This is a genomic window from Baaleninema simplex PCC 7105, assembly GCF_000332355.1.
GTDB lineage: Bacteria > Cyanobacteriota > Cyanobacteriia > Cyanobacteriales > Geitlerinemataceae > Baaleninema > Baaleninema simplex.
Genome location: NZ_KB235958.1, coordinates 3,582,156 through 3,625,460 on the forward strand (window position 1 = coordinate 3,582,156; position 43,305 = coordinate 3,625,460).

The 43,305-nt window shown below is 52.2% G+C and carries 38 protein-coding genes and 2 pseudogenes; 20 read left to right on the top strand and 20 right to left on the bottom strand.

The features are described from left to right. Positions 1–95: 95 nt before the first annotated feature. Both GEI7105_RS35170 and GEI7105_RS0118290 read right to left on the bottom strand, forming a co-directional pair. Positions 96–683 (bottom strand): annotated as a pseudogene (locus GEI7105_RS35170) (IS701 family transposase); the annotation flags it as partial. Between the two features lie 192 nt (positions 684–875). Next, positions 876–1,565 (bottom strand): hypothetical protein, encoded by a 690-nt coding sequence (locus tag GEI7105_RS0118290; RefSeq protein WP_017661880.1) that lies wholly within the window; start codon positions 1,563–1,565, stop codon positions 876–878. Between the two features lie 135 nt (positions 1,566–1,700). Here GEI7105_RS0118290 and GEI7105_RS0118295 point away from each other — a divergent pair, with 135 nt between their 5' ends. Next, positions 1,701–2,312: a Uma2 family endonuclease gene (locus GEI7105_RS0118295; protein WP_017661881.1), complete on the top strand. Its 612-nt coding sequence runs from the start codon at positions 1,701–1,703 to the stop codon at positions 2,310–2,312. Position 2,313: 1 nt separating this feature from the next. Here the strand turns inward: GEI7105_RS0118295 and GEI7105_RS0118300 are convergent, their stop codons facing one another. After that, positions 2,314–2,940: a hypothetical protein gene (locus GEI7105_RS0118300; RefSeq protein ID WP_017661882.1), complete on the bottom strand. Its 627-nt coding sequence runs from the start codon at positions 2,938–2,940 to the stop codon at positions 2,314–2,316. 120 nt (positions 2,941–3,060) lie between these two features. On the opposite strand from GEI7105_RS0118300, the gene GEI7105_RS0118305 reads away from it, so the two are divergent. Both GEI7105_RS0118305 and GEI7105_RS0118310 read left to right on the top strand, forming a co-directional pair. After that, positions 3,061–3,477: an element excision factor XisH family protein gene (locus tag GEI7105_RS0118305; RefSeq protein ID WP_017661883.1), complete on the top strand. Its 417-nt coding sequence runs from the start codon at positions 3,061–3,063 to the stop codon at positions 3,475–3,477. Then, on the top strand, positions 3,465–3,797 hold the full coding sequence (locus GEI7105_RS0118310) for a XisI protein (RefSeq protein WP_017661884.1): 333 nt from the start codon (positions 3,465–3,467) through the stop codon (positions 3,795–3,797). Before GEI7105_RS0118305 ends, GEI7105_RS0118310 begins: the two co-directional genes overlap by 13 nt. A gap of 249 nt (positions 3,798–4,046) precedes the next feature. On the opposite strand, the gene GEI7105_RS0118315 is transcribed toward GEI7105_RS0118310, so the two are convergent. Continuing rightward, on the bottom strand, positions 4,047–5,684 hold the full coding sequence (locus GEI7105_RS0118315) for an acetolactate synthase large subunit (protein WP_017661885.1): 1,638 nt from the start codon (positions 5,682–5,684) through the stop codon (positions 4,047–4,049). An 81-nt stretch (positions 5,685–5,765) separates the two neighbouring features. On the opposite strand from GEI7105_RS0118315, the gene GEI7105_RS37555 reads away from it, so the two are divergent. Next, positions 5,766–6,011, top strand: a complete 246-nt coding sequence (locus GEI7105_RS37555) for a hypothetical protein (protein ID WP_144053862.1) — start codon at positions 5,766–5,768, stop codon at positions 6,009–6,011. 72 nt (positions 6,012–6,083) lie between these two features. On the opposite strand, the gene GEI7105_RS0118325 is transcribed toward GEI7105_RS37555, so the two are convergent. Next, on the bottom strand, positions 6,084–7,451 hold the full coding sequence (locus tag GEI7105_RS0118325; protein WP_017661887.1) for an NAD-dependent succinate-semialdehyde dehydrogenase: 1,368 nt from the start codon (positions 7,449–7,451) through the stop codon (positions 6,084–6,086). Between the two features lie 336 nt (positions 7,452–7,787). On the opposite strand from GEI7105_RS0118325, the gene GEI7105_RS0118330 reads away from it, so the two are divergent. Next, positions 7,788–8,162 (top strand): DUF4342 domain-containing protein, encoded by a 375-nt coding sequence (locus tag GEI7105_RS0118330; protein ID WP_035493343.1) that lies wholly within the window; start codon positions 7,788–7,790, stop codon positions 8,160–8,162. 93 nt (positions 8,163–8,255) lie between these two features. Here GEI7105_RS0118330 and obgE read toward each other — a convergent pair whose 3' ends face one another. The 4 genes and pseudogenes from obgE to GEI7105_RS0118350 form a co-directional block, all read right to left on the bottom strand. Further along, positions 8,256–9,269 (bottom strand): GTPase ObgE, encoded by a 1,014-nt coding sequence (gene obgE / locus GEI7105_RS0118335; RefSeq protein WP_017661889.1) that lies wholly within the window; start codon positions 9,267–9,269, stop codon positions 8,256–8,258. A gap of 83 nt (positions 9,270–9,352) precedes the next feature. Next, positions 9,353–10,075: a Mo-dependent nitrogenase C-terminal domain-containing protein gene (locus tag GEI7105_RS0118340; RefSeq protein ID WP_017661890.1), complete on the bottom strand. Its 723-nt coding sequence runs from the start codon at positions 10,073–10,075 to the stop codon at positions 9,353–9,355. Positions 10,076–10,232: 157 nt separating this feature from the next. After that, positions 10,233–11,477, bottom strand: a pseudogene (locus tag GEI7105_RS40000) (RNA-guided endonuclease InsQ/TnpB family protein). Then, positions 11,464–12,066 (bottom strand): IS607 family transposase, encoded by a 603-nt coding sequence (locus GEI7105_RS0118350; protein WP_017661891.1) that lies wholly within the window; start codon positions 12,064–12,066, stop codon positions 11,464–11,466. The pseudogene GEI7105_RS40000 and the gene GEI7105_RS0118350 overlap by 14 nt, the downstream one beginning before the upstream one ends. Before the next feature lie 135 nt (positions 12,067–12,201). Between GEI7105_RS0118350 and GEI7105_RS31200 the strand changes: the two genes are divergently transcribed. Further along, positions 12,202–12,459, top strand: coding sequence for an EamA family transporter (locus tag GEI7105_RS31200; protein ID WP_017661892.1), 258 nt, complete (start codon positions 12,202–12,204; stop codon positions 12,457–12,459). A gap of 71 nt (positions 12,460–12,530) precedes the next feature. Here GEI7105_RS31200 and GEI7105_RS0118360 read toward each other — a convergent pair whose 3' ends face one another. Next, positions 12,531–12,779 (bottom strand): hypothetical protein, encoded by a 249-nt coding sequence (locus GEI7105_RS0118360; protein ID WP_017661893.1) that lies wholly within the window; start codon positions 12,777–12,779, stop codon positions 12,531–12,533. A 166-nt stretch (positions 12,780–12,945) separates the two neighbouring features. Here GEI7105_RS0118360 and GEI7105_RS0118365 point away from each other — a divergent pair, with 166 nt between their 5' ends. Both GEI7105_RS0118365 and GEI7105_RS31205 read left to right on the top strand, forming a co-directional pair. Next, complete coding sequence (locus tag GEI7105_RS0118365; protein ID WP_017661894.1) at positions 12,946–14,958, top strand: NAD(P)/FAD-dependent oxidoreductase; 2,013 nt, start codon at positions 12,946–12,948, stop codon at positions 14,956–14,958. Between the two features lie 179 nt (positions 14,959–15,137). Beyond that, positions 15,138–17,105, top strand: coding sequence for a GAF domain-containing sensor histidine kinase (locus GEI7105_RS31205; RefSeq protein WP_017661895.1), 1,968 nt, complete (start codon positions 15,138–15,140; stop codon positions 17,103–17,105). 74 nt (positions 17,106–17,179) lie between these two features. Here GEI7105_RS31205 and GEI7105_RS31210 read toward each other — a convergent pair whose 3' ends face one another. From GEI7105_RS31210 to aroA, 3 genes are all read right to left on the bottom strand, one after another. Further along, positions 17,180–17,743 carry a (2Fe-2S) ferredoxin domain-containing protein gene (locus tag GEI7105_RS31210; RefSeq protein ID WP_017661896.1) on the bottom strand — a complete coding sequence of 188 codons (564 nt, stop codon included), beginning with the start codon at positions 17,741–17,743 and terminating at the stop codon, positions 17,180–17,182. A gap of 40 nt (positions 17,744–17,783) precedes the next feature. Next, positions 17,784–17,912, bottom strand: coding sequence for a hypothetical protein (locus GEI7105_RS40540; protein ID WP_017661897.1), 129 nt, complete (start codon positions 17,910–17,912; stop codon positions 17,784–17,786). 144 nt (positions 17,913–18,056) lie between these two features. Further along, entirely contained in the window at positions 18,057–19,409 is a 1,353-nt protein-coding gene (gene aroA / locus GEI7105_RS0118385; RefSeq protein ID WP_017661898.1) for a 3-phosphoshikimate 1-carboxyvinyltransferase, read from the bottom strand. A gap of 124 nt (positions 19,410–19,533) precedes the next feature. Here aroA and GEI7105_RS0118390 point away from each other — a divergent pair, with 124 nt between their 5' ends. Further along, the gene (locus GEI7105_RS0118390) at positions 19,534–20,013 is read left to right on the top strand and encodes a hypothetical protein (protein WP_017661899.1); all 480 of its coding nucleotides are present in this window, start codon (positions 19,534–19,536) and stop codon (positions 20,011–20,013) included. Positions 20,014–20,202: 189 nt separating this feature from the next. Here GEI7105_RS0118390 and GEI7105_RS0118395 read toward each other — a convergent pair whose 3' ends face one another. Then, positions 20,203–20,916 carry a DUF928 domain-containing protein gene (locus GEI7105_RS0118395; protein WP_017661900.1) on the bottom strand — a complete coding sequence of 238 codons (714 nt, stop codon included), beginning with the start codon at positions 20,914–20,916 and terminating at the stop codon, positions 20,203–20,205. A gap of 187 nt (positions 20,917–21,103) precedes the next feature. Further along, positions 21,104–23,287 (bottom strand): CHASE2 domain-containing protein, encoded by a 2,184-nt coding sequence (locus tag GEI7105_RS0118400; protein WP_017661901.1) that lies wholly within the window; start codon positions 23,285–23,287, stop codon positions 21,104–21,106. Between the two features lie 5 nt (positions 23,288–23,292). On the opposite strand from GEI7105_RS0118400, the gene GEI7105_RS0118405 reads away from it, so the two are divergent. The 4 genes from GEI7105_RS0118405 (at position 23,293) to GEI7105_RS0118420 (ending at position 26,730) form a co-directional block, all read left to right on the top strand. After that, complete coding sequence (locus GEI7105_RS0118405) at positions 23,293–24,021, top strand: MotA/TolQ/ExbB proton channel family protein (protein WP_017661902.1); 729 nt, start codon at positions 23,293–23,295, stop codon at positions 24,019–24,021. Positions 24,022–24,069: 48 nt separating this feature from the next. Beyond that, entirely contained in the window at positions 24,070–24,681 is a 612-nt protein-coding gene (locus GEI7105_RS31215; protein ID WP_017661903.1) for an ExbD/TolR family protein, read from the top strand. A 130-nt stretch (positions 24,682–24,811) separates the two neighbouring features. Beyond that, positions 24,812–25,033 carry a DUF4327 family protein gene (locus tag GEI7105_RS0118415; protein WP_017661904.1) on the top strand — a complete coding sequence of 74 codons (222 nt, stop codon included), beginning with the start codon at positions 24,812–24,814 and terminating at the stop codon, positions 25,031–25,033. Positions 25,034–25,245: 212 nt separating this feature from the next. Next, positions 25,246–26,730, top strand: coding sequence for an IS5 family transposase (locus GEI7105_RS0118420; protein ID WP_017661905.1), 1,485 nt, complete (start codon positions 25,246–25,248; stop codon positions 26,728–26,730). A gap of 182 nt (positions 26,731–26,912) precedes the next feature. On the opposite strand, the gene GEI7105_RS0118425 is transcribed toward GEI7105_RS0118420, so the two are convergent. After that, positions 26,913–27,614: a phosphoribosyltransferase gene (locus tag GEI7105_RS0118425; protein ID WP_017661906.1), complete on the bottom strand. Its 702-nt coding sequence runs from the start codon at positions 27,612–27,614 to the stop codon at positions 26,913–26,915. A gap of 295 nt (positions 27,615–27,909) precedes the next feature. On the opposite strand from GEI7105_RS0118425, the gene GEI7105_RS0118435 reads away from it, so the two are divergent. Next, the gene (locus tag GEI7105_RS0118435) at positions 27,910–29,295 is read left to right on the top strand and encodes an ankyrin repeat domain-containing protein (RefSeq protein WP_026097768.1); all 1,386 of its coding nucleotides are present in this window, start codon (positions 27,910–27,912) and stop codon (positions 29,293–29,295) included. A gap of 105 nt (positions 29,296–29,400) precedes the next feature. Here the strand turns inward: GEI7105_RS0118435 and GEI7105_RS31220 are convergent, their stop codons facing one another. The 3 genes from GEI7105_RS31220 to GEI7105_RS0118450 all read right to left on the bottom strand — a co-directional run bounded on the left by GEI7105_RS31220 (position 29,401) and on the right by GEI7105_RS0118450 (position 33,841). Next, a complete protein-coding gene (locus GEI7105_RS31220) occupies positions 29,401–30,966 on the bottom strand; it encodes a glycoside hydrolase family 10-like protein (protein ID WP_017661909.1) in 1,566 nt (521 codons plus the stop codon). Positions 30,967–31,161: 195 nt separating this feature from the next. After that, positions 31,162–32,223 (bottom strand): RNA-guided endonuclease InsQ/TnpB family protein, encoded by a 1,062-nt coding sequence (locus GEI7105_RS0118445; RefSeq protein WP_245555431.1) that lies wholly within the window; start codon positions 32,221–32,223, stop codon positions 31,162–31,164. Between the two features lie 262 nt (positions 32,224–32,485). Then, positions 32,486–33,841 carry a DNA phosphorothioation system restriction enzyme gene (locus GEI7105_RS0118450; RefSeq protein WP_017661911.1) on the bottom strand — a complete coding sequence of 452 codons (1,356 nt, stop codon included), beginning with the start codon at positions 33,839–33,841 and terminating at the stop codon, positions 32,486–32,488. A 77-nt stretch (positions 33,842–33,918) separates the two neighbouring features. Between GEI7105_RS0118450 and GEI7105_RS31225 the strand changes: the two genes are divergently transcribed. After that, entirely contained in the window at positions 33,919–35,865 is a 1,947-nt protein-coding gene (locus GEI7105_RS31225; protein WP_017661912.1) for an alpha/beta hydrolase, read from the top strand. Between the two features lie 260 nt (positions 35,866–36,125). Then, positions 36,126–37,328 carry an RNA-guided endonuclease InsQ/TnpB family protein gene (locus GEI7105_RS0118460; protein ID WP_017661913.1) on the top strand — a complete coding sequence of 401 codons (1,203 nt, stop codon included), beginning with the start codon at positions 36,126–36,128 and terminating at the stop codon, positions 37,326–37,328. A gap of 102 nt (positions 37,329–37,430) precedes the next feature. Here the strand turns inward: GEI7105_RS0118460 and GEI7105_RS0118465 are convergent, their stop codons facing one another. Beyond that, a complete protein-coding gene (locus GEI7105_RS0118465) occupies positions 37,431–38,111 on the bottom strand; it encodes a Uma2 family endonuclease (protein WP_017661914.1) in 681 nt (226 codons plus the stop codon). A 214-nt stretch (positions 38,112–38,325) separates the two neighbouring features. Here GEI7105_RS0118465 and GEI7105_RS0118470 point away from each other — a divergent pair, with 214 nt between their 5' ends. From GEI7105_RS0118470 to GEI7105_RS0118490, 4 genes are all read left to right on the top strand, one after another. Next, complete coding sequence (locus GEI7105_RS0118470; protein WP_017661915.1) at positions 38,326–39,399, top strand: glucose-1-phosphate thymidylyltransferase; 1,074 nt, start codon at positions 38,326–38,328, stop codon at positions 39,397–39,399. A 30-nt stretch (positions 39,400–39,429) separates the two neighbouring features. Beyond that, positions 39,430–39,924: a hypothetical protein gene (locus GEI7105_RS0118475; protein WP_017661916.1), complete on the top strand. Its 495-nt coding sequence runs from the start codon at positions 39,430–39,432 to the stop codon at positions 39,922–39,924. Next, on the top strand, positions 39,921–42,056 hold the full coding sequence (locus GEI7105_RS0118480) for a glycosyltransferase (protein WP_017661917.1): 2,136 nt from the start codon (positions 39,921–39,923) through the stop codon (positions 42,054–42,056). The genes GEI7105_RS0118475 and GEI7105_RS0118480 overlap by 4 nt, the downstream gene beginning before the upstream one ends. A 121-nt stretch (positions 42,057–42,177) precedes the next feature. Beyond that, positions 42,178–43,234, top strand: a protein-coding gene (locus GEI7105_RS0118490) for an ISKra4 family transposase (protein ID WP_445958273.1) whose coding sequence is annotated in 2 segments (ribosomal slippage) — positions 42,178–42,335 and positions 42,334–43,234 — 1,059 coding nt in all. Because the reading frame shifts where the segments join, the coding sequence is not laid out codon by codon here. Positions 43,235–43,305: the final 71 nt, after the last annotated feature.

Here is a 43,305-nt window from a genome sequence, read left to right on the forward strand (position 1 = left end):
AGCTTATGGCTTTATAAATTTTGAAAATATGCGAATGCGCTTTCTGTCTTGCTTTACTTAATAAGTTTTTCTTATCACCTTGTTTTGCGAAGACCCTCCATGAGGACGATTCCCGGTCGATACCCTCTCTTTAAACTCCGGTCAATTAATTCTAAGGCGATTTCGGGTTTCTTTTTGAAAGAGGGATCTTTCTTGCCTGAGGGTAAGGAACTGGCTGGCTGATAGATTTCTACATCCAGAGGCAAATTTTTTTTGCCATCATAGAGATGGGGTCGTTACCGCCACGATTCCGTTGTCGAGCTTGCCGATTTCTCCGATGTACTGTCTTCCCACACCTGCGGTGAAGTTGCCGCTTTTTCGATGTCCTGTATCATCGAGCAGCAAGGCAAATCCCCGACCCACTCGGGTTTGATGGCAGGAGTCCACCACCTTTAAACGACGTTCGTTAATACGCTTCTCCTCCCAAGGGGATTCCGTTATAAAATGATGTAAGCGGTTGTAAACCACTCCCACCGAGTCGTTTGCCATCTGAGTTTATGTTTTTTCGCTGGCTTTCCCCGAGTAATCCTCCCAAATAGTGTTCTAAACCCCTTTTTTTGTGCTTGGGTTTTGAAGTCGGGGTCGAAACGCTTGCACCACTTCTCAAAGCAGGGTGGCATAGCGGCTGGGGTGGTCTCTCTCATGGGGACACTCTCCACCTTAAATCCTTGTCAGTCAAGGGTTTTGCTTTTATTTTACCTTTTTTACCGTTTAAGTCCCGTTAGCTTCACTCGCTTCGTCCATCCCCAAGACTCTGCCAGCGATCTCGACGATCTGGTAAGCTGTTCGGAAATCTAATGAGTTTTATGACTCGACTTCAAAGCCAAATCTAGACATTAACCGTAGCCATAACCGGCTTGAAGACAAGCCTCGCCCGTCTCTACATTGTAGAGCAAGAAAAGACTTTCAAAGCGAGAACCACCGCTTAGATTCAATTCTCGGATCGAAGCATCCTGTCCGTAAGAGCCATAGGCTTCAACCGAAGTTCTCTCTTCAAAAGGCTCTAGAGTCATACATCCCATCTCTAACTCGGAAATTTCTCCTCGTAAACCTGTAATCTTCAGAACGACACTCCTCGGTATAGGTTCTGAGCGTTCGGAGCGCTCGGGAAAAGAAACTGGATTATAGACATCTTCAGGTTCGAGAGCGAGTTCTCTCACTAACCGATCGACTTCTTCGGAAGACGGTGTAAAAGAGCAAAATCCCATTCGATGCCCTGAAACGGGACGACAACTAATATCGTCTGAGTTGACCTCAAAGCGTTCAAAAATCTCATAAACATCTCCGGTCAGTGCGATTTGCCCCGTATAATCGAAAATTTGAACGCAGCCAGTTGTTAAAACAGGAACGAGTCCAAACATTATTTGAGTGATTCGAGCAGTTATTTGATTCATTATTTTTAGATTTGAAAAGCCATCTAGATAAGATACCGTATCTGGGTGCATCTCAGTTTTGCAAAAACATGAGAATTGGAGGCTGAAATCCTTATTCTCTCGTATAGATTTACATTTTTGAGATGCACCCATACGAAGACCGCGATCGCAGCGAGATTTTACCGAATTTGGATTTATAGTTAATTGAGGAGTGCGTTCGAGTTCGATCGCTCACCCAGGCGATTAAGAGATTTCGCCAAGGATTAACGACAAACCCCAATTAAAACGATGTTCGTTCAAACCAAACCGATGAGTTTTGACGAATTCGTGGCGTGGTATCCCGACGACGGGAAGCGTTACGAACTCATTGAAGGAGAAGTCGTTGAGGTGTTACCAACGGGAACTCACGAAGATATTGCGGGGTTTTTAGTGGCGGAGTTCAATTTCGAGATTCGGCGACAACGGCTTCCCTACTCGATTCCGCGAACTTGCGTGTTGAAACCCAACGCACCGCGATCGGGATATCAGCCAGATGTCATCGTACTCGATCGCTCGCAAATTCCCCAGGAATCTCTTTGGAAAACCACTTCAGTCATTCAAAACGGCGCAACGGTTCCGCTGGTGGTGGAAGTCGTCAGTACCAACTGGCGAGACGATTACGGACACAAATTTGTTGAATACGAGGCGATGGGGATTGCAGAGTACTGGATCGTAGACTATCGCGCCTTGGGTGCGGTGCGCTATCTCGGAACTCCCAAGCAACCGACAATCACGATTTGTCAGCTTGTGGAAGGAGAGTATCAACTCCAGCGGTTTACGGGGGGTCAGCCTTTGGTGTCGTCGGTGTTTCCCGAGTTGGCGTTGACAACGAAAGATGTGTTAAATGTCGCGATCGCGTAATCTACTCCGCCACCAGTAAAGTCGCCAAATACTTGAGGATTTGTAGCGTCGTTTCCAATCCCGCATCTTGTCCGAGAAGAAACGTATTCGATCGCCCGTAGCGGGGAGTCTCTCCCATCGATAACTTGAGAAATTGGAAACTTTCGCCGTTGGTCACCATTCCGTATCGCACGGGTTGAGGCTTTTCTGCTGATAGCATATATCCTAACACTTGGGGAATTCCCACTTTTAAGGAAAACTCCCCCCGTTTGGATTCAATAACTAAAATCCACAGGCGATCGCACACCACGAGAACGTCTAAGCGTCCGCTAATCATCATGCTTCCGTCGGTGGCTTTCACGCGAACGGGTTTTTCGGTTTCGATGTAAAACGGTGGGAGAAAAAATCCAGCTAAGTCTAAAAGCGGCGCTAACACCAGCAGTTCGACGGTTTTCTCTAACAGTCCACGTCGTTCTAAGTTGGCATATCCGGCGCAAATTCTCGCCAAACGTTCTCGTTCGGAATCTGACAACTGGAGTTGCATTCCATGCCATTCTGAAAAAAACGCCAGATCGCATTCTTCTTGCAAACCAAAGCGTTCTTCTAAGTCGTACAGCGTCAGCCGTTCGATCGCTAAAGTCGAGGTCACAACGTTAGTCCTCAAGTTGAGGATATTACGAGAGTTAACAATGTTGCTCGATTTCTTCTATTGTAGTATAAAATAAATCTAATAAAATAGACAAGCAATCGTTTGAGTGTCGGTGGAGCTATGTCAGCGCGAGATGCGTTTCATCAAGTTGTCAAAACGGCACTGATTAAAGAAGACTGGAACATTACGCACGATCCCTATCCACTCCAAGCGGGGACGTTCGATCTAGCGATCGATCTCGGTGCAGAAAAGACGATCGCTGCCGAACGAAACGGTCGAAAAATTGCGGTTGAAATTAAAAGCTTTTTAGGGTCTTCTCAAATTACGGAGTTTTATAGTGCGCTCGGTCAATTTTTAGTGTATCGATCGGCATTGACCATCCAAGAAAAAGAACGACAATTATATCTTGCCGTTCCTCGAATAACCTACGAAAAATTTTTTCGACTTTCTTTTATCGAGAATTCACAAAAAGAACATCATATCAACCTCATTGTTTACGATATCGATCGAGAGGAAATTGTAAAATGGATACCTTAGCGCAATATCGGCAGTTTATTACCCAACTGTTGAGCGATCGCGCGGCAAATATTTGGGACAAACGGGTTGACGCCAAACTCGTTTTCGACCGAGAGCGCGATCGATATCTTTTAATTTACGTGGGTTGGTTCGATTCCACACCGCTTTACGGCATCGTTTTACACGCGGAAATTATCGACAGTAAAATCTGGATTTACCAAGATGGAACCGAGCAGGGTCTTGCGAATCAGTTAGTGGAGTTAGGGGTTCCGAAAGAGAAAATTGTCTTGGCATTTCATCCGCCTTCACTGCGTAAATATACGGAATTTGCAGTTCAGTAAGAATGAAACAAAGACTTTAAGTTCATCGATCTGAAACAAGTCTCGAGTTGTCGGCCATAATGGGGCTAAAATTCGAGAGAAAATCGCGAGCCACTCGCATTCCTCCACCTCCGATTCACAGCTCCGCTGTTCCCTTCCCTAACTTTAACGTTAATACTTTTTCAGCAAGTTTCAGCAAGCCCTACAGATCTGTTGACTTCCCCGTTCCCAAACATAAGCCTGGGAACGAGGAGAGAACGAGAGAACCCCCTACATCGGGCAACTTAAACCGCCAGATTTCGCGGAAAAGCGAGCGTTTTCACGATAGTCAACCGGACAGTCAATGACCACAGGAACCTCTTGTTCTAAGGCTTCGCGCAAAATGGGAACGAAGGATTCGGTCGATTCGACGCGATAGCCCTTCAAACCCATGCTTTCAGCAAATTTCACGAAGTCGGGATTGCCGAATTCAATAAAGGACGATCGCCCGTAATGGGCTTCTTGTTTCCACTCGATCAAACCATAACCGCCGTCGTTAAAAATAATCGTCACGAACGGCGTTCCCACACGCAACGCGGTTTCGAGTTCCTGGCAGTTCATCATAAATCCGCCGTCTCCCGTCACTGCCACGACGTTTCGATCGGGATGTACCAGTTTGGCAGCGATCGCACCGGGAATGGCAATCCCCATCGCCGCGAAGCCGTTGGAAATCAAGCAAGTGTTGGGGCGATCGCAATGGTAGTGACGCGCCATCCACATTTTATGCGCTCCCACATCGGAAATGACGATATCGTCCGGCCCCATCACTTGCCGCACATCGTAAATGAGTTTCTGAGGCTTGACGGGAAACTCGAGATCGTTGGCGTACTGTTCGTAATCAGCCCGGATGTCGTCTCGCAAGGATACAGCGTGGGGTTCGGGTTTGCTGGAGCGATCGGAACGACGCAGAATTTCGTTCAGGGAGTCGGAAATATGCCCCACCACTTCCACCAAGGGAATGTAGCTACTGTCAATTTCCGCCGAGGTGGTACTGATGTGAACGATGGGAATCTTCCCGTCGGGATTCCACTTCTTGGGCGAGTACTCGACTAAATCGTATCCCACCGCAATGACTAAATCGGTGTTGTCGAAACCACAACTAATGTAGTCCCGCTGCTGTAACCCCACCGTCCACAATGCCAGAGGATGGGTGTAGGCCATAACGCCTTTCCCCATAAACGTATTCGCCACGGGGACGTTCAACCGAGTGGCGAATTCCGTGAGGGCGTCGCTGGCGTTGTCCCGAATCGCGCCGTTCCCCACCAAAATTAACGGATTGTTCGCCCGAGAAATAGCGGTAGCGGCGTTGTTGAGACTCTTGTACGACGCATACATTTTTTCCTTTTTGTCGCACTTTAACGGCGCACCTTCGACGGGCATAGCAGCGATATTTTCGGGTAAGTCGATGTGAACCGCTCCCGGTTTTTCCCGTTGCGCCCGTTTAAAGGCTTTCCGAACGATTTCCGGGGTGTTGCTGGGGCGGACGATTTGGGAGTTCCATTTAGTGACGGGGGCGAACATCGCCACCAAGTCGAGATATTGATGGGATTCAATGTGCATTCGATCGGTTCCCACTTGCCCCGTAATCGCCACGAGAGGCGCACCGTCGAGGTTGGCGTCAGCAACTCCGGTCATGAGATTCGTTGCGCCCGGTCCCAGGGTAGACAGACAAACCCCTGCTTTTCCCGTCAGACGTCCGTAAACGTCTGCCATGAACGCCGCACCTTGTTCGTGACGGGTGGTGATGAATTGGATTGAAGATTCTCGCAGGGCTTCGAGAACCTGCATATTTTCTTCACCGGGCAAACCGAAGACATACTTCACGCCTTCGTTTTCGAGGCACTTGACCAGTAGTTCGGCCGTGTTCATGAGACCCCCTTATCTGAGTTTGGGTATGAGATTGGATGTGAAATGGGATAGGGAATACGAACGTTTGGACGGTTCGGGGTTGTGAAAGAACTCCGTTCCGCTTCCGCGATCGCGCGGTGGGTGCGTCGCACTTTCGCCGACGCGATCGAACCTCAAACGGGTTCCCACCGCCCTCTAAAATTCGGTTTAGATAAATTGCCTTCAATGGATGCGATCGAGCGAGTTCGGCATTCGGTTCGACAACAGTGTTTCGCCCTCGCTGCGTTTTCACGACAACACTTCCACCCCCGGTTTCTTTCCCGAACATCCCTGACATTTCACCCTTAACCGAGGTGAGGGAGGACGGCAACAGAGGGTTGGAAGCGAGGGCGAACCCGTTGGTTATCGAACTCACGTGCGTTAATGCCCGATCCAAATTGTTTTTATGTTGACAAATTCTTGGATACCTTGAACACCCAATTCGCGCCCATATCCAGATTTCTTGATACCGCCGAAGGGTAACCGGGGATCGGATTTAACCAGACCGTTGATAAATACCGCCCCGGCTTCGAGTTCGTTAATAAACTGTTGTTGTTCGGCGGCTACAGCCGTCCACGCACTCGCTCCCAAGCCGTAGGGGACGCTGTTGGCCAGCGCGATCGCATCGTCGATCGACTCCACCCGAAACAGTAACGCCACTGGACCGAAAAACTCTTGGTCGTAAGCTGGGGTTCCCGGCGGAATGTCGGCGATAATTGTCGGCGGGTAAAAGTTACCGGGGCGATCGGGCAATTCCCCGCCAATTAAGACTTTCGCGCCTTTGTCTTTGCAAGCTGCGACCTGTTCGTGCAGTTCCTCGCGAATTCCCGGCGTGGCCAACGGCCCGATGTCAGTGTCTTCTGACATGGGGTCGCCGAGAGTGAGATTTTTGAATTTCGCCAAGAGGCGTTTTTGGAATTCTTCGGCGATCGACTCGTGGACGATAAACCGTTTGGCTGCAATACAAGACTGTCCGCTGTTCAACATCCGCGCGGTTACGGCGGTACTCACGGCCGCTTCTAGGTTCGCGCTTCCCATGACGATAAAGGGATCGCTTCCCCCCAGTTCGAGAACCGTTTTTTTCAGGTGTTTTCCGGCACACTCGGCTAAACTCATTCCGGCGTATTCGCTTCCTGTCAAGGTGGCGGCGCAAACGCGATCGTCGGCTACCACTTTCGCCACTTGACTCGCTCCGATGAGAAGGGTTTGAAACGCCCCCGAGGGAAATCCAGCTTCGGTGAAAATTTCTTCAATGGCTAAGGCGCATTGCGGCACGTTAGACGCGTGTTTGAGCAGTCCCACGTTTCCCGCCATCAGTGCGGGTGCGGCGAAGCGAAACACCTGCCAGAAGGGGAAATTCCAGGGCATGACCGCCAAAACTGCCCCCAGGGGATGGTAACTGACGTAACTGAAGCTGGCGTCGGTTTGAACCGGGATGTCGGCAAGGAATTCGGAGGCATTGTCAGCGTAATACCTGCATACAAGCGCACATTTGTCAACCTCCGATATGGCGCTTTTGATGGGTTTTCCCATTTCCAGGGTCATGATTTCGCCGAATTTAGCGCGATCGCGCTCCAAGATATCGGCGGCCGCCCGCAACCATTTCGATCGCTGTACCATCATCGTGCGGCGGTATTGTTTGAAGGTGCGATCGGCGCGATCGAGTTTGCGGTTTAACTCCTCATCGGTCAAAGGTTGGAACGTTTTGACCGTTTCCCCCGTAGCGGGATTAATTGTCGCAATACCCATAATGTCGTGTCCTTTGCGCGATACTCGGCAACGTTCTAACTAACGTCCCCAGAAACCCAGGTTCGACGCTCGTTGAAATGCAGCGAAAATCGGTATGTCGAACCCGAATTGTCTCCTAACCATTGTCAGTGGTTTGGTGGGGTGTCTTTACCAAATCTTTACAAAACTCAAACTTGTTAATGGGGAATGGGGAATGGGGAACGGGGAACGGGGAATGGGGAACAAGGTTTTCTCACCTCATCATCTCATCCCCCTATCTCCCGATAGATGACGCTCCAAATCGAGGATGGTACGATAGCGGCATCTGATGTTTTGTTTGTCGAGGGCTTTTCTTCCATGAGCGATTCGATCGATCGCGAACCCAACTATCAACCTCCAGAAACGCCCGATGCGTCTGAGTTTCAGACCGAATCCAACACTGAAGCCGATCGCACTCAATCTCAATCCAATACCACTAACGACACGAGCTTTGAAGAGTTCCGCGTCAGTGGCGATACCTTAATCTCGAAAATTCAAGAACTCGTCCATCAAGGGAACGTGCGACGGGTCATCGTTAAAACCGAAGACGGAAAAACCCTGTTTGAAGTCCCCCTCACCATCGGATTAGCGGGGGCGACTTTGGGAACGCTGCTGTTTCCACCGCTGGCGGTTGTCGGCGCACTCGGTGCAGTCGTCGCCCGGTTAACCTTAGTCGTCGAACGCAAAGCGTGACCCCACGAGGGGATGAGGGGACGATGAGATGATGGGACGATCTGAAATTCTCTTCCCCTCTCCCCCTCTCCCAATCTTCCCCTCTTGGAGAATTCAGACAAACTCCGGTTCTCGGTCTTCGAGAACTTGCCACACGCACCGAAGCAGTTCGTCGAGGCCAGTTTTCGCGACGGCTGAGACTCGAAAGATAGGGTAAGGTGATTCCGGTTGAAGCGATCGCGCGATGTCTTCGAGTTCCTCGTCAGTGCGATCGATCGCGTCTAACTTATTTAACGCGATAATCTGCGGTCGGTCTTCCAACCCACGACCGTAAGCGAGCAATTCCTCTCGAATCACCTGATAGTCCGCGATGGGGTCTTCCGCCGTCGCGTCGATCAGATGCAGTAAAACCCGCGTGCGTTCGATGTGGCGAAGGAACTCGTGACCTAACCCCAGTCCTTCGTGAGCGCCTTCGATCAACCCTGGAATGTCGGCGAATACTGTTCCGTCTCCCGTCGGTTTGCGGACGACGCCCAGGTTGGGAACGAGCGTCGTAAACGGATAATCGGCAATTTTCGGACGGGCAGCCGACAACACCGAGATTAACGTGGATTTTCCGGCGTTGGGCAGTCCGATGATGCCCACTTCTGCCAAAAGTTTCAATTCTAACCGCAGTTGGCGAATGCGTCCCGGTCGTCCTTCCTGGGCGTATTCTGGGGCGCGGTTGCGGTTACTGAGATAGTGGCGGTTTCCGTTTCCGCCCCGTCCCCCTTCGGCGATACAAACGGTTTGTTGAGGTTCGATGAGATCGGCGACGACTTCCCCAGTTTCTAAATCGTAGGCGACAGTACCGCAAGGAACTTCTAAGTAGCGATCGCTTCCCGAGGAACCGGTACAGTTATTCGGTCCGCCCCGTTTGCCATCTTCGGCTTTAAAGCGATGGGAATATTTGAAATCTAACAGAGTTTGCAGGCGTTCGGTCGCCACGAGATACACCGAACCGCCTCGTCCGCCATCGCCCCCCGCCGGACCGCCTGCGGGAACGTATTTTTCGCGGCGGAAGGCCACCATACCATCGCCGCCTTTTCCACCTTCAACTTCAATTTCAACGCGATCGATAAATTGCATTCTCGGTACTTAAAAGAGAGCAGGGAAGAGGGGGGAGATTGGGAGAGAATTTCAGATCCTCTCCTCATCCCCTCATCTCCTCATCACAAATACGCTGTTACGTCTTCGCCCTTTTCGTCGGCGAGATAGGACAACGCCCGGAAGCGCAAGCCCACTAACTGTTCGTAGAGAGGATTCAACTTGCACATCGCTGGAATATGAACCACTTTTTTTCCAAACAGCGTGACGTCGCGCTCGAAAGGACACTGAGAGGGAATCATCCGACAGAGGAATCGCGCCACTTTCGGATCGTGCAGTTCGACGTTATCCAACCAGTTTCGCACGGGAGCGAGGACGTTAATTTTAGCACTGTCTTTCGGTTTTCGATCTAACGAAACCGCGCCGGAAGAGGCGTCATCCGACTTGTCTTTCGATTCGATGTCGTCGAGATCTTCAGGTTCTTCGAGGGTGTGGCGGAGAGCGTCGAGTGCGTCGGGACGCAGACCCAAGGCTTCACAAAAATCGTGAAGGACTTTATCCTCAGTTTTGGTGTATACGCCGTCTGCAATGGCGACCATGACCGCCGTTCGGAGAAAGTTTTCTGCGATGTCGGGGTCGTCTCCCAGGGTGGCGGCGAGTTCTTCAGGAGAGATGGGTTCGAGATCGGCGGCGCGATCGGCGGCGTCCGATTTACCGTGAGTCAGTTCGGCGATGAGTTGTCGTTCGGTCTCATCGAAGTTTCCATCCGCCCAGGCGATCGCCAGTAAACCTCTCAACCAAACTTGGCTGCGATCGCTTTTCTGGCGAGATTGACTCGTACTCGTCATACACTTTACCCGTAGCTAACGTCTGTCCCAGTTTTTTTCGCACTTTACTGTTCTGTTGGCGCTTTTCTCGTGTCCCCACAAGAATTTACACTGTTTCTCGTTTCGATTTTAACGAACACCGCTCTCTAAAACTTACTCAAACTTATTCATTTGATGTTTAGTTCCTAGCTTGGATCTTCCGAGACCTTTCCATCACTAGGCTTACACGGCCGAAGCTCTCCGCGTTTTCCAAATTAATTGCCGCATTTAAATCACGATCTATGGAGACGTGACAGTTCGGACAGTCATACTGTCTTTTGTTCAGGGGCATTTTTTGTCGGTGTCCGCATTTCGAACAGATCTGCGAACTGGGATACCACGGGTCAATTAGCGTTAATTTGCTTCCATACCACTCGCATTTATACGCAAGCTGACGACGGAACTCATAAAACCCACCATCAGCAATAGCACCAGCCAGCTTATGATTTTTGAGCATCCCTGACACATTTAAGTCTTCGATTTTTACGGCTCTTCGGAGTTTAGGGTGACAGAAAAACTAACTTCACGAGATTTCAAGGGTTTTGGCTCTCGAATTTTCAATTTTTTGTATTATGGTATACATTTATAACCACAAACTCCGAAGACCCATTTTTACTTCGCTGTGGTTCTTGGCTAAGTAAGTTGTTAACTTGTGTAGATGGTCGGCTCTAATATTCGCGATACGTCTGTGGGCTTTAGCTAACTTGAGTTTAGTTTTTTCTCGGTTTTTACCTCCTTTTTGACGGCGGCAAAGCTCTTTCTGAAGTTGGGCTAGTTTTTTCTGAGCTTGACGATAAGCTTTCGGATTGGGATAGGTTTTACCATCGCTCAGGGTGGCCAGAGTTTTAATTCCTACATCTACCCCAATCCGCTCTCTTATTTTGGGTGTGACTTGGGGTTCAAAATCAATTTTGAAGGCAATATACCAGTCCCCTGCTCGCTTCCCGACCGTGACGTTTTTGGGATGGGCTGGCGGTAACTGTTCGTGGCTTTTTACCCAACCGATCCGAGGTAGCTTCACCCAATAACCGGAAATTTTAATACTTCCTTCCAGGTAAAAACTATCTTTGACATTCTTTTTCTTAAACTTGGGGAAACCTGTTCCTTTGACTTGCCAAACTCGCTTAAACGCTTTACTGAGGTGACGCAACGCTTCTTGAGGGCTACATTTGGAAACCTCATAGTACCAAGGATTCTGACTTTTTACCTCGGCGACTAATCTCTTGTGTAAGTCTATAGCACTCGGGAGTTTACCTCCGGCTTCTAATGTTTCCTTACAGGTAGCGAGTCCCCAATTCCAAGCGTGCCGAGCTACTCCTGCGTGTTTCGCCATCAGCGTTCGTTGTCGGTTATTTAAGTCTAGCTTGGTCTTAAAGCTTTTCACTGATTTTTTTTAACTCCTCAACCATCTTTTTGTTCTGGCCACTTCGGCTACCATAAAGACGAGCCGAAAACACCGTAATGATTTCTAACACATCGTTGGCTAAGTCTTCCTCAAAACTGGCATCCTCAGTCCGATTTATAATCACAATCTCTACACCAAACTGCTCGCAGATGCTGAACACAAGTTCAGACCCGAATCTAAGTAACCTATCCTTATGGGTAAGAACCAGTCTGTCGATTTCACCCGATGTGATTAACCTCAGAAGACGCTTTAACCCACGCTTACTGTAATTCATCCCAGAGCCTAAGTCTTGGATAATCTCATGCTCCCAACCATTTTGAGCGCAGAACAATTCAATAATTTCCTTTTGACGTTCTAGGTCTTGTTTCTGGTCGTGGCTACTGACTCGTGCATAACCGATTGTGTACGCTCTATGAGATTCAACACCGAGCAATTGAGACATAGAGTATCTCCGGTGTCCCGAGGCTGTGCGCTCAGGGATTAATTTCCCTTCTGATTCCCAACGTCTTAACGTCGATGGTGATACTCCTTTGATTTTTGCGGCTTCGGAAATGCTCAACTTACTCATGATTTGATGATAGCTTAAACATTGAGTGAGTTTAAACAATTTTAGTGAGAAATTTAAACTCTGTCCCCAGCCCTCGGTCAATTTTTACTGAAAGCGGGAGCGTTGAAACTCGGGGCGACGCATCCCAAGTCAATTATGGGGTTCGTCGTCGGTGTCTTTTTAACGCCAGAACTGCTAACGGGTCTAGTCTGTTACGGTCTCGGAGCGATGGCCTATATTCTACTTTTAACTCGCGTCCATCTCAGTGTCGCCGGACCGGCCACGGCCTTAGCGTACGTCACCGCCGTTCTCATCGGTCACTTCGTCTTTAAAGAAAGCCTTCCCCTCGATCGCCTCTTCGGAATCGCCCTCATCGTCTGCGGTGTCCTTATCGTCGTCAGTCGCCGGTCTTGAGGTGAGGTGATGAGGTGATGAGGGGACAAGGAAGAAACTGTTACCTGTTAACTGTCCCCACTGCTCACTGTTCACTGCTCGCTGTTGACTGTAAAAGCGTCCCAGGCTTGGGCGAGAATGTTTCGCAGCCAGTCTCGCTGGTTGGCGTCGAGGAGGCGATCGTCGGCTAGGACTTCCGTGGTGAGGTCGTCGAGGGTTTTTCCACCGTCGCGGGCAATTTTAATCGTACCGGCGATCGCAGACGCGACGATTTCGGGACTGACCGGGTGTCGCTCTAGATCGAGCATTTCTTGTAGGGTCTCTGGGATAGGATAATTCATATCGAGTTACGTTCGCGCGAAACGGCGAGGTGCGGCTTCGGTAAACGAAGCGGACGATCTATTACAGTTCTTAAAGGAGGGTTCCCACGCAGTTGAGGGAATCCTGGCACGACTGACATCTGAATTTACACGTTTGTTTTAAATCGTTTTGAGGAAGAACAGATCGATGAAACAGCTCCTGTACTGGGAAATTCCGACCCCCGACACTGTCGGCGTACGCCGTTGGTTACAAGAAACCTGGCAGCCGCCCAAGGGTGAAAAATTCGCGACGCCGGACGGGTTTCGTTTGCGCTTGGCTCCCAACGAGGAACTGTCTGTCTTCGTGTGGTCGGTACAACAAACCACGTATTTGAAGGTCTTCCGTTGGGCAGAACGCTCGATTTCAGGTGAAGCGAGGATTGCCGCGCAACTGAAGCAGGACGCGATGGCTGCATTTCCGCCACAGTATCCCGAACTACCGGAAATCGATTTGTCGAAACAGTCGATATTTGACGCACTTTTACCACACTATCCAGAAACAGTCAAGTATTTCCAAAAGTTCCCCGATGGAGAGTACGATTTAACCCGCGTTTACTGGTGGGAAAAACGCTGGCGGGAGGGAGTCCTTCATCCCAAACAACCGAAAACAGTCGTTGAGTTTTCCCAGGAGACTTCAGACGCATCTTCCTCGACTACATCCCCCGAGTACGATCTGATTTACATCGGGGGGGCGTTAGGCGTGATTCACGCGGCGGTCATGGCTCGTTTGGGCTATCGCGTGTTACTCGTCGAACGGTTGCCCTTCGGACGCATGAACCGCGAGTGGAACATCTCTCGGGGCGAGTTTCAAAGTCTCATCGACCTGAAGCTGTTTACCCCCGAAGAGTTCAACAGCATCATCGCCTGCGAGTACGAAGATGGATTCAACAAGTTTTTCGACGCCAACAACCCACCGAAAAGCCGAGGAAAGGTTCTTCACACTCCCACCGTCCTCAATATCGCCGTCGACGCGGAAAAACTCTTGAAACTCTGTGGCGACAAACTCAAAGCGGCTGGGGGCGAAATTTGGGACGAAACGGAATTCGTTACCGCTGAGATTACGAGCGATCGCGCCACGGTTAACCTCACCCACCTCCCCACGGGAGACACCAAACAGGCGACAGCGCGCCTCCTCGTAGACGCGATGGGGAGCGCCTCCCCGATCGCCTGGCAACTCAACGGCGGCCGCACGTACAACAGCGTCTGTCCGACGGTGGGGGCTGTGATTTCGAGTGGTTTTCCCTCGCACGTGTGGGATTCGAGATACGGTGACGTTCTCCACTCCCACGGCGATATCTCTCGGGGACGACAGTTAATTTGGGAGTTGTTCCCCGGACAAAACGGTGAGGTGACGATTTATCTGTTCCACTACCATCAAATTCACCCGGAAAATCCCGGTTCGCTGTTGCAAATGTACGAGGACTTTTTCCAGATTTTGCCGGAGTACCGCCGCTGCGACATGGAACAGTTGCAATGGCGCAAAGCTACCTTCGGCTATATTCCCGGTCATTTCAGCCAGGGAAGTCGCGATCGCCAAGTCGCCTGGGATCGACTGGTAGCCATCGGCGATGCAGCCTCGTTACAGTCGCCGTTAATTTTTACCGGGTTCGGCTCTCTGGTTCGGAACATGGAACGGTTAACTCGCCTGTTGGATACGGCGTTGAAACACGATTTGCTAGACGGGGACAACCTCGATCGCATCCGCGCCTATCAAAGTAACGTAGCGGTGACGTGGCTGTTCTCGAAAGGGATGATGGTTCCGACTGGAAAACCCGTCGCCCCGGAACGCATCAACTCGATGTTGAACGTCTTTTTCGGCTTGTTAGCTGACGAACCGCCCGAGGTGGCCGATACGTTTATTAAAGACCGTACCAGTTGGCTGTTGTTCAACCGTCTGGCGTTGAAAGCTGCGTGGCGCAATCCCGAGTTGCTGGCATGGATTTGGGAACTTGCCGGTCCTTGGGATATGTTGCGCTGGACGGGAAGTTACCTCAACTTTACCTGGGAAGCGTTCGTGGGTTGGATTCTCGGTTGGATTCCTCGTTTCAGTCGTTGGGCGCAGCCTTGGGCTGAAAAACGGTTTCCGTCGTTGTGGCTGTGGTTGCAGGCGATGAGTTACTCCCTCACTGAAGGGTTGGGACGACGGTTTTCGATGCAATAGTGGCGCGGTTGTCGCGATCGCGTTTCTCGTTTTGAGAGTTGGTCTCGGAACGAAAAAATTTCTGTAAAGAGAGCGATCGTACGGGACAGTTTCCTACAGAAGTCTTGGGAAAATTGCGAAGATAGAGTGAGATCGGCTTGCGATCGCTTTATCTCAAAAACCCAGGCTGAAACAACGTAATGTGGGAAACTGTCAAAACTTTATTTTCACCGACGCAGTATATGCCGCACGGTCATTGTTACCTGTGGCAAACTCCGCTGGTTTGGTTGCACGTCGTTAGCGACTCGCTCATTGCCGTGGCCTACTTGTCCATTCCGGCGATGCTGCTGTACTTCGTGTTTCGGCGGCAGGACATACCGTTTTTGAATGTTTTCGTCATGTTCGGTGCGTTCATCGTGTTGTGCGGCGTCGGCCATTTATTCGACGTTTGGACGTTGTGGCATCCTGCCTATTGGCTGTCGGGGGTCGAACGGGCTGCTACGGCTCTCATTTCCTGTTACACTGCCGGATCGATGGTGACGCTGCTGCCTCGGTTTCTCTCCCTAAGAACTCCCGAAGAACTTGAAGCGATTAACCGAAAACTCGAGCGGGAAGTCGATCGCCGCCGTCAAACTGAAGAAGCCTTACGAAACATCGTCAAGGGAACAGCATCGGTGACGGGAGAGGAATTTTTTCCCGCATTAGTCCGCCATCTTTCCCAAGCGATCGACGTTCCCTATGCGTTGGTGTCGGAAACTGTCGGCGATCCGCCTCACAAGTTACGGGTTCTAGCCAGTTGGCAAAAAGGGCAGCTTTGCCAGGAAAAGGAGTACGATTTGGCAGGAACGCCTTGCGAACAGGTGGTTTGCAGCGGTCGAGATTGCTATTATGCCGATAGCGTCGCGGATCGATTTCCTCGCGATGCTGTACTCGATCGCATGAAAGCAACGAGCTATTGGGGATTTCCCCTCTTCAACGTCTCGGGTGAAGTGGTGGGACATCTCTGCGCGATCGACACCCACCCTCCCCAAGATATCGATCGCACCCGCAGCATTCTCGAAGTGTTTGCAGCTCGGGCGTCGGCGGAACTCGAACGTCAGCACGTGACGGAAGCCCTGCAAGCGATGAATCGAGATCTCGAACGACGGGTTGAGGAACGCACCGCCGAGGTCAAGCGCAGTAACGAAATGTTGGCAGGGAAGGCGCAAGAATTGCAACAGGCGATCGATCGCCTGCAACGCACTCAAAGCCAACTGATTCAATCGGAGAAAATGGCGTCGCTCGGCCAACTGGTGGCGGGGGTGGCACACGAACTCAACAATCCCGTGAGCTTCGTTTACGGCAACATTACTTACGCCCAAGATTACAGCCGCGATCTGTTCGAGGTCTTGGAGATCTATCGACAACACTATCCCAACCCCACGCAGGCGGTGGCAGAGGCGATCGAACAGGTCGATTTAGACTATATCCGACGAGACTTTCCCCGTTTGCTGGATTCGATGAAAACGGGTGCAAAACGCATTCAAAAGATCGTGGAGTCTCTTCGGAGCTTTTCTCGACTCGACGAGGCTGAGTGCAAACGAGCCAACATCAACGCGGGTATCGAGAGTACTTTAGAAATCGTGTCGGGACGGTTGAGCGCAACTCCACAACGACGAGCGATCGCCCTCGTCAAAGCGCTCGGTGACCTCCCTGAGATTGAATGCTATCCCGGTCTGCTCAATCAAGCTGTGTTGAGCTTGCTCAATAACGCCATCGAAGTCTTGGAGGAACGGTTAAAACGCGAGCCAGATTTCACGCCTCGTCTAGAAGTCACGACAGAAGTGATATCGAACGAAGCGTTTGGTAAAGCGATCGCGATTGCCATCGGCGATAACGGCTTCGGCATCGACGAATCGATTCGAGATAAGATTTTCGATCCCTTTTTCACGACGAAACCCATTGGGAGAGGCACGGGAATGGGATTGGCGAATGCCTATCAAATCGCGGTCGATCGCCATCGAGGACAGTTGCAGTGCATTTCGCACCCCGGTCGGGGAACGGTGTTTCAGATCGAACTTCCCGTGTCTTACCACTGCGATGGAGCGAGTTCGGACGCCGAGATGTTTCGCAGAGGCAAAGTACAAGGGAAATCGGAGAACGAATCCATCCCGAAGCCTGCTGGGTAAGCGCGACGGGAGTGCAACGGCGGAACCTCGCGTGTTACTGGAGTTGTCGCGATCGCGTCTTCGTTTGTCTCCCCTCACGAGGCGATCGCGAAGTGTTTTCGCACGCAAGCGGGAACGTCTTCGGGGCTTAATTTCCCGTAACGGGCTTTATCGGGGAGAACGACAGCGTTAGGCGCGGCTTTGCAGCGTTTCAAGCATCCCGTGGCGCAAACTTGCACGGAATCGGCTAAGCCGTGTTCTTCTAGGGTGCGTTCTAGCGTGCGATAAATGTCTTGTCCGCCGCGTTTGCGACATTTGGATTTTTGACAGACGAGAATTTTGCCTGTGGGTCGTTCGGTTGAGGAAGGCGCGATCGCGGTGGGCGAAACTGAGGGAGTAACCGTTACCGTCAGAATTTGCTTGGCTTTCCGTTCGATTTTGCCCGTTTTGGCGTTGCGTTTTTCGCGACCCACGATCGCGATGCGATCGCCGACGTTGAGAACGGGGAACTCGCGACGGAGGGATTTACTGAGTTTGACGCTTTCCGTTCCGTCGGAAGTCGTCAGTTGAATTCCCTTGGGTTTCCCGTTATCGCTGCGTTTGACGCTGAGAAACTGTCCTTCGAGACGGAAGCCGGTTTTGGTTTTGGAACGACCCATGCTACTTTCTCTTACACGCTTTACTGACAATTATATGCAATTATAGAAGAGGATTTTCAAAATGACCGCCCTCGAACTGAAAAGTTTTGTCAATTTCGAGCGGCTCGGATAGGTCGAGATCGAGTTCTGGCGAGCGTTTTTGCGGGGCGATCGCCGATTCGATACACAATTGCCATCTCGTCTGAAAACCAGTCGCGCGATCGCACCCTATAATTTTTTGAGAATTAAATTCAACAGATAGCCAAAAACTGCCATAGCAAAACGGGGAACCCAGTGTGCGGTTCCCCGAAACAGCGATCGCGCTTGAGTTCTGCTAAACGTCCCCGATCGCCTGTCTGAGCGTCTCGATAAAGTTAGGATAGGAAATCGAGGCCGACTCTGCCCGATAAATCGTCGTCGAGTTTTTTGCAAGCAGGGCGGCGATCGCCAAACTCATCGCGACGCGGTGGTCGTCGTAGCTGTCTACCTCCGCCCCCGTCAATCCCGATCCGCCGACGATTTCCAGGCCGTCCGGGCGTTCGGTAACGTTCGCCCCCATCTTCGTGAGTTCCATTGCCATGGCCGCGAGGCGATCGCTCTCTTTAACGCGCAATTCCGCCGCATCGCGAATCGTCGTCGTTCCCTGCGCCACCGTCGCCGCCACTGCTAAGATGGGGATTTCGTCGATGAGTCGGGGAATCACATCGCCGGAAATCTCGCATCCCTTCAAACGACTGGACTTCACCCGCACGTCCGCCACCGGTTCCCCGGCGACTTCCCGTTGGTTTTCTAAGGTTATATCGGCGTCCATGCGATCGAGAATTTCCAAAACTCCCGTTCTCGTGGGGTTGACGCCGACGTTTTCCACGACCAACTCCGACCCCGGAACGATCGCCGCCGCCACGATCCAAAACGCCGCCGAACTGATATCCCCCGGAACCACAACCGTTTGACCGGTCAGCTTCGCCGGTCCCGTCACCGTAACGCTGTGGGTCTCCGCATCTACCGCAATATCTGCCCCGAACGCTCGTAACATCCGTTCGCTGTGGTCGCGGGATAAGGCGGGTTCGGTCACAGTGGTTTGTCCCTCGACGCTCAGCCCCGCCAGCAACACACAGGATTTTACCTGAGCGGACGCGACGGGGGAATGATAGTGACAGGGGTTGAGTTGGCGTCCGTTAACCGCCAGAGGTGCCAGTTTCCCAGCATCCCGTCCCCAAATCGTCGCCCCCATCTTTTCCAAAGGCGTGACGACGCGAGACATAGGACGCGATCGCAAAGATTTATCTCCCGTCACCGCAAAAAAACGCCCCGGTTGAGACGCCAACAATCCCAACATCAATCGCAGCGTTGTTCCCGAGTTTCCTGCATTTAAAATATCGGTCGGTTCCTGCAAGTTTCCGATTCCCAACCCACGTACTAAAACGATGTCTTCGTTGAGATCTGAAATCTGCGCCCCCATCGCGCGAAAACAGTCGGCGGTACTGCGAGGATCGTCCCCGAGGAGCAAGCCGCGAATTTGCGTTTCTCCCTCGGCGATCGCCCCGAGCATCAAAGCGCGATGAGAAATCGACTTATCCCCAGGAACGCGCAGTTTTCCGTGGAGTCCGACACCGGACGGTGGCGGTTCGATAACTAAATCTTGACGATCGCGATCGATTTCGACTGTTACGATGGGGGAAGACATAGATTTTACTACAGAGCATTCCAGTGGAACCGATCTTACACCGCCTGGATCGCTCTGTTGACACTGCTTTCGCCATCCGATCTTCGATCGACCCTTTGCCTTCGCCCCTACACTCCTACCCCGTATGCTGACCCACCGCAAGCCTGCGTGTCTGTCGCTGATTTCGACCGATTTACCTGTGTGGTCGGTTGTCGAGACCACAGCGACACTGTATCAAAAAGACCGACAACGGTTTCATCTACTACTCAACGAACCTGCCGTTCTCGGTTGGGAACCCGATACGGGTGACACCCCCGCTTCTAAACCCAATCCGTCCCGACTGTTATGGTTTGAAATTTCCCCCTATCGCGCCATTGCCACGATGCAAGGACAAGGCAATTTAAGCTATCGCCATCTGTGGGAAAACGGAATGTACGGCATCAGTCGCTACTGGCTGCGCGGTGATGGGGTGGACTCTCCCAGTCAAATGCGACTGCGAAATTACACTCGCCATCTCGAACTGTCGGGGTATCCGCTCCCCGAACACCTACGTCTCGAGTACGAATTGTGGACGGGAAAATTACAACTGGGGCGTTACGTTCTCAACCTCGACATTCACCCGTAAACGTCGAGACGAACTCCGCTATCGATCGCAATCCCCATTTTAAAATCCCCGGCATCTTGAAGATACCGGGGATCTAGCGGCGGACTCTCGGGAGCGAGAATCTGGCGAGGAAATCTAAAAATTTGCCTGGGTTAGATTATCCTTAAAAACTTCTGTTCTGGGTTATTTAAATTAGATTTGTCGAGCTGCTTATTCCGGGCGGCTGGCTGCGGCTAATCGTTCCGAGCGAACGATTTCCCACCGCGCGTCGTCCGTATTCAACTCCGAGAGGACATCGTACCAAATTCCTTCTCGAGCGTAAGCCCGAGCGGTTTCTTGTGCCGTCGTTGCCTCGGCGAGACTGGCTTCTAAGGTGGCAGAGGGAGACACCCGTTCGATCCAGCTTTGAGCGAAGACATCGCTCGATCGCCGTTGGGGATTACACACCACCGACACCGTCCAGCGATAGGTTTTACCTTCCTCGAGTTCGCGTCCCTCGGGGAGAGAAACACTCGTCAACCCGGCGTCGTTGCTATCGAAGCGTCGGACGTAAATCGGGTTGGGGTTGTCGTCTTCTACTAGGGTAAACTCGACGGGAACGGAAACAGCATTTTCTAAATGCCAATAGAACGTCGGACGTGCCGAGACGGTCAAGCCCGTGTGGTTGCTGGGGGCGAGTAACGACAGCGCGATCGCTTCTGACGTATCTTCGCAGCCGCGAGATCCCGTCCCTTGTGTTTGGCGGGGCTGGCCGCGGTTGGGGGGAACGTAGGTAATCGGCGAGGCTTGTGCCGTTGCCAACACTCGCATCGATTCCGAGGCGAACAGGGAATCGATCGCGGGCGTCGTGACGGCGATCGCCTGTGTCAGCGTTAACGCCGCCGTACCCGTGGCAACGGTCAACACTTTACCGAGATGTAACATTGTTTGTTGCTCCAAGGAGGAAATCGCAAAGAGCGCTTTCGCGAACAGAGGATAGTGGAAGCACGCTTGACGGTCAACCCAAAAACCGACTCAACGCGATAAGATGCACCGAAATTTGTTGTAAGGGTTAATGTAAGGGTTTTAACCTACCTTAACATACCGCTTTTTGAAGTCGCTATCCGCAATTTCACGTAATTTTTTGAGATGTCGTCGATGGCGACATCGGCGAAGTTTCCCACATCACCTGATAAATTTTGACGGGTTTCTGCCGTCCCTTCAGTAAAGCACTGCCGAGGAGTTGGATCGGAAACTGTCCTTGGGCGTATCGATAGGTCGATTCGCCGATCAAAATGCGACAGAGGCCGCCGTCGAGTTCCTTATCAAAGCTCTCCAAACGAGCGGCCACGTTAACGCTGTCGCCGATAATCGTATAGTCCTCCCGTTGAGAACTCCCCAAACTCCCCACCACGAGGGGGCCGGTGGCGATGCCGACACGCATCGAAATAATCGGTTGTCCGTTGCGTTTCCAGCGTTGGTTGAGTTCCCGCAACTTCTGCCCCATCTGTACCGCACAGCGTACCGCCGCCACTGCATCGGCGGCAATTTCAGCTTCGGACTCTCGCACGATGGGAACTCCGAAGACTGCCATAACCGAATCGCCGATAAACTTATCGATCGCGCCGTGGTTGTCGAGAACCACTTCCGCCATCCCTTCCATATACTCGTTGAGCCATTGCATCAAGGGTTCGGCGTCGATTTCCTCGGCGAAGGTACTGAAGTTTTTAATATCGGTAAACAAAACCGTTGCCGTGGCTTTTTGTCCCACTAAACGCCCTTCTTGCAGAATTTGATGGCGTTGTCGCCAAATTTCCTCGGCTACGGTCGTCGTGACGTGACGGCCGAACAAGTGCATCATCAACTGGCGGTCGTGACGCTCGAGATGGGCGATATAACCGGTCAAGGCCACCGCCGACCCCACGATCCCCAACAACGGCGGGGCCAGGGGAATCCACCACCCCAGCAGAAATGCTCCGTACGCGATCGCAACTAGCGCGATCGCAACTAGCGCGATCGCCAAAACGGTCCAACGCTGTTGTCGCAGCCTCCAGACTAACGCCGCTCCCGAGAGAGACCAGGCGAGAATCCACAGCGCCTCAGCAGGTTCGGGCCAAACGCGAATCGGGGGGCGATCGTCGAGGGCGGCGCTGAGAATCTGACTGGTCAAGTGAGCTTGGACTTCAACGCCAGTGGTGTCGTCGGGAGAGGTGAAGAAGTCGGGAAACAAACTGCGACTGTAGGGCGTATAGAAAAAGTCGTTGAGACTGGGAGCCAAAGGCCCGATGAGAACGATGCGATCGCGAAACAGATCGCCATCGATCGCCCCCTCGAGAACCTCCGTCACCGATACCGTGGCGAAACTGCCCGAAGGTCCGCGAAAGTTCAGTAAAATTTGATAGCCTCCCGCGTCAGCCCTAACGTAGCCGCCATCGTTGGCTTCAAAGGGGACGAAGACCGCCGGCCCCAGTTGTAAGTATTCCGGGTGAGTTTGGGCGGCGGGATCGAAATTCGGCTCGGCTTCCAGGTACAACCACGCTAGGACGAGTCCCAAACTCGATCGCGACACGCCGTTGTCGTCGGTTAGGAACAGCAATCCGCGCCGCAGTTTTCCGTCGGCGTCGATCGTAACGTCGTTGACGGCCACGCGATCGTTTTCGGCCAAAACCGGTGGCGGTCCGATGGCTTGTCCGCGATCGTCGGCGACTTTTTTCTCGATCCCGAAGAGGTTGGGGGTAGACTCGAACACGTCCGCGAGGCGATCGTACCCTGGTTCGACGGGAACGTTGCGATAAAAGTCGAGACCGATCGCTCGAGGCTCAAAGGCGGCAAGGGTTTCGATGAGAGTCGCGAGATCTTCGTCGGACATCGGCGATCCCAGCATTTCGATATCGCCTTCCGTCATGCCGACGATAGTAATGCGAGGGTCGCGGGGTTCGGGAGGACGCATCAGGAAAAATTTATCGTACGCCGCCCATTCGAGGGGTTGTAACCAACCGAGTCCCCGCAACGCCAAGACGATCGCCCCGACGCCCAAGCCGCCGACGGCCGCGCCGCGCCACTCTACCAGCTTTTGCCACAACGGTTGACCGAACTTCGCCCCAAACATCTCCAACTCCTGACGGTTGACGGTCGCGATCGCAGCTCGCGATCGACCTTTACCGGATCGTAGGCGACAATCGTGCCAAATGTCTGCTTCGAGATTCGGTTTCGAGATTCGGTACAATCTCAACCAATACCGCAGTGGCGGCGCGCGACCTCGAAGGAGCGATCGCGCCTCGAGATTCGGTTTGTCGATCGATTCGGAGGAAAACATCGAGAGTGAATATTGTAGAACTGTTCGACAAAGGCGGAGTCGCGATGATTCCGCTGCTGGTTCTTTCCGTTTTGTCTGTGGCGACGGTGGTAGAACGGCTGTGGTTTTGGAGCCGCGTGCTACGTAAGGAACGGGAGTTAGTCGATCGCGTCTTAGATCGGGCGAAGCGAGATTGGGGACTGGCTGAAGAAATCGCCCGTCAAGCGCGAGATCGCCCCATCGGACGGTTTCTCTACGCGCCGTTGAAGCTGCACGAAGCCGATCCCGAGCTGTTTAAGTTGGCGTTGGAGTCTGCGGCGGACGAAGAACTGGCCAATATGAGACAGGGCGATAAAATTCTCGAAGGGGTCATCGCCCTAGCGCCGTTGCTGGGATTGTTGGGAACGGTTTTGGGATTGATCGAGTCTCTGGGATCTCTGAGCATCAGCGATTTGGGAACTACGGCCACGAGCGGGGTGACGTTGGGAATCGGCGAATCGCTCATCAGTACCGCCACGGGGCTGATCGTCGCGATCGCGAGTTTGGCCTTTTACCGCCTGTTTCAAGCCTTCGTGTTCAACCAAGCGAAGTTGTTCCGTCGCAGCGGCAACGAACTCGAGTTACGATATCGCCAGTTTTGGTTGCAACGTCTCGATCGCCATGCGGAGGACTCTGAGGTTCGCGACTCCGATACGAACGAGTTTCAAACTCGCGTGTCCGAGGCGAAAGATTCTGAGGCGATCGGCGATCGCTAACGGGTTCGTTTTCATTCACCGTACTAACTCTCGCTCACGACTGACCCCATGAAAATCAATCTCGGCTCGTCTAACGACGACGTTCGCATCGAAATTATTCCTTTGATGGACGTCATCTTTTGTATTTTGACGTTCTTTATCCTGGGAGCGGTGGGGTTGACCCGCCAACAGGCCATTTCGAGCAATCTTCCCCAAGCCAGTACGGGAGAAACGGTCAGCGGCAATTTTCTCGTGGGGATCGATCCCATCGGACGCGTTTACGTGGGAAAAGAACAGGTTGATTTTGAAGAACTCCCCGAACGCCTCGAAGTTCATTTACAAAACAATCCAGACAGTTCGGTTTTGGTGCGCGGCCATCCTATGACACAGTACGACGACGTTTTACAGGTTATGGACGTACTGCGTTCGGTAGGGGGCGATCGCGTGATGTTGGTCGTGCAGCAGAGCGATACCGATCCGTTGGAACGTAACCGCCAACGCCGCAGTCCCTTCGAGGTGATGCCCACGACACCGCCGAATTCGGGAACGCGATCGCCGATTCCCGGCTTGACGCCATCTCCAACTGACGAGATAACTCCCGATGAGTTGACGCCCGACGAAATGACTTCCGACGAGATCGATCCTAACGAGACGGACGAGGAAACGCCCCCGGAACCGTAACGGACGTTACAGAGTATTAATACTCGTTCCCTCCCCACAGAAATCCAACGACAATAGAAGGGGAAGCCGATACCGCAATTTCCCAACTCCCACAAGCGATCTCAGTTGGATTGGGGAGGAAGTTCAAGTCATGGTTACAATCACTCGCTACTCACTCGACGTCATCGTTACGGAAGCTCGCGATCTCGTATCGCGGGGGGTTCTCAGTCGCCATCAGCCGATTTATACGTTATGTCAGTACATTCCCCAACGGGAATGGGAAACTGTCGAACGGGAACTCGAACGTCACGATTACTTGTTGCGCGATCGCATTATCGATTTACTCGGTTGCGAAACCTGGGATAACGACTGAGTGGTCGGCCGACTCGCGATCGAAACGTCGGACGCTACAGGTCTCGAAGTCGGGCGATCGAATTGTCGTTCTTCAGGACTATTAAAAATAAATAGGGCTTGCTGAAAAGAAGTGAAAAGCTTACGACGTAAGGCTTAGAGGAGTCTTGACGTGGCTTCGAGAACCCGAAAAAGAGGTAAAATTGGAAATTCCCGTGCATCCGGCAAGAAAAAATGTATCGAAAATCACAAAATCCTGACGCGCCCGAAGAAGCCTTTGAACTTCCTTTTGAAGGCAAGTTGTGTGAAGAAAATCGTTGGGTAATTTTGGCGAACCTCATTCCCTGGGCAGAATTTGAGGAAGAATATGCCCAGAATTTTTCTGAGGAAATGGGAGCGCCAGCGAAACCGTTTCGGATGGCACTGGGAGCCTTAATTATTAAAGAAAAATTGGGAATAAGCGACCGAGAAACTGTCGAACAAATTAAAGAAAACCCTTACCTACAGTATTTTATCGGGGAAAAGAGTTATCGAAACGAAGCGCCTTTCGATCCTTCAATGATGGTTCATTTTCGGCAAAGGATTGGTCGCTCTCTACTTCAAAAAATAAATCGAAGAATTGTCCGACAAGCTCGAGGATTTCAACGGGAGGAATCTAGCACAAAAAAGTCAGAAGGAGTCGAAAGAAGAAAAGAAAATAGAGGGAAACTCTTAATCGATGCGACCGTCGCACCTGCCGATATCAAATACCCCACCGATGTCGAACTGTTAAATCAAGCGAGGAAAACCACCGAACTCATCCTAGACATTTTATATAAATCCCTGAAGGGCCAACTGTCTAAAAAACCTAGAACCCACCGAAAACTCGCCCGAAAAGAGTATCTCAAATTTGCCAAAAAGAGGAGACCCTCTCGCAAAGAAAGAAGAAATGCTGTCAAAAAACAACTCCAATATCTTCAACGAAACTTCCGAAACATTGAGAAATTAATTGAGAAAGGAGCGAGCCTAGAATGCTTAAGCCGAAGGCAATACAGGAATTTATTAGTCTCCAGTGAAATTACCCGTCAACAGCAGTGGATGTGGTCAAATCATAAAAATAAAATCGAAAATCGCATCGTCAGTTTAACACAACCTCATCTCCGTCCAATCGTCAGAGGCAAGGCAGCAAGTCCTACGGAATTCGGGGCTAAGTTATCAGTCAGTTGTGTAGAAGGATATGTATTTCTCGAAAAAATTAGTTGGGATAATTATAATGAAAGTGGAGATTTAATCTCGCAAGTCGAAGCTTACAAAGACTATACGGGAGTTTACCCCTCATCGGTTCACGCCGATCGAATTTATCGAACCCGAGCTAATCGAGCTTGGTGTAAAGAAAGAGGAATTCGTCTCAGCGGACCGCCTTTAGGAAGACCTCCTAAAAACCTCAGCCGAGAAGCCAAAAAACAAGCCCAGGAAGATGAGCGCATTCGTAATGCAATCGAGGGGAAATTTGGACAAGCCAAAAGAAGATTCAGCTTAAGTCGTGTTATGGCTAAACTGCCTAATACTTCGGAAACCTCCATCGCTCTGACCTTTTTAGTGATGAACCTGGTGAAGCTGAGCCGGCAGTTTTACTGTCTTTTTTTGTGTCAATTTTTCCCAAACTTCATAATTTTGTCGAGAAATATTATTGTAACTTATAAAGTGGACGAGTTAAGTCAATTCAGATTTATACCTTGAGCAAGACGGCTTCTTGTTCATTTTCCACCCCCAGCTTTTGATAACTTTTTCAGCAAACCCTAAATAAACGAGCGATTCGGATATTGTTTTCGCTCGTTTGTTGCTTGTTTCTGTTCGTTGATTGACAATTTAACTCAATTTTCAACAACAAGAAAATTAATTTTAAAAAAGTTCGATCGAGGCTAAAAGGTCGAGAACGCTTTGAAGTCGCTCGATCCGTTCTGAGATTGGGAGTTTCGCTCTGAAGCCGCAATTTCGAGCAGACCGCAGACTTCCTCGTCCGTCGTTTGCGAAAAGTCTGCGTACCACAACCCGAGGAAATTAAACGGTTCTGGCTCCAACACACAAACCAACTCGTCGACTTTCGTTCGTAGTTTCTCACAGACGACCGGGGCGGCCACGGGAATCGCCACGACGATTTTGGCGGGATGGCAATGTCGTAGCGTCGCGATCGCGGCCATCAACGTCGCCCCCGTCGCCACACCGTCATCGACGAGGATCGTCGTTTTGCCGCGCACTTCCAAAGGAGGACGACGACCGCGATACCGTTTTTCGCGACGTTGTAACTCTTGACGTTCCCGGCGAACGACCGCTTCAAACTGCTCCTGACTCACCCGTAACGACTGCACGACGTTCTCGTTGGTCGTGATGTCCCCGCGACTTCCGAGAGCGCCCATCGCCAGTTCTGGGTTGTTGGGAACGCCGAGTTTGCGAACTAAGCAGACATCGAGGGGCGCATCCAGGGCGCGGGCGATTTGAAAGGCGACGGGAACGCCGCCTCGGGGCAAGCCCAACACTACAACATCGTCGCGTCGGGCATAACGTTCGAGACGGGACGCGAGGACTCGACCCGCTTCGATGCGATCTTGAAATACATGGGTCATCGTCGATTCCTCCGCTGCAAATGCGATCGAGACGTCAACCGTTCGGAGTACGTCTCTACTTCCATATTGCCGAGAGATCGCCGAGATCGATCGCGATCTTGGAAATATCGAGATAAATATTGACTGTTTTAAAAACGTTCCTCTCCAGGTCTTTTGTATGAGATTCGTTTTCGGGAGCGCCACGACTCAACGAGAACTTTCATCGCAAAATGCGTAGAAGCGATCGCGAACGGGGTACAGTATTCCTAGCTTTTTTCGGGCATTGTCAGACGAATTTGCGACAGGAGCTTCACCCGTGGCGTACACTCCCCTCACTTCTCGGCTTCTCGAAGCAGTAAAACGCAGCGACCTCGAGAGCGTCAAAAGCCTGCTCGAGCGAGAAGCCGACCCCAACGCCAGCCATACCGACGGGACGACAGCATTAATGTTCGCCGCTCAACGCGGGGCGACCGAAATCGTGCGAACTTTAATCGAGGCTGGGGCTGAAATCGATCGCACGCGAAAAGTCTTTGGCATTACAGCCTTGATGGTGGCTGCGGCGAACCACCGCACCGACGCCGTGCGCCTGCTGTTAGCCAAAGGTGCCAACGCCAACGCCCGCAACGAAGACGGCAGTACGGCGTTAATGGCAGCCGCCTTAAAAGGCGATACGGCGATCGTTCACGCTCTGGTGGACGGCGGTGCCGATCCTAACGTGCGCGATCGCGACGGCGATACTGCCCTGCACTTGGCAGTCGCGCACGGCTACCAACCCATCGTCGAAACCCTCTTAAAAGCCGGAGCCGATCCCGACACTGAAGCCCCCGACGGTTCTCCGGTTTTAATCGAAGCGACGCGTCGGGGCGATCTCGGCTCGATCCGAGCGTTGTTGTCGAGAGGCGCTCGCGTCGATCGCCCGGACAAAGACGGCGATACTGCGTTGACCCTAGCCACCGATCGCGGCAATCTCGAAATCGTCAACGCCTTACTGTCCGGTGAAGCCGACCCCGACACTCGCAACCGAGACGGCAGTACGCCCTTGATGGCCGCTTCAGCCAACGGCCGCCTCGACCTCGTCAAAGCGCTCCTCGAGGCGGGAGCGAGTCTCGAAGCTGAAGACGAAAACGGAGAAACTGCCCTCAACTGGGCGGTTTTAGAAGGTCGAACGGAGGTCGTCAAATATCTCGTCGAACGGGGAGCGATCGTCGATCGCCGCAACCATCCCGGCGACACGCCGCTGTTGGTGGCGGCACTCCACGGCCACGCCGAAATCGTGCGCGTGTTGCGCGATCGCAGTGCGAATCTCAACGCCGACAACCGAGGCGAAACCCCCCTTTTCGTGGCCGTCAACAGCGGCGATACGGAAACGGTGCGCCTGTTGGCTGAAGGAGGCGCGGATGTCAACGCCCCCAATGCTGAAGGCCATACCGCCTTACACCTCGCCGCTCGTAAAAACGCCACCGACGCGATCGCCATCCTGTTGAACGCAGGGGTAGACTGCAACCTCGCCGATGGCTCGGGATCGACTCCCTTGATGTGGGCTGCCCGTTTCGGGAACTTGGCCGCCTTGCGCCTACTCCTCAACGCGGACGCAGATTTCCACGCCAAAAATCACGGGGGACACACCGCACTCTCGATCGCCGAATACAACCACAATCGCGGCGCTGTCCAACTCTTACGACAAGCCGGAGCGCAGGAATAAGCGATGCGATCGCATCGCTGGGGTGGAGGTGGCAAGAAATCGAAGAAAAAGGGCGATCGCCAGCAGTACGGCCGTGCGATCGCCCTCACAATTAGATTCTCTGTCTTAAGAACCGACCGAAACCACGATCGCCTCACTTTCGTTGGCCACCGCATCGACGGTTCGCAGGGCATAGCGTCCCGGCGTTACCGTCACGCGGGTTTTATCCCGAGAGAGAACCTGTTTCAACTCCCAGCGATCGCCGAGTTGTTCGTACAACGCTAGAGATTTTACGTCCTCAGAATACTCCGGTTGCCAGCGAATCGAGTTAGCACTGGTTTCGACACCACGGGGCGCGTCCGGGGCGATCGCGTCCAACCAAGGCATCGGTGGAACGAGCGCCGGACGTTGATACAGCCGACTTCGGAACACCTGGTTCACGCCGAAGCGGTTTTCCGAAAACACCTTCATACTGAAGAAAATATTCCCCAACGACCCGCGCAACGCCGACCGTCGCGAAATATCCACTTGTTGCAAGTATTCCCCGACGCGCCACTCCTGGTTGTCCAGTTTGCTGAGATAGTTTCCGGCGTAAATATGGCGTCCGTGGGGATTGTGCGACAGCCACCAATCCAACAGTACCGGATAACTTTGCGCTCGTTGGTCGATGCGCCAGTACAGTTGAGGTGCCATGTAGTCCACCCAACCCTGCTCTAACCACAATTTCGGATCGGCGTAGATCGTATCGTATTGATCCATTCCGGTAATGCCCGCAGGTTGTCCCGGTCGATAAATGCCGAAGGGACTGATCCCGAACTTCACCTGCGGTTTAATGGCTTTGATGCCCTCGTACAACCGACGAACCAAGGTATTGACGTTTTGTCGCCGCCAATCGTTACGACTGAGGCGTCCGCCGTTTTTGCGATACTGTCCGTAAGTTTGCGCGTCGGGAAACTCAACCCCCGGTTCGGGATAGGGATAAAAGTAATCGTCGAGATGGATTCCGTCTACGTCGTAGCGGCGCACCACATCAGTAATCACTTCGTAAGTGCGGTCTTGCACGTCCGGCGCGCCGGGGTCCATCCACACGAGGTTCCCGTAACGATAGGCGTATTGCGAAAACTGTCGCGCCATGTGGTTTGGGGCGAAGTCGTAGTTCGTTCCCAGTTTGGCGCGGTAGGGGTTGAACCAGGCGTGCAGTTCGATGTTGCGAGCGTGGGCTTGCTCGATCGCGAACTCTAAGGGATCGTAAAATGGCGAGGGCGGTTGACCTTGTCGTCCGGTCAGCCAGTAACTCCAGGGTTCGATGCTGGAGTTATAGAGGGCGTCTCCGGCGGGCCGCACTTGCAGGACGAGGACGTTGAGGTTGAGTTCCTGCATGCGATCGAGCAGGCGAATCAGTTCGGTTTGTTGTTGGGACGTGGACAAACCGGGACGGGACGGCCAGTCGATGTTGACGACCGACGCCGCCCAAACACCGCGAAATTCGTGACCGTTAAAGGTGGTTGGGGACGTAGCCAGGTCGCCGGGTTGCGAGGGACGGGCGTAGGCGTACACTTGCGTCAGCAGCAAGGTGGCGACGGTCAGTCCCACCCAGAGAAAACGTCGGGGTCGAACGCTCTTAAAAAACCAAAAGGGGCGCTCGAAAAACCGAACGCATCGAGAGGCGATCGAGGAGCGAATTGGGTTCATAAGCCTTCCGTAAAGTTTGGAAAAATTCGATCGACTTAACTGTGTCAGTTCGCGCAGCTATTGTAAGCCACCTTGAGGAGTCTTCTTATCACAAAAGGGACGGTTCTGCAATTGACAATTGATAATTGACAATTGATAACGCGGAGGTAACTATTCCCACCGCTAACCCTTACGGGTATAGCGGGGGCTTTATCCCTAACCCGTACCTACCGGGAACCAACTCAGTTGCCCCTCTAACTGACAAGCATAGGTCGAGATTTCAGGCTGAGTTACAACAGCCCCCAGTTGAGCGATATTTAACGCTCCGTTTACATCAGCATCATGTTCAAAGCCACAAAAGCCACACTTAAACCGCTTGCCGTTGCGATAGGATTTACCTCGTTCGGGGTGAACGTGGTGACATCGAGAACAAGTTTGGGAAGTGTAGCGAGGATCGACGGTAACGACTTCCACTCCGGCGATGTTCGCATCCCCCCACCCCCCCGTGGGAAGGGGGGCGAAGGGGGGATGTTGAAGTTGGTAGAACGCCCATCGGTGAATTTCGGTTCGGGTCTTTTTCCTGAGCTTGACGTTCAGTCGAATCCCCGTGAGATCCTCGAAGGCAATTACAGACTCGGTAGCTTTGGCTTCTCGAACGAGTTCCTTACTGATGTTGTGATTGACCCAACTTTGAAACCTCGATTCACGCCCAGAGAGCCTTCTCAAGAGGCGTTTCGCCGACTTGGTGCGTTTGGCTTGAATCGAGGCTCGAACACGAACGTACTTTTCGCGAGTCGCCCTCAATTTCTCTCCCTCCCAGGATTTCCCGGTGGATGTGGTGGCGATATCTCGCAAACCCCGATCGACTCCCAAAACTTTGGGGGTTCTCCCCTTCGGTTGGGTAGGGACTTCAACAACGATGTTGATGTAGTAATCCCCCTGTCGGGTTTTCTTCAGCGTTGCACTGGTGGGGGTTTGTCCTCGCAACAGCGCGATTTGATAGCCACCGATTTTCAAATCGAAGTTGACCCGTCCCGACTTCAGAGTCACACCGACCTGTTGTTTGGACTCAATGTATTTGAATGTCCGAACGTCGAGACTAACGCTGGTGGGGCGAAACTTGTGGATTTGTTGGGTGGCTTTTCGTTGATTGACGACGCGGCGAATTGCCTGACAAACGTGATTGGCTTTGAGTTCGGTGGCTTCTCGAACTGGCTTATACGTCAGGTGATGCAGCTTGGTCGTGTTCCAGACATTGTGTTCTTTAGCTGTTTGCAATATTTGGTTGCAAGCCTCAGCAAAGCCCACCAGAGTCTCATCGATCTTTTCGGTCAACTCGGCTGGAACTATCAGCTTGCATTTAACCGTTATTGCTTGAGTCATGTTCCCATTTTAATTCATCCAGAAAACGATGTAAACCTAACATTGGAGGCGGCACTTCCTCCCACCGCTAACCCTTACGGGTATAGCGGGGGTCTCCGTGCCGAAGAAAGATGAGGAGATGATGTGTATCTTCCTTGTCCCCTTGTCTCCCTTGTCTTCAAATATCGAGCAACCCGTATCGCTGCTGGAGTTTTAACAGCTTCAACCGGGCTTCGGCGGCGTTTTCGGCGAGATCGGCAAATTCGACGAACCGTTGGAGTTCCTTTTTTAAGAGATTGCGTTCGACGTCCCAGGTTTGGCGATCGAGTTGGGGAGGTAGAACGATGGTGTCGAACAACGTGGCGCGTTCTTTCCCGGGATGAGGACGCAAAATGCGACCCCGACGCTGGACGAACTGACGTGGATTGCGACTGCTGGCGAGAATCATGGCAGTGCGAATCGCCGGAACGTCCACCCCTTCGTCGAGACAGCGAATCGCCACCAATCCCTGCAACTCTCCCGACTCGAACTGCGTGCGAAGCTGTTCCCGTTGTGAGACGGAGGTTTCGGCGGTGTAGGTGTTGACGCGATAGCCGAGTTCGCTCCCTAGCAAGCGCACGACGGCGTCGAGTTGCGGTTCGTCAGTGTCGGCGTCCGTGCCGTCGCTGCAATAGAATAACGTATGGCTCGTGTGGAGTCGCGATCGCATCACTTCCCGCAAGGCGGCAATTTTGTTCGACGCCGCCCCCACCAAACGAGCGCGACGCATTAACAACGCGGTCAAATCTTCCGGTTCGCGATCGCGCGACTGTAACGCCCAACCGATACGGTGAGTGAGTAGGGCGTAGTGGCGACTTTCGGTTTCGTTGAGATTGACAAAAACAGGAAAGTATGTATAGCGAACCAACGCTCCGGCGCGAATGGCGTCGGCGAGGGTGAGTTCCGGTTTCAATACCGCGCCGAAATAGTCGAGTAAGGCGTCGGTTCCCCCTTCGTCGAAATAGCGTTCTGGCGTCGCCGACAGTCCCAAGCGGAGTTTGATGTGACGGGGAAGGGAGGCTTCTAGACGGGGTGCGCCGAGGTTGTGGGCTTCGTCGCCGACGATGAGGGTTTTGGCGGGAAAATAGCGCAATTGAGACTGAAAGGACTCGCTGATGAGGGTGGCGTTGGTGGTAATGACGGTGAGAAACCGTTGACTGTGCGATCGCACGCGGTAGAGTTGTCGCGTTACCTCGCTTTGCCACTGACGGGCGCTTTCAAAGGCTAAAATCGGCATCAAATGAAAGCGATCGCATTCTCGGGCCCACTGCGTCACCAAATGACGGTAGGGACAGACCACCACCAAGACTTGCAACCCCAGTGTTTCGTAAAGCCGAGTGGCGATCGCCAAAGCGGTGATAGTTTTTCCGCTTCCGGTGGCCATTTTCAAGGTTCCCCGTCCGTTGCTGGCGAACCAACTGCGGATTGCTGTTTCCTGATAGGGTCGTAACTGTACGTCGGCGGGAAATTGCGGACAGCCCCAGGGTATCCCCACGAACGACGGGGACGACGGACGAGTTTGAAGGATAGGACAGTCCGACACGGCGGGAAAAAATCCAGTGTTTTGAAGCGTTGCGGTCGATTTTAACCGATCGCTTTTTAAACTGCCACAGTGAGGCGATCGAAGCTTTAAAATTGACGAGACCGGAAAAACCGATCGCCATTGCGATCGTAGAGAAAGTTACCGAGAACTGTACGAAACCCTCGCCGTTTGGCGAACGAGCGCGTCCACACTCCACCCTCGCGGGATTTATGAAAACGTCAACTGCGATCGAACGAGATTCCAAGAGAACAAGTCGTTTTCAACCCTTCCATCGCCTCACCCGTCACCTGCGATCGCGATGGCGTCGAACTCTATCTTCTCTCTCCCCCTCTCCCCCTCTCCCCTTCTCCCCTTATCCCCCTCTCCCCCTCTCCCTTTCTCCTCTCTTCGTTAGCCTGCTGTCTCTGTCCCTAAGTTCCCTTCCCCTTAACGCCGCCGAACGGATTGGCTTTGCGATCGGCCCCATCGAACTCTCGGTTTCCGTCACGGATTTAGAACAGTTTTCAGAAACCGGTGAAGTCTCCGACGAACTCGGATTTTACCTGAAGTTTTTCAACGACGAAGAACGAGCGGAATTTCGGACGTTTCTTCAAGAAAAGTACGATATCGATCCGGTTCCCGTGGCGCAATTTCTCTATTCGCCAATGGGTGAAAGTCTCTTGGTCTATCTTGGCGAGATGGTTCAAACGCGATCGCGCACCAACGGCGGCCAGTCGCTTCGGGCCGCCGCGATTCTCTCAGCTAGCGATCCCGACGGGTTTAGCGTGTTGGACGTTCTGCGAAACTATCCCTCTTACGGACTTTGGTTGAACGCTCCGAGGATTTTCGAGGTGGCCGACCAAGTTACCAATACCATCGACGCGACCGACATGGCGATCGATCGCGTGACCGAACTCGCCGACCTTCAAACCGCTTCGTTGGGTAACATCGACTTTAACCAAATGCCCGATTTACGACAACCGGGGTCTTACCGCTATCGTGTCGAAACTCTGCAACTCTACGACGCTTCGCGCGATCGCACCTTTCCCGTCGATGTCTACATTCCCGAAAATTTCCCCTATCCTCGCATTCCCGTCGCCATTATCTCCCACGGCTTAGGCTCCCATCGCGCCGCTTTCGCCCATATCGCCCAACAACTGGCGTCTTATGGCTTTGTTGTCGCCGCTCCCGAACATATTGGCAGCAACTACATCCAACAGCAAGACCTTCTCCGGGGGGCGACGTCCGAGATGTTTGTCGTGGATGAATTTATCGATCGCCCGGCCGATATCAGTTTCGTTCTCGACGAGTTGGAACGACGCAACGACGCGGAGTTTGACGGACGCCTACAACTCGATCGCGTGGGCGTTATCGGTCACTCCTTCGGCGGCTATACCGCCCTCGCCGTGGCGGGTGCAGTCATCGACTTCGAGAATCTCGAACGGGACTGTACCTATGGTGTAAACGCGGTGAACGTCTCGTTACTGCTGCAATGTCGCGCCCTCGAACTCCCTCGCCGAGATTACGATTTCCACGACCCTCGCGTGGGGGCGATCGTCACCGCGAACCCCGTCAACAGCAGTATTTTCGGTGCGAAAGGTCTCGCCAGCGTCAGCGTTCCGGTGTTAATGGCTGGGGGAACCCTCGATCCCGTTACGCCGCTGGTGTTAGAACAAGAACAGTCCTTTGGCTGGTTGACCGTCACGGATAAGTACTTTGCATTGGTGGCCGGACAGTCCCACACCACTGAAATGACCGCACTGACTCACGCTCTGGTTCCCGACGTTCCCGATCTAGTGGAACCGGATGTGGGACTCACGCAAGACTACGCCCGAGCGATTCCTTTGGCGTTTCTTCAGGTGTATTTACTCGATAACCTCGAGGCTAAAGCCTATTTAACGCCGAATTACAGTCAAGTCATTAGCGAGTCGCCCTTCGATTTGTATATTCTCCAAGCGTCGATCGGTGCAGACAGCGATCGCGTTTCGCAACGGTAAGATATTACAGCGTTTCCGACCTGGGTGTGTAGGGTAAATGTCTGTAGCCGTTATCTGGAAAGGAATGCAAGCGATCGGGAGTTACGTATCTACATCATTTGTAGGGTGGGCAATGCTCACCGACCTCTCCATTTAGCCTGAACCGCGAGAATCCTACGTTTCTAATCTCCGATTGAAGCGTAGATGAATCGCGGCGGTAAGGTTGCGGGCAAGCCGTTCGATCTGTTATGCTGCCCTTAGTGCAAAGCTAGCTGCCTCTAATGAAAGTCGTCAAGCTGAGAATTTATCCCACGAAAGAGCAGGAAGTCGCCCTGGCAAAAGCCTTTGGCTGCTGCCGTTTCGTGTGGAATCGTTCTCTGCAACTGACAACCGAAGCGTACCGCCAAACGGGGAAAGGCATCTCTGGGATGGAACTCAAGAAAATGCTTCCGCAATGGAAGCGAGAGCTTGAGTGGCTTGGAGAAACCTATTCTCAATGTCTACAAAGTTCGGTACTCAACCTCTCGAGAGCCTTCGTTAACTTCTTTGAGGGACGCGCTCGATATCCACGATTTAAAAGTAAGCACAAACGGCAATCCCTTCAATACCCACAAAACGTCAAACTCGAAGGCGATAAGTTGCACCTTCCCAAGATTGGAGAAGTGTACTGTCGCGTTCATCGTTGGTTTGAAGGGCAAATCAAAACCGTAACCGTCAGTCGCCATCCTGACGGTCGTTATCATGTTTCAATCCTTATCGACGACGGTTCGGAAAAACCCGAACCCAATGCCGACGGCAAAGCCATTGGCATCGATATGGGATTGAAGCATTTTGCGGTGACTTCTGATGGTGAAAAATACAACAATCCCCGTCACCTCAAAAAGCACGAGCGCAACCTAAAACGTAAACAGCGCAAGCTTTCGAGGAAACAGAAGGGGTCGAATTCCCGTCAAAAAGCCAGACGGTTGGTGGCGCGAGTTCACAATAAAATTGCTAACTCCAGAGCGGATTTTCTCCACAAGCTATCCCGCAAGATAGTTAACGAAAACCAAGTGATTGTGGTAGAGAATCTCGCGGTGAAGAACATGATCGAGAACCACAGCCTTGCCAAAGCGATTAGCGATGTGGGCTGGGGAATGTTTTCGACCCGGCTCAAATACAAGGCAGAGGGGGAAGGGAAGGTTTATCTAGAAGTGGATCGATTCTTCCCCAGTACTCACCTTTGCTCTGAAACGCTGTTGCCGCTCCCCAAGATGGGACTCGACGTGCGATCGTTTGAATGCCCCCATTGTGGGCGAGTCCACGACCGGGACATCAATGCGGCAATCAACATCAAGAATGAAGGCTTGCGGATATGGGCCTCGGGAACCGGGGCTTCTGCCAGTGGAGGGAATGTAAGGCCAAAGGGAGGTCGGATTCGTTCGATGCTTCCCGAGGCAATTCCCAGTGAATCTGGAAGCCACTCATCAATCGCCTCGCGATGATGAGTGGTAGTTCACTGTAATTTCGGTTGAACTGCGTAAGTCCTAGCGATTTGAGCCTTCTTTTTATACAGTGATATCGAAAATTCTTAATCTGTAAAAAAATCAGCAATTTCTTGCAGAGTTTGGTTCTAATTCTCGAGCGAAATTCACGTGTTCTTCCGTCTCCAAACCCAACTCCAAAACTCGCCGAATTTCTCGAAGATCCCCCGCCAAAAGAGCGTCTACCGACAACCACAAACCGGGAAATACTCGACTTTGAAGAATCCCGTCTTCGTCCGGTTCTAACGTCACGTATTCCCCCGCTTGCCATTGAAACCAATCAAACTGGCGATCGAACACTTGCCAAATTAAATATTCCTGTACTTCGTTGCGACGATAAACTCGTAACTTTTCTCGTAAATCGTAAGAGGCGCTACTACTGGCAATTTCAACAATGAGTTCCGGCGCGCCTTCAATATAATTATCTGGACTTACCGTCGATCGCCCGTTTCTTTCAAGTCTCAACAACGCATCCGGTTGCGGTTCGTTTTCGCGATCGAGGCGTACTGTTGTATTATCTGCCACGCAAACGCCAGGTGTTTCGCTGGCATACTCGAACAGCCATCCCATAATATGAGCGTGAGGTTGGCCGTGATTCAGCCGTACTGGAGAACCCATATACACGACTCCTTCAATCAATTCTGCTTTTTTGAGATTCGGCATGGCATCGTAGCGTCGCTCGAATTCTTCCCGCGTCAAGCGATCGCCGTTCTCCAGCGGTAAAACGATTTCCCGAGTTTGCATTGGCTCTTCGCTCCTGTCGCACTGCTTCTATATTATCTTCGCCACAGTTGACAGGGTGGCAAAAGTATGAGTCGGCAGATCGCCCCCACGACGAACTTTTCCCGGTACGAAATCGTCCCACTTCCCAGGTGGCGCGATCGCCACGCGATCGCCTAAGCCTATAATGTGAACGCGATCGCACCGCTAACCCGTCGTTTTACTCAATTTCCTCACGATGAAAGCACTGATTCTCTCCGGTGGAAAAGGAACCCGACTTCGCCCGCTAACCTATACAGGGGCGAAACAACTGGTTCCCGTCGCCAACAAACCGATTCTCTGGTACGGAATTGAAGGAATCGTCGCCGCTGGAATCACCGATATCGGTATTGTTATCAGCCCCGAAACTGGAGAAGAAGTCAAAAACCTGACGGGAAACGGCGATCGCTTCGGCGCGAGCATCACCTACATTCTGCAAGAAGAACCCGCCGGACTCGCCCATGCGGTAAAAATCGCGCAACCGTTCCTCGGCGATTCCCCCTTCATTATGTATTTGGGCGATAACCTCATTCAAAACGACTTGACGCCGTTTCTCCACGACTTCAAAACCCATCACCTCGACGCCTTGATTCTGCTGCGCCCCGTCGAGAACCCCACCGCTTTCGGTGTGGCGAAAGTAGACGAGTCCGGGCGCGTGTTGCAACTGGTGGAAAAACCGCAAGTTCCGCCGTCGAACTTAGCACTGGTGGGAATTTATTACTTTTCCCCCAACGTTCACGAGGCGATCGCACAAATTCAACCGTCAGCCCGAGGCGAGTTAGAAATTACCGACGCCATTCAAAACCTGATCGATCGCGCGCAACCCGTCGAATCTCGCATTCTCGACGGATGGTGGTTAGATACCGGGAAAAAAGACGACCTCCTCAGCGCCAACCAAATTATCCTCGATAGCGACGTCCGAACCGAGATTTACGGCGCACTCGACGAAAGCAGCCAAGCGATCGGACGGGTGAAAATCGGGCGGGGAACCACCGTTAAAAACTCCTCAATTCGCGGCCCTGTGGTCATTGGCGAAAACTGTCACCTGGAAAACTGCTTTATCGGCCCCTACAGCAGCATCGCCGACAACGTGCGCTTGATCGACGTGGATCTCGAACACAGTGTAATCTTGCAAGAGGCGAAAATCGAAGGTATTCACCAACGCATCGTCGATAGCTTGATCGGTCGTCGCGCCCACCTCGGCGCCGCCCGTCCTCGTCCGAAAGCCTTGCGGTTTATGGTCGGCGATGACTGTCAGATCGAGTTAGCTTAATCGGTAAGTTGAAACGGGGATTACGGAACTGTGGATAACGCGAAAATTCTGCGCCAAGTGCGTCAAAGCCTCTCGGCGGAAATCGGAATCGAGGACGCCCCCGCACCGATGGGGGAGTCGGTGGAGACGCTGCGAGACGGTGAAGAGGAAGATTTGCGATTGATGCAGCGCGGGGCGGATATTTACAACGTTCCCCTCGCCCCGTTGAATCGCTTGGGGCGCGTGTTGGGAAAGGTGCGGAAAATCGGTCGTAAGGTTCTCAAACCGATTTTGATGCGTCAGGTGGCGTACAACGGTGCGAACGCGCGAGTTGCAGAGGTGTTGCTCGATCGCGTTGCTGAATGTCGTCGAGAGATCGATCGCCTCTCTCAACGACTCGACAGTCTCGAATCCCCAGACGAAAAGGATTACGACGCCGCGATCGACAACTTGCAACAGCAGATCGATCGCATTCAAGCCACCCAACATCAGCACAAACGCGCGATCGAACGGTTGATCCGCGAACGCCAGCAAACCACACCATGACGAATGCTCTCCCGTTTTGTTCGTTTGTCGTCGTCAATTACAACGGCTTGCGCCATCTCCGAGGCTGTTTCGAGGCGGTGCAAGCCTCAAACTACCCGAGCGATCGCATTGAAATTATCGCCGTTGATAACGGGTCGAAAGACGGGTCGATCGAGTATATCAACCGTACCTTTCCCCAAGTCCGCACCCTCGTCAACAGCAGCAACAATTTCGCAGCCGCCCTCAACTTAGGCGTCGAACTCTCTCAAGGAGAATACGTGGCGTTTCTCAACAACGACGCCCGAATTCACCCGGACTGGTTGCGTCACCTCGTCGAATACCTGGAAGACCACTTTCGCGTAGGTGCAGCGGCGGGGAAAATCCGCTTTCCCGACGGACGCATCAACAGCGTCGGTCATCGACGACTTCCCGATTTCTACTGGGAAGATATCGGATTCGGAGAACCGGACGAGGGACAGTTCGACAAACCGATGGAAGTCGAGGGGTTGTGCTGGGCGGCGACGCTGTTTCGTCGTGAATGTTTAGACCACGTGGGCCCCGTAGACGAAGAGTTCGTCATGTATTTCGAGGATGTAGAATACTCGAAACGCTGTTACGAAGAGGGGTGGCCGCTGCATTACGTCCCTTACGCCCTCGTCGAACACGAGGTGGGAGGGTCGAGTGCTGGAACTGGCTTAACCGCCTATTTCTGCAACCGCAATCGCTTTTTATACCTCGCCAAACACGAACCTCAAGAACTCCTTCACGGCGTTCAGACTTCGGTATTTTGGATCGAAAAACACTACAGTTTACTCTACGATACGCTGCTAGTGACGTTTAAAAAACTGATCGAATCCCATCCTGAAAAAACTGTTAACGCCGTTCTTCCCCAACTGTGTCAGCGGTTATCGCCAGTTTACGGCGCGCGGGATATCGATAAGCTTTTAGCGCGAGTCGAGGTGATTCTCGGCTATCGCAAACCTTCGATCGCGATTTACGATCCGGCCTTGCATTTCATCGGCGGCGGACAGCGATATTTAGCCACTCTCGCCTCGATTTTACAAGATCGATTTGACATTACGTTTATCGGCAACCGTCCGGTGGCGATCGCACAACTCGAATCCTGGTACGGGTTAAATTTATCTCAATGTTCCGTCAAAATTATCCCGTTACCGTTTTTTGAAAAGCGAGGCGCTCGTCACATCGATGCAACTTGGGTGACGGCAGATCGAAAAAATCCCTTCGATGCGATCGCCAAAGAAAGCCAACATTACGACATTTTTCTCAACGCCAACCAACTTACCAAAGTTACGCCGCTCTCGCCGATTTCTGTCTTTTTCTGTCACTTCCCCGACAGTTATCGCACGGCATATTTCGCAGTCGATCGCTATACGTTTATCGTTGTAAATAGTAATTATACCACAAAATGGCTTCAAAAACGCTGGCGTCTCAATCCCAGTATTTTAATTTATCCGCCTGTAGAAATGGAGGGAGAAAAACGAGAAAAAGAGAATATTATTTTAGCAGTCGGACGCTTTGAAGAAGGCGGAACCAAGAAACAACTCGAACTCATTGAAGCCTTCGATCGCATTTGTCGAGAAAATCCCGAAATTCACCAAACCTGGAAACTCATCCTAGTCGGTGGAAGTCGCCCCAAAAACGGCTATCTTCAACAGGTTGAAAAACAGCTCGAAACCGTTTCAGGCATCGTAGAACTGCACGTCAACGCCGAACTGGACGAACTCAAATCGCTCTATGCTAAAGCGAAAATATTTTGGCATTTAAGCGGTTTGCACGAATTCGATCCCGAAAGATTCGAGCATTTCGGAATGGCGACAGTAGAAGCCATGCAAAATTATTGCGTTCCCGTGGTGTTTAACGGTGGCGGACAGCGAGAAATTATCGAATCGGGAAAATCGGGGTTTTTAATCGATTCGATCGAGCAACTCTGCGCGCGGACTCGTCAACTGATACACCAGCCGGAGTTATTAGAAACTCTAAGTCAAAACGCACGCGATCGTAGTCGTAAATTCGGGCGAGAACCCTTTGAAAATAAAATAAAAAACTTCTTCGATATTCTGTATCAAGAATACGCCACCTTAAAACTTCCCGATCCGGCCGAAATTGCTAAATCTGGAGTGATGAGAGACTGAAAATCTTTTTAGATAAGGATGGAGGATGAGATTAGAAGGGGAGCATCTAGTTAAGGCAATGAGTAGAAATACGCATTGACAGAGGTTCGAGAATAGAGAGGAAAGCATTCCCCAGTCGTCAATGACCCCAGAAGAACGTCAAAAACTCAAACAAGCTGCCGAGACGATCGCCGATATCCTGTACCAAAATACCCCTAAAGAGAAAGTCCAAGACTTCGAGAGCATCGAGCTGAGCCTGCGCGACCACTGGCTCGAAACCCTTGGCCCGGAACTGGCCCTATTTTTTTGCCCAAAGCAGCCAGACTCGTAGCGGACGAGAACGAAAAATTCGCAGCTGTATTGGAGAAGTCTCCCTAACCAGTAATCAAGCCAAACGCTTAAAGGTTAAGCCCCGCACACGAGTGAGTCCTCATCTAGAACGTTGTTCGTTGCTCCTTTGTGCCAACGAATCCTTCGCTAACGCTGAAGTCGATATCGAAGTCCTGACTGGGGTCAAGGTTTCTCACGGCACTCAGCATCGCCAAGCCCGCCAAAACGCACTGTCATTGAGCCAAAGCCAAGACTCGGTGAGGGAAATGAGTGTTGATGGTGGCAAGGTGCGACTACGCACCCCTAAAGGACAAGAAAGTCTCTGGCGCGACTACAAAGCCATTGCTCTACACGGACAGGTTTGTGCCGCCGTCTTTCAAGACAACGCTCAATTGGCCGACTGGGTACGCCAACAGCCAAGGGCTGAGTCGGTGAGTGTCGTGGCCGACGGTCATCCCGGTGTCTGGAATTTGGCTCGTGATTGCCTCAAGGAATCCCAACGCCAGGAAATCCTCGACTGGTATCACTTGATAGAAAATCTGCATCGGGTTGGGGGTTCAAACCAACGTTTAGAAGCGGTACGAGAGCATTTGTGGCAGGGTGAGGTCGAAGCCGCGGGGGCCGAGTTCGGCCAGTGGCGTACTCCAGAAGTGGTCAACTTCCTCAACTATATAGAGCGCCATTCTCATCGCTTACCGAATTATGCCCAACGCCAGGAAAACGGCCAGGTCATTGGTTCGGGGGAAGTTGAATCGACTATTAAACGCATTGGTTTGAGAATGAAGATTTCCGGAGCGCAGTGGAATCGAGAGAATGTCAATCCCATGTTGCGTTTACGCTGTGCTTATCTCAATCGCGAGTTGGCTTAAGTATTTTTACTCATTACTTAAAATAGATGCTCCCGGCGTAAAATGTTGTGCGCCATCTACCTCAATAACCA

What these genes read in the sequence shown, in the direction of transcription:
- GEI7105_RS0118365 (WP_017661894.1), top strand. Translation starts at nt 12,946, where the DNA reads ATGAAACAGCTCCTGTACTGGGAAATTCCGACCCCCGACACTGTCGGC.
- obgE (WP_017661889.1), bottom strand. Translation starts at nt 9,269, where the DNA reads ATGCAATTTATCGATCGCGTTGAAATTGAAGTTGAAGGTGGAAAAGGC.
- GEI7105_RS0118420 (WP_017661905.1), top strand. Translation starts at nt 25,246, where the DNA reads ATGTATCGAAAATCACAAAATCCTGACGCGCCCGAAGAAGCCTTTGAA.
- aroA (WP_017661898.1), bottom strand. Translation starts at nt 19,409, where the DNA reads ATGTCTTCCCCCATCGTAACAGTCGAAATCGATCGCGATCGTCAAGAT.
- GEI7105_RS31215 (WP_017661903.1), top strand. Translation starts at nt 24,070, where the DNA reads ATGAAAATCAATCTCGGCTCGTCTAACGACGACGTTCGCATCGAAATT.
- GEI7105_RS0118480 (WP_017661917.1), top strand. Translation starts at nt 39,921, where the DNA reads ATGACGAATGCTCTCCCGTTTTGTTCGTTTGTCGTCGTCAATTACAAC.
- GEI7105_RS0118465 (WP_017661914.1), bottom strand. Translation starts at nt 38,111, where the DNA reads ATGCAAACTCGGGAAATCGTTTTACCGCTGGAGAACGGCGATCGCTTG.
- GEI7105_RS0118325 (WP_017661887.1), bottom strand. Translation starts at nt 7,451, where the DNA reads ATGGGTATTGCGACAATTAATCCCGCTACGGGGGAAACGGTCAAAACG.
- GEI7105_RS0118330 (WP_035493343.1), top strand. Translation starts at nt 7,788, where the DNA reads ATGAGCGATTCGATCGATCGCGAACCCAACTATCAACCTCCAGAAACG.
- GEI7105_RS0118315 (WP_017661885.1), bottom strand. Translation starts at nt 5,684, where the DNA reads ATGAACACGGCCGAACTACTGGTCAAGTGCCTCGAAAACGAAGGCGTG.
- GEI7105_RS0118350 (WP_017661891.1), bottom strand. Translation starts at nt 12,066, where the DNA reads ATGAGTAAGTTGAGCATTTCCGAAGCCGCAAAAATCAAAGGAGTATCA.
- GEI7105_RS0118460 (WP_017661913.1), top strand. Translation starts at nt 36,126, where the DNA reads ATGAAAGTCGTCAAGCTGAGAATTTATCCCACGAAAGAGCAGGAAGTC.
- GEI7105_RS31200 (WP_017661892.1), top strand. Translation starts at nt 12,202, where the DNA reads ATGGGGTTCGTCGTCGGTGTCTTTTTAACGCCAGAACTGCTAACGGGT.
- GEI7105_RS0118425 (WP_017661906.1), bottom strand. Translation starts at nt 27,614, where the DNA reads ATGACCCATGTATTTCAAGATCGCATCGAAGCGGGTCGAGTCCTCGCG.
- GEI7105_RS0118395 (WP_017661900.1), bottom strand. Translation starts at nt 20,916, where the DNA reads ATGTTACATCTCGGTAAAGTGTTGACCGTTGCCACGGGTACGGCGGCG.
- GEI7105_RS0118340 (WP_017661890.1), bottom strand. Translation starts at nt 10,075, where the DNA reads ATGACGAGTACGAGTCAATCTCGCCAGAAAAGCGATCGCAGCCAAGTT.
- GEI7105_RS31220 (WP_017661909.1), bottom strand. Translation starts at nt 30,966, where the DNA reads ATGAACCCAATTCGCTCCTCGATCGCCTCTCGATGCGTTCGGTTTTTC.
- GEI7105_RS0118290 (WP_017661880.1), bottom strand. Translation starts at nt 1,565, where the DNA reads ATGGGTGCATCTCAAAAATGTAAATCTATACGAGAGAATAAGGATTTC.
- GEI7105_RS31205 (WP_017661895.1), top strand. Translation starts at nt 15,138, where the DNA reads ATGTGGGAAACTGTCAAAACTTTATTTTCACCGACGCAGTATATGCCG.
- GEI7105_RS0118360 (WP_017661893.1), bottom strand. Translation starts at nt 12,779, where the DNA reads ATGAATTATCCTATCCCAGAGACCCTACAAGAAATGCTCGATCTAGAG.
- GEI7105_RS0118415 (WP_017661904.1), top strand. Translation starts at nt 24,812, where the DNA reads ATGGTTACAATCACTCGCTACTCACTCGACGTCATCGTTACGGAAGCT.
- GEI7105_RS0118310 (WP_017661884.1), top strand. Translation starts at nt 3,465, where the DNA reads ATGGATACCTTAGCGCAATATCGGCAGTTTATTACCCAACTGTTGAGC.
- GEI7105_RS31210 (WP_017661896.1), bottom strand. Translation starts at nt 17,743, where the DNA reads ATGGGTCGTTCCAAAACCAAAACCGGCTTCCGTCTCGAAGGACAGTTT.
- GEI7105_RS0118305 (WP_017661883.1), top strand. Translation starts at nt 3,061, where the DNA reads ATGTCAGCGCGAGATGCGTTTCATCAAGTTGTCAAAACGGCACTGATT.
- GEI7105_RS0118470 (WP_017661915.1), top strand. Translation starts at nt 38,326, where the DNA reads ATGAAAGCACTGATTCTCTCCGGTGGAAAAGGAACCCGACTTCGCCCG.
- GEI7105_RS0118390 (WP_017661899.1), top strand. Translation starts at nt 19,534, where the DNA reads ATGCTGACCCACCGCAAGCCTGCGTGTCTGTCGCTGATTTCGACCGAT.
- GEI7105_RS0118295 (WP_017661881.1), top strand. Translation starts at nt 1,701, where the DNA reads ATGTTCGTTCAAACCAAACCGATGAGTTTTGACGAATTCGTGGCGTGG.
- GEI7105_RS0118400 (WP_017661901.1), bottom strand. Translation starts at nt 23,287, where the DNA reads ATGTTTTCCTCCGAATCGATCGACAAACCGAATCTCGAGGCGCGATCG.